The following is a 57671-nucleotide window of genomic DNA, read 5'->3' on the forward strand; positions in this document are numbered from 1 at the left end:
CCCGCCGGGCAGCGTCAGGCCGGTCAGGTTGCTCAGGGCATCCCATTCGTAGCCCACCGCGCCGTTAATGCCGGACTCGCTCAGCACGCGCCCGGCGGCATCGTGGCGGTAAGCGATCTCATCACTTTCGATACCCAGGGCAACGTCTTCGGCGGTTGGCGTACGGCGGATGCGGGGGCGGATGCGGGTAATCTGGCCGCTCGGGTCGCGGAAATGGCGATTTGCATGAAACAATAATGCTACCGCCATACCCTGATCAATTAAGCTATCTGCACGATAACTATTTTACTTTTTAAACAGCAGGTTAAACACAGAAACTTACTTACACATAGTACTGTTTTATGGTCGACTATATAGGTATCATCTATTCCAGCCGTAAAATCGAAGCCTGAGCCAGATATGCACAGAGTCTTTTTTCACACTTCAAGATCTAGTAGCCAGAAACGACGAGATTGGGATTATCATCAATATTTCATTCACATTATGAATATCATCACTGGTAACAAATAAGTAGAATTTATAATTATAAAAAGTCAAATGGTTTATTTTATAACGTGCTTATCTAATGTTCTAAACCTAACAATGCTGTCGACTTTAATATGAAGATTTGAATACAAGCATACGTGATACTCTTATTTTACTATTTATCCATTTAATAACCTCTAAATTTAAAAACAAGCCATAATCATATTGTTAATATGACTTAATTTTGAAACATCATAAATCAACAGTTACATTCATTCCTGCATCAAGGGAAGTCTTACAAATTATCTTGTGAAATTCAGTAAAGCTATTAGTAATTTTATAGATATTGCCACACTCATTTTGCTCAGCGAACTCAAAATATTGGATATCATCATCTGCATGTAGATGTGTTCTGTCCCAATAATACACACCCTGGCTTTCACTGCCATTTAATATAAGGTAAAAGTTACCTCCAGGATCACCGCCGATGATTAATTTATCATCAATAAAATTGAGTTCATAAAAAAAACACTCATTTTGACGAAAAATGTCGTGATTAGGATTTTTCATATTAATTCCAAAAAGGGCATAAAAAGCTATAACCCCTTCATCGACACCTTCATACTCCAGTTCACAAAAATCTGGAGAATTTACAACAAAACCATTTTTCAACCTGAGGAAATCTTTATAATCTTCAGGCAAACTGATTTTGAATTTTGCCTCCAAAACTTTAATTTCATCTTGAGTTGTAAGTTTACCGCATGAAATAGGCATAAGCTCTCCTTGCTAAGGTCATGACTTAGTGATCTTAGACACTCCACCTATAATATGGAAAAATCGATGGTAGTAATTAAAGCCGGAACTTAATGGTTTCCGGCGTATTACATTCATTTATCTAAATAAAAAAACATGTGCCCTAGCCATAAAAATAATCATAGAATGCATTAAAACCTTCATTACCGATAAGAGGTGCAATTCTTTTCCGCAACTCATCAATAAAGTCACCTTTCACTTCGTCATTATCATCTGCTATATCAAAGATATCGTATTGACCATATACCAAATCAATAAGCTCAGCTAATGAAAATATAAATCCAGAGAGACTGCCAGCTATTTTAAATGGTTCAATTACATCATAACTAGCATAGACAGAGGTATTCCCTTCATCGATAACCGCAATTATAGGTTTACCTCCACCTAAATCATCACCAAAAACAAGATAATTGTCTGGTAAGTATTCATAACCACTTTGAGCCTTCGAGAGCTCGCTGACAGAATGAATTTTAATTGGCGTGAAGCCTGTTTCAATCTTTAACTTTTCAGGATTATAATTTTTATATAAGTAATCAACATCTGTTGAACGAGGTAAGTTGGACGGGAATGTATTATCCAAGTCATTGATTGTATTGAAACTCCCGGACAGCGAGTATTTTTTGCAAACAGCAACAAGTTTTTTTAAAGACTCTTCAAATTCACTCATAACAATACCTCACATTCAGCATATTCATTGATATTATTGACAGCTCTTCAAATTCTTACGGGTAAGATTACGGTCTATCAATCGTCCTTTACCTGGAGTCTCATAGCTGCCACGGTGACCTTGTAGACCATGTAAATGCTCATCATAGCCGCTTGGATGATTAGCATTCTGGAGAAATACAATATTCCTTGGATCACCTTGCCATTTCCCTCCCAGAACACCATTACCTTTCACACTATTGATATGATGGCCTGTATAACCCATTTCGGACATAACCGACGATAATTGGCGATTATTTTTTGTGCTTAATATTACTTCGCGTTCAGCGGCCGTCCAGTCTCGGCTTCCTCCACCAGCCGCAACTAGTTCCCTTTCTTCTCCCCATGCTCGGCTTATTGCTGTCGCCCTAGCTCCCGGCTGCGCGCTAAGGGTGGGATCTGGTTTATAACGAACTAAACCTTGCGCAGAGAGTCCCCACGGATCAATCCACCCCAACGGGTTCGGCGCATACTGATAAAGGTTCCACCCGCCATTCAACCCAATCGGATCCTGCACAATAAACCGCCCGACCTGCGGGTCGTAGTAGCGGAACAGGTTATAGTGCAGTCCCGTTTCACCGTCAGCGTACTGCCCGGCATAGCGAAGCGGCTGGTGTGCCATTGCCGTGCGGTTCACAAGCCGTGAGAACCCTTCACTCTGATGGCGCACCTCGCCAAAGCTGCCGTACTGGCCGCTCCAGCGCACAGCGCCGCGCTCGTCGGTCACTTCCAGTGGCGCGCCGTTCAGGTCGGTATTGAACCAGTAAATCTCACCGCTGCTCTGGTCACGAAGGTGATCCACCCGCGCCAGCGGGCTCCAGGCTTCATTCGGGTCGTATACATAGGTGCTGCGCAGCCCGCTCTCCTGCTGCTCCTGCAGCAGACGGTAGCCCTGCCACAGGAAGCGGGTGTCGGTGGTGCCGTGCGTCGTGGTGACGATTTTGCGCGTACGGCGGCCCAGCGCGTCGTAGTGATAGCGCGCCTCAAACCGCCCTTCCGGCCCGGTTCCCCGGGCGGACACCAGCCGGTTCTCGGCGTCATACGCGTAATGCTGCTCATACAGCCCGTTGCGGCGGCTGACCAGGTTGCCCCAGTGGTCGTATTTCATAAACAGCGCCTGCCAGTGCTGGAGGCGGTTATCCGTAACCGGTACCGCATCGTCACTGGCGGCGAGGTTATCCGCGGCGTCATAGCTGAACTGCGCACGGCTGTGTCCCTGCCGGGCCTCGTAGTGCTTCAGCAGACGCCCTTCGGCGTCGTAGCCGTAGTCCACCTCACCGCGCAGGGTGTCGCTGACGCCGGAGAGCTCACCGCGCGCGGTGTAGCGATACAGGCGTTCCAGTAGCGCCTGCTCCGGCAGGGTCACGTCCGTGCTCAGTTCGCTGCGCTGCAGGGTGCGTCTGCCGAGGCTGTCATACTGACGGAGCTGCTCGCGCGCGCCCTGGATGCGGCGCACCTCGCGGTGCAGGCGGTCGCGGGTGAACTCGGTCACCAGCTGCTGCCCGAAGCGGATGGCGCTGACGTGGCCGGAGCCGTAATGCAGCCAGGCCAGCTTTTGCCCGCCGGGCAGCGTCAGGCCGGTCAGGTTGCTCAGGGCATCCCATTCGTAGCCCACCGCGCCGTTAATGCCGGACTCGCTCAGCACGCGCCCGGCGGCGTCGTGGCGGTAAGCGATCTCATCGCTTTCGATACCCAGGGCAACGCCTTCGGCCGTCGGCGTGCGGCGAATGCGGGTAATCTGGCCGCTCAGGTCGCGGAAGTAGCGGTACTCCGCGTGGCGCTGAGTGCGCCCGATCAGCAGCCCGCTGTCGTCATAGCTGAACTGCTGGACGCGACGGGCGATGCCGCCGTCGGCGGCAGGCCGGCCGTTTTCTTCGAGCGCGCAGAGGAACCCTCGCGCGTCCCATTCCATATGGCGCACGGTCTCGTCCGGGCGCGTTTCGCTGAGCGGGCGGCCCACGGCGTCATAGGTGAAGCGGTATTCCGCCCCGTTGCCGTTATCGAGTCGCAGCAGGTTACCGCGCGGGTCGTAGCGCCACTGGCGCACGCGGCCAATACGGTCGGTGAGGCTGACCGGGAGGCCGAGCGCGTTGTAGGCCCAGCTCACCTCGCTTTCCAGCGGGTCGCGCCAGCCCATGAGCTGGCCGCGTTCGTTCCACACCAGCGACTCGCGGCTGCCGTCCGGATGGATCACGGCGCTGAGCAGCCCGGCACGGCTCCACTCCCGCCGCGTGATATTCCCTTCTGCATCTTCGCTGGCAATCAGCTGCCCGAAGCGGTCGTAGGTGAAGCGGGTGACGCTGCCGGAGCAGTCGGTGCGCTGCGTCAGCAGCCCCTGGTGGTTCCAGACCAGGCGCACCACGCCGCCGATAGCGTCGGTGATGCTCTCCGGGAGGAATTCTTCATCATCGGGATAGCGATACGCGGTGGTGCTACCGGCCGGATCCGTCTCCGACAGCAGGCGACCGCGAAGGTCGTACATGGCCTGCGATGAGGTACCGTCCGGGTAAACCGTGCGGGTGATGCGGTCGGTCAGGCGATGCCAGTGATACTCCGTGCGGCGGCCCGCCGGGTCCGTCTCGCTGGTCATGCGGCCGTATTTGTCCCACGTGCTGCGGCGCATCGCCCCGCCCGGCAGAATGACGTGGCAGAGCTCGCCGTCGCGGTAGACAAACGTCGTCTGGCGACCGTCGTAATCCGTGAAGCGCGCGACGTTGTCGTCGTCATCTACCAGCCAGTGCGCCTGCGCGCCGTCTTCGCGGGTCGCGCGGCGGGTGCCGTTCTCAAAATCGTATTCGAACGTCAGCCGTTCGCCGCCGCTATGGCGGAAGCCGACCACGCGTGGCAGGCCGTCAATCTCCCGCCAGCGGTATTCGCTCAGCAGGCCGTTGGCGTCCTCATGAGCGCTCATCAGCCCGTCCTGCCAGCTGAAGCGTCGGCGCACGCTACCGCCCCGGCCGGTCACGGAGACCAGCTGGCGCTGTTCATCATAAGCGTAACTGACCAGGCAGATCTCGTCATCCAGCCAGGCGCCAACGAGCCTGTCGCGGTCGTAGCGGCAGACCACGCGCTGGCCCGCACAGTCGGTCAGGGCATGCAGGGTATTATCCGCATTCCACTCAAAGAGGATATCGTTGCCGCAGGGTTCGGAGAGGCGCAGGAGCAGCGACGGGGCATCATCCCGCAGCGGCGCATAGTGCCAGCGCTCGCCGCTGACGTCATACACCGACCAGCTGTCGTCCTGGTGATGTTCAAGCCAGTTTTTTTCGCTTTCGCAGTAGGAGCGCATCCCTTTCGGGACCTTCGGGAAGGCGACGTAATCGCCGGACGGTGCGCGCCACACCAGGCCGTCCTGATAAGGCTCCAGGCGGCTTTCCCAGAACAGGCTCCATCCGCGGCCCAACACGCTGTCGCCGGGATTGCCGCTGCGCCAGTAGCGCTGCCAGCGCACCGGAAGACGGGAAGGCAGGACGAAGTCCAGCTCATCATCCCCGCTAAGAAACTTCTGTCCGCTGACGATATCCACCGGGCGGGCGATGATCCCCGCGGCCGCCACGCCGGTCATCAGCGTGCCGGCGCGACAGGCGATACGGGCCAGCTTATTGATGCCGGGGATTTTGCCCAGCAGCTTAGAGAGCGCCCCGACTTTGCCAGCGGCGCCGCCCCAGCCGCCGAGAAGCCCGGCGAACAGCAGGGTAAGATCGGAGACCTTGTAGAGCCACTCGGGCACTTCAGACTGAATGGGGAGGGTTTGCTGCGGGTCGCCGCCGATAATGACGTTGTCCGAACCGGTCATCACCTTCGCGTCGCAGGTGGTGCGATCCCCGATGCGGGACGCTGGCTGGCCGTTAATGGAGACACGCTTAGAGCCTTCGGCCATCTGCTGCGAGCCGTCGTCAGAACAGTCGACGGTGCTATCGGTGGCAAGCGCGGCGGGTTTACCGTTGATAAACACGTTGGGCGAGCCGGAGGTGATGACGCCTTTCTTCGTCATGCTGGATGCCCCGGCGTCGGCGATGCTGTCCCTGGCGGCAGTCGCCAGCTCCCCGGTGTAATATCCCACGGCCAGGCTGGCGCCGACGAGCAGGACGCCCACGCCAAGACAGGATGCGCCGAGACCGGCAATAAACATGGCCCCCGCCAGAATGCCCCCGGCTGCGGCAATCAGGCCACCGACAATCGTTCCGGCAATCATCCCGGCCAGCGCACCGGAGTGGCCGATATCATCACCAACGCGTGCTGCTTCAAACATAACAACGGTCCCTGAAGTTAATGGTGGAAGCGGAAGCTCCTGAGAAGATCGCCAAACAGCGCGCCGTCGGCATCGCCCGGCGCGCGGGTGCAGGTCATAGTGAACACCAGGATTTTATCGCCGTCGACGTTAAACACGGCCTGCTGCTGCCAGATGCGTTTCCCGTCGCGCAGGTAGCTGGCATGGACGGTTTCACCCTGTAAAAGGCTGTCGCCCAGCGTAGCGGCGCTGCGCTCACCCTGCTTCCAGCCCTTGATGTGCTTTGCCATCAGGGCGAGCTGGCGATCGATATACGCGGCAAGCGCTTCGCCGGGGTTGAGGGCATCGCGGGAAATGTTGAACGCGGGCGCATCCGCTGCAGGCGGCGCGAAGACATTGACGGTACGGTCCTGATAGCCCTCAGGAAAAGCAATCATTCCTTCATTAAACAGGCACTGCGAAGATGGTTCTGACATTGAGCGGGTCCCACCACATTTTTTCAGAAGCGGTAAGTTTCGCATATGTGTTTAAGGCTGACTATCCCCAGATTATTGCTCCACCGTCACGCTCGCCGAACGGAAAAACAGCGGCCGTTAGCCCGGCCCCTCGCTCCCCGCCGCCAGCAGCGGTACCACCACGTCGCTGATGGGCACCGCAATACCGTGCTTGCGGCCGTAGCGCTGGATCACCCCGTTGCGGATATCCCACTCCATCGGGCGTTCGGCCTGACGGTCGGCAAGGATCGAGGTGCCTAAATCCTCGGGCGCACGCTGGAAGTTCGCCAGAATCTCCTGGGCCACCGCATCGTCCAGCTTCGCCCCTTCGGCGCGGGCGACGGCAAGTCCCTCGTGCAGATAGGCCAGCGCCAGCTCGCTGATATCCTCGCGTCTGAACATCCCGGCGCGGCGATTGGCCAGCACCATCAGCCCGGCGACCGCGTTTTGCAGCAGCTTGCGCCAGGCGACGGTGGCGAAATCTGTCGAGAGCTCAACATCACAGCGCGTACCGCGAAGCGTCTCGACCACCCGCTGCGCCTGCGGCACGTCCGGTAGCGTCAGACGCGGTTTTGCCCGCAGCCAGACGGAGGCGTCCGGCTCGCGCTGCGCCGGGAACCAGACCACCGACGGCAGCACCATTGCGCTGTTGACCAAAGGCGCAAGCTGGGCTTTTTGCTCCACGCCGTTTTGCAGCGCGCAGACCACGGTATTTTCATCGCACAGGGCGCGCAGCCACCCGGCGCTGTCGGCATTTTGCGTCGTTTTTACCGCCACAAAAACGAGGTCTACGGGGCGCGTAATGACGGTGGGATCGGTGAGTACCGGACCGGGCACCACTGTTTCATCCTCATCGTGACGCAGGCGTAATACCGGATGCGCGGTGCGACCGCACAGCAGCGGCGTACGGCCCGCGTCATGCAGCACCGCGGCAATGGTGGTGCCAATCGCACCGGGACCAATCAGCGCAATGGTTGGATAGTCAGACATGGGTCACTCCCCTTTTGCTAAGCCTGCTATCAGTTATACCACCCTGAAAAGAGCGCGCCACGCCCATTGTCTATACTCAACACATAACAGACAACGGAGTGCGCCATGCCCTTACCCGATTTCAAGTCCTCTGAACCTTATACCCTCGGCATTGAGCTCGAACTCCAGGTGGTTAACCCGCCGGGTTACGATCTGAGCCAGGACTCCTCTGCCCTCATCGCCGCCGTCAAAGACGACATCAAAGGGGGCGAAGTCAAACACGACATCACCGAAAGCATGCTCGAAATCGCCACCGGTGTCTGCCAGACCATCGACCAGGCGGCGGCGCAGCTCTCCGTGATGCAGCAGAGCATCCTGCGGGCGGCGTCGGAGCAGCACATCCAGATCTGCGGCGGCGGAACGCACCCGTTTCAGAAGTGGCAGCGGCAGGAGGTGTGTGACGACGAGCGCTATAACGTCACGCTGGAGCGCTTTGGCTATCTGATTTTGCAGGCGACGGTGTTCGGCCAGCACGTGCACGTGGGATGCCGAAACGGGGACGACGCGATTTACCTGCTGCACGGCCTGTCGCGCTTCGTGCCGCACTTTATCGCCCTCGCCGCGTCGTCGCCTTATATGCAGGGCACGGACACCAAGTTTTCCTCGTCGCGGCTCAACATATTTTCCGGGTTCCCGGATAACGGCCAGATGCCGTGGGTCAACAGCTGGCAGGAGTTCGAGGGGCTGTTCCGCCGCCTGAGTTCCACCAGCATGATCGACAGCATTAAGGATCTGCACTGGGACATCCGCCCCAGCCCGCACTTTGGCACCGTGGAGGTGCGGGTGATGGATACGCCGCTGACGCTCGGTCACGCCATTAACATCGCCGGGCTTATTCAGGCGACGTCGCACTGGCTGCTGACTGCGCGGCCCTATAAGCATCAGGAACGGGATTTTCTGCTATACCGCTTTAACCGTTTTCAGGCCTGTCGCTACGGGCTGGAAGGCATTCTGACGGACGTGCATACCGGCGAGCACAAAACCGTGGCGGAGGATATCGCCTGGCTGCTGGAGCAGGTTGCACCGTCGGCCGAGAAACTCGGCGCGACGAGCGCCATCAAGGAAATTGCCCTGCTGTTAAAGCAGGGCAAGAGCGAGGCGCAGCGCATGCGGGACTTTATCGCCGATGGCGGCTCGCTGATTTCTCTGGTGCAGAAGCACTGTGAGCTGTGGGCGACGAGTCCGTAAGGCCGTGCCCCCATTCGCGAAGGCGCTGGAACAGCACGAACAGCGCCGGGATGAACACTATCCCCACCACGGTGGCTACCAGCATGCCGCTGAACACCGTGGTGCCAATGATACGGCGGCTCTGGGCACCCGCCCCGGTCGCCAGCATCATCGGCAATACGCCTATGATGAACGACACGGCGGTCATCATTACCGCGCGGAAGCGGCGCGATGCCCCTTCCCGCGCAGCATCGACAATCGCCATTCCGTCCATACGCCGGGCGCGGGCAAACTCCACGATAAGAATTGCGTTCTTGGCGGCGAGGGCTATCAATAGCACCAGACCAATCTGCACGTACACGTCGTTGGCATAGCCTGCCAGCCACAGCCAGACCAGCGCTCCGCCGATGGCGAACAGCACAGAGAGCATCACGCTCGCCGGCAGCGTCCAGCTCTCATACTGGGCGACGAGGAACAGCCACGCCATCACCACCGCCGCCAGCACAATCCATATCGCCTGATTCCCGGTCTGCTGCTCCTGATACGACATGCCGCTCCAGGCGTAGTCGTACCCGGCTGGCAGGTTTTCCGCCAGAATCTCGCCCATCGCCGCCATTGCGGTGCTGCTGCTCACCCCTTCCGCTGCCGAGCCGCTCACCGATACCGACGGGAACTGGTTGTACTGCTGAATAAATGGCGCGCCGACGGTCGGCGTGATGGTGACGAGGTTGCTCAGACGCACCCGCTCGCCGCTGTTGCTGCGCACGAACAGCTCGCTGATTTGCTCTGCGCGCTCGCGCCACTGCATCTCGTTCTGCATCACCACGTGATAGACGCGGTTGTTGACGCTGAAATCCCCGGCGCGCGTGCCGCCAAAGGCGGTTTGCAGGCTGCTGAAGATGCGCGACACCGGCACGTCGAGGCGGGCCGCGCGCTCACGGTCAACGGTGAGCGTCATCTGCGGCACGTTGCTGCTCCAGGTGGTGAACACGCGGCTCAGCTGCGGGTGCTGGTTGGCTTTCGCCAGCACCTCGCGAGTTACGCGCTCCAGCTCCGCCGGGCTCTGCCCCGCCTGTGCCTGAATGCGCAGATCGAAGCCGGAGGCGTTGCCCAGCCCCGGCAGCGTCGGCGGTGCAAAGGTCATGATGGTGGCTTCCGGCAGGGCCAGCAGCTGGCGCTGAAGGGTGCCCATCACCTCATCCAGCGGCGGACGCTCGCTCCAGTCTTTGAGCATGATGGAGATAAACCCGCCGTTCGATGCGCTGGTGCCGTTGAGTATGTTAAACCCGGAGACCTGAATCACATCTTCCACCGCCGGGTTTTTAGCGATCAGCTCGCGCGCGGTGGTCATCACCGCTTCGGTGCGCTCCAGCGAGGCTGCCTCCGGCAGCTGGACGCTGGCGAAGAAGTAGCCCTGATCCTCCTGAGGCAGGAAGCCCTTTGGCATCGACATAAAGCTGAATACCACCACCGCCGCCGCGCCTGCGGTGGCCAGCAGCGCCAGCCACGGACGGAGGTTGAACACGCTCACGATCCGGGTGTAAAGCGTGCGCGTGGCGTCCAGCCCGCGGTTGAACCCACGGAAAACGGCGGCGGGCTGTGCCGGACGCGGGCGCAGCAGCATCGCGCAGAGCGCGGGCGTCAGGGTCAGCGCCACGAGGCTTGAGAGCGTGACGGCGGTCGAAAGCGTCACCGCGAACTGGCGGTACAGCTCGCCCACGATCCCCGGCAGGAGCGCCACCGGTACAAACACCGCCAGCAGCACCAGCGTGGTGGCAATCACCGGCCCGGCAATCTGACGCAGCGCCAGCGCGGTCGCCGCCGTGCGGCTCTGCCCTTCCGCCATCAGCGTTTCGACACTCTCCACTACCACGATGGCGTCATCCACCACCATGGTCAGCGCCAGAATGATGGCGAACAGACTGAGCGTGTTCGCGGAGTAACCGAGCGCGTAGAGCACCGCAAAGGTGCCCACCAGCGACACCGGAATGGCAAGGGCGACAATCAGCGTCGCGCGCCAGCTTTGCAGGAACAGGGACACCACGACCACCACCGCCAGCATCGTCAGCGCCAGCGAGACGCCAATCTCTATGATGGTAGCGGCCACAAACGAGGTGGTGTCGAATTTGACTTCATAGACCAGATCGTCCGGGAAGCGCGTGGATAACCGTTCCAGCTCCGCGCGCACCGCATCGGCCACGCGCAGGGCGTTAGCGGACGGCGTCGGGTAGATGCCAAGGTAGGCGGAGTCATGCCCGTTCAGCTGCGCGCCCGAGCTGTAGCTGCGCGAGCCAAGCTCAATGGTGGCGACGTCCTTCAGGCGCACCAGCTGCCCCATCTCCCCGGTGCGGATAATGATGTTGGCAAAGTCGTCGGCCTGGTTTAAGCGCCCCAGCCCGTTGATGGTTAGCGTCTGCTGCTGGCCGTTAAACACCGGCGGCGTGCCGACCTGGCCTGCCGCCCCCTGCACGTTCTGCTCGCGCAGCGCCTGCGCCACGTCATCGCTGGTCACGTTCAGGGCATTCATGCGGTCCGGACGCAGCCAGATGCGCATGCTGTAGTCGCGCGCGCCAAACATCTGTACCTGCCCGACGCCCGGCAGTCGCGACAGCGCCTCGCGCACCTGGGTGCTGGCGTAGTTGCTGACGAACAGCGGCGTGTGGGTGTTATTTGGTGAGTAAAGGCTTACCCCCATCATCAGGTTGGTGGCGCGCTTGCGCACCTGCACGCCGTTTTGCTGCGCCTCGGTCGGCAGCTGCGCCACGGCCTGCGCCACGCGGTTCTGCACGTCGATGGCGGCGAGATCCGGATCGGTGCCCGCCGCAAAGGTGATGTTCAGGCTGTACGTGCCTTCGTCCGAACTGGTGGACTCCATATAGAGCATATGATCCACCCCGTTCAGCTGCGTCTCCAGCGGCGTGGCGATGGCCTCCGCCACGTCAGCCGAGCTGGCGCCCGGCCATGACGCTGACACATTCACGACCGGCGGTGTGATCTGCGGGTACTGCTCCACCGGAATAATCCTCAGCGCGATGGCCCCCAGCAGGGTGATGACCAGCGCAATCACCATCGCAAAGCGCGGGCGTTTGATGAAAAACGTCAGCATGATGGCTCCTTAATTCAGTATCTGAACGGCAGCGCCTGGCTGCACGCGCTGCGCACCGTCAGTAATTGCTTGCTCACCGGGCTTAACGCCGGAGGCAATCTGGAACTGCTGGCCCATCTGCCCGGCGACCTTAAGCGGACGCATTTCGGCTTTATCCTCGGCGTTAACCACCCAGGCGAAGAACCCGTCGCCATTCTGTTGTACCGCAGCGGCGGGCAGGGTCAGGACAGGCTGCTCGCTTGCCGGACGCAGGTAGACGTTCACATTGCCGCCGGGCAGCAGCTGATGGCGCGGGTTGGCGAACTCGGCGCGCAGCATCACGCTGGCGGTACGCGGGTCGATGCGGTTGTCCACGGAGGTGAGTTCCCCGCTGACGCGCTGGCCGTTGCTGTCAATCAGCGCCTGCCAGGCCTGCTTCATGGCGCTGATATCCGCATGCTGTCCGGCTTTGGTGGCAAACGCGCCCTCTTCCAGCGCAAAGGCGATGCGGATCGGATCGAGCTGGACCACCTCCACCAGCACACCGCTGGCAGGATCCACCAGGCTGCCGACGTGAAAGTTGCTGTGCCCCACGCGTCCGTCAATCGGTGAGGTAATGCGCGTGTAGTTGAGGGTGACGCTGCGGGTGTCGAGACGGGCTTTCGCCTGCTCCAGCGCGGCGCTCGCTACGTCGCGCTGCATGCGGGCGTTGTCCACGTCGTGGCGGCTGATGGCGTTGCTGCTTCCCAGGCTTTCAAAGCGGGAAAGCTGCTGCTGCGCCTGACGCAGCGTGGCTTCGGCGCTTTTCACCTCGGCCTGCGCCAAGCGCAGGGCGGCGCGCGGCTCGGCGTCGTCCAGCTCGAACAGCACGTCACCTTTTTTCACGTACTGGCCGTCGCGGAAGTGGATTTTGGTAATCACGCCTTCCGTACGCGCGCGCAGTTCAACGGTGTGAATCGCTTCGATGCGACCCGGGATCTGACGTTCGGCGGCGTGGGCGGTTTGCTCCACGGTGGCGACACGCACGGGAATGACTGCGGCGAATGCGGGCGGCAGGGTAGCGGCGAGGAGTATGAGCAGGAGCGGGAATTTCATGGGAGTACCTCAGTATTTTCCCCTCACCCTAACCCTCTCCCCAAAGGGGAGAGGGAACTTGAACACCCTCTCCCCTTTGGGGAGAGGGCAGGATGAGGGGTAAGGTTTTGGTTATGCAGCCTTACGGAACCTGCGGGTCAGTCGCTTCTCGATTTCGACGACGAAGAACATCACCCCCGCCACCGCCAGCGTCACGAACCAGTAGCGCAGCGGCAGTGCTTCGGTGCCGAACAGCATCTGCATAAACGGCAGGTAGATGATCGCCGCCTGGAGCAGGAACAGTACGCCCGTTACCAGCCAGATCCCTTTGTTCGCCAGCAGGCCGCGGTTCAGGGAGAACCCTTCGGTGTTGCGGCAGTTAATCATGTACACCCACTGGGCGCAGACCAGCATCTGGAGCAGCACGGTGCGGATGAACTCCGCGCTGTGCCCGCGCGGGGCCAGCCAGGCTTCCAGCGCAAAGGCGGCGATGGCAATCATGGTGCCGACGAAAGCCACGCGCCATACGGCGTAGGCGTCCATCACGTGCTGCCCGGTCTGACGCGGTGGGCGGCGCATTATGTTGCGCTCGGCGGCCTCGAAGGCCAGGCCGAAGGAGAGCGTGGCGGAGGTCGCCATGTTCATCCACAGGATCAGTACCGGCGTCAGCGGAATGATGTTCCCCGCCAGCAGCGCAATCACAATCAGTAGTCCCTGCGCCAGGTTGGTCGGCATGATGAACAGAATGGTCTTCTTCAGGTTGTCGTAAACGCGACGCCCCTCTTTCACCGCGCTGGCGATGGTGGCGAAGTTATCGTCCGTCAGGACCATGTCCGCCGCCTCTTTGGTGACTTCCGTGCCTTTGATGCCCATCGCAATACCCACATCCGCCTGACGCAGCGCTGGCGCATCGTTCACGCCGTCACCGGTCATGCCGACGATTTCGCCTTTGTCCTGTAACGCTTTCACCAGGCGCAGCTTATGCTCCGGGCTGGTACGGGCGAAGATGTCATACTTCACCGCCGCTTCGGCCAGCTCGGCGTCGTCCATCTTCTCCAGCTCATAGCCGGTGACCGCCTGCTCGCTGTTAGTGATCCCCAGCATCTGGCCTATGCTCATCGCCGTCTGCGGGTGATCCCCGGTGATCATCTTCACGCGGATCCCCGCCTGCTGGCAGGCGTTAATCGCCTCAATCGCTTCCGGACGCGGCGGATCCATCATCCCGGCAATGCCGAGGAAGATCAGGCCGTGGCTCAGGTCGTCGTGAGTCAGTGCCTGCTCACCGTTCGCTGGCCTGAACGCCGCGGCGACCATGCGCAGCCCCTGACGCGCATAGCGCTCCATCTCCGTTTCCCAGTACGCGCGGTCAAAGGCTTGCGCACCGTTGCGGGTCTGCTGCTGCTCACACAGGGCGAAAATCACGTCCGGCGCGCCGGTGATCAAAATCTGCTCCTCACCGCCAATCTGGTAGTGGGTGCTCATGTACTTGTACTGCGAGTCGAACGGGATCTTGTTGACCAGGGTGGTCTCGACCGGTGCGAGGTGGGCTTTTGCCGCCAGCACCTTCAGCGCGCCCTCGGTCGGGCCGCCAGTGATGCCCCACAGGCCGCGCTCGTCCTGAATCAGCTGGCTGTCGTTACACAGGTCGATGGTGCGCAGGTACTGCTCCAGCACGGTGCCCGGCTGGATCTGCACCGGCTCGTCGCTGCCTTCGAGGTAGAGGTTGCCCACCGGCTCGTAGCTGTTGCCGTCCACGCGATAGCACGCATCGGCGGTAATGATGGCTTTCACCGTCATCTCGTTCATGGTCAGGGTGCCGGTTTTATCCGAGCAGACCACGGTCATCGCGCCCAGGGTTTCAACCGTCGGCAGCTTGCGGATAATCGCCCGCTTACGCGCCATCGCCTGTACGCCCAGAGAGAGGATGATGGAGATAATCGCCGGCAGACCTTCCGGTACGGAGGCTACCGCCAGGCTAATCAGGGAGAGCAGCAGCTCGCCCATCGGGATCTCGCGGAACACCAGGCTGAAGACAAACAGCGCGGCCATCATCGCCAGAATGATGGCGAAAATCGCTTTGCCCAGCTTGTCCATCTGCACCAGCAGCGGGGTGCGGTGCTTTTCAATGCCCGCCATCATCTGGTTGATGTGGCCGAGCTCCGTATCCTTACCGGTCGCGGTGACCAGGCCAACGCCACCGCCCGCGCTTACGGTCGTCCCGGAGAAGACCATATTGGTGCGGTCGCCCAGCGGCAGTTCACCGCTCAGCGGATTAATGTGTTTATCCACCACGGTGGATTCGCCGGTCAGAATTGCCTCTTCCACGCGTAAATTATGCGCTTCAATTAAGCGCATATCCGCCGGAATACGATCTCCTGCGCGCAACACAATAATATCGCCCGGGACGATTTCCGTCGTCGGGATGGTTTCATGGTTACCATTACGAATTACGCGCGCCTCGCTGGAGAGCATATTGCGAATACTCTTCAGGGATTTTTCTGCGTTACTTTCCTGAATGTGGCCAATTAAGGCATTGATTACCGCCACACCCAGGATAACCAGCGTATCAACCCAGTGTCCCATTACAGCCGTTAATACGGCGGCCGCCAGCAGGACGTAAATCAGGACATCGTTAAAATGCGCGAGAAAACGCAGCCAGCCCGGCTTGCCTTTTTTCTCCGGCAGCGCGTTCGGGCCATGCTTCTGCAAACGTGCCTGCGCCTCGGTGCGGTCCAGGCCATTCGCCTGGCTCTGCGCCTGAGCAAGCACCTGCTCTACGGTCTGCTGGTATGCCTGCCCGCCTGCGGGTGGCATATTCTGCGAGAAATTTTTTTTGGTCATGGTATTTTTCCTTCAATATCCGGTGGACGGAAGCCGGAATTCCTTTCTGGCTTTAAATAATTCATTTTTAAGTCTTGCGGGTTAAATTGATCTACCGCAATATATTGACTACCCGGTTATTCAAAACTGATTAAAATTATTTCGACGCGTTGATTTTTACAAAATATTTCTAAACCAACACTAAACGAGGAGGAAGCATGTTTGGTATTTATCGCGGGCGGCGCCTGGCGTTATACATTGTCGCAGCCATTGTTATTGCGACGTTAATTGGATATAGCACCTATAGCTTTGTAAAATTATTTTCGTGAAAAAGACGTTTATTTACATTACGCGATATTAATTTAATCGCCCCGGAAATATTATCTATTTTCCGTTATTAACTCGCAGAATAACGGTGGCCTTTCACTCAATTTTGCCAGTGGGGATGATATTGCTTTACGTTTCAGGATGCCGGACAATGACATTTTTAACTCACGATTAACATTACGATGAAACACCCGTTAGAATCGCTGCTCACCGCAGGGGGCATTTTGCTGATGGCCCTGCTCTCCTGTCTGCTGTTACCTGCGCCGTCGCTGGGTCTGGTGCTGGCGCAGAAACTGGTTCAGACCTTTCATATGGTCGATCTGAATCAGCTGTACACCATTCTGTTCTGTCTGTGGTTTTTGGTGCTCGGCGCCATCGAATTCTTTATCCTGCGTTTCATCTGGCGCCGCTGGTTTTCACTGGCGTCGTAAGCCAGTAAGATCGCGCATCCCGTGGATCAGCGCTTCACACCAGGCCGCGTAGTCGTGGCCGCTGGATGAGGGGTGGAAGCTGACGCGATAGCCTTTTTCCTTCAGCACCTGTTCAAAATCCTGCGTGGTGCGATAAATGCCGCCGCCCGGCCCCGTGGTTTCAAACTTTCCGGCCTGTAACCAGAAGCGCACCGGATACGGCGGCGACTGCTGGTACTGACGCGTCAGCCAGCCGGGGGCGTCACCTTTCGGCGCCCACCAGTAGGAGCCTGAAAGGCTCAGCACGTTGCCAAACAGGCGCGGATAGCGCAGCGCTACCCATGAAGAGGCAATTCCCCCGTAGCTCGACCCCGCCAGCACCGTTTTCTGCCGCTGCATGCCGATGCCCTGCCCGCGCAGCCACGGCAGCAGCTCGTGCGCCATAAAGTCAGCAAATTCCGGGTTCGGCGGCAGCTCGTTGCCGCGACGGGCGTGATCGAGGCTGTCGATAAACACCACGTTAATCGGTGGCAGGTGATGCCGGGCAATCAGACCGTCCAGCACGTTGGCAAAATGGTATTCGTCCTGATAAATCTGCCCGTCAAACAGAATTAACGTCCAGCGTGCGGGCTGTGCGCCGCGCGGTTTGTAGATCATCACGTCGCGGGCGTTGCCGAGGATGTGGCTGGAAAAACTCTGACGGCTCAACGTCCCGTGCACCAGCGGCTTTGCCGTGGCCTGAACGGAGCAGTAGCGCGCCGGGCTGAGATCGAGCAGCGAGTAACGGTTCCATCGATCCGCCTTCTGCTCCCCAAAGGTGTTCGGGTTAAGCGGATCGGCCTGTGCGCTCACCAGGATGGCACGGCGTTGATCGCGGGCAGAGCCTTCAACGATCGGCACATCGGGGGCGAGCTTATATTGCATCACCGTATCAGCGGGGACCACGTAGCTGCGGAACCAGACGTCGCTGTTGCCCAGGCGGAACAGCGGATCGTGATCCCCCGCCGGAGAGCCGAGAATGAAGACGTTATCCCGCGCGCCGCGCCACAGAAAGGTCACGCGCTTATGGTTCGCATCTACCGGTTCCACCATTGGCGTTCCCTGTCGACGCTGCGCCTGCCAGAACGCCTCGGTACTTCCACCGGCAGAAATGACGTTTGCCAGCGCCTTTAGCGTCGGGCTTACTGGCGCCAGCATCTGCACGCGTGGTAATGGAGAGGTCTCTTTCATCCGCCACTGAAAACGCCACGGCTTACCGGCTTCGCCGTGTAGCACCAGCGAGGTGTTCTGTTTCACCGGCAGGGCAAACAGCAGCGTGTGTTCCCCGTCCGCAGGACCATTTTCGATCAGCGTGCGGATGCGGCGGTTTTGCCCATCCAGCAGGCGCGCATCCGTCACGCCATTCAGCGTGGCGGAAACGTAATTTTCACCCAGTTCAGGCAGGGAGAAGCAGACTTCGCCGCTGGCATCAAACTTTCCCTGAACATCGCCCTGCCGGGACGACTGCTCGCACGTTGCCGCCACGGCGGGCAGCGCGCCGATCCCCAACAGCAACCCACTCCATACCCTCTTCATTACCGCTTGTTCCCCAACGAAATTTGTTAACAACGCTAATGCAAATGGTAATAATTTGCAATATCATCAACGGCGATTTACCGGTGTTTTTATGGCGATAGCAACCAAGGACGTTCAATAAAAATGTTTAAAAATAATAAGATAATGTATCTCTGGCTGATGAGTCTGGCGACGACCAGCGTCGCGGCTCAGGCAGAAATGAAGGAAGAAACGATTACGGTGACGCAGGGCGTGAGTGAAGAGCCCACTGCGCCCGTAAAAGGCATTGTGGCGACGAAAACGCTCTCCGCCACCAAGACCAGCGCGGAGATTGTGAAGACGCCGCAGTCGGTATCGGTGGTCACCCGCGATCAGATGAACATGCAGGACGTCACATCCGTTTCGCAGGCGCTGCGCTACTCGGCGGGCGTGTTTACCGAATACCGGGGCTCGTCTAACCGTAACGACGAGGTGTTTGTGCGCGGCTTTAGCTACGTGCCAAAATTCCTCGACGGCTTAAGCTTTGGCGCAACGGCCTCATCACAGACGGGCACAGTTGACCCGTGGCTGCTGGAGCGCGTGGAGCTGGTGCGCGGCCCGGCGTCGGTCCTGTTTGGTCAGGTGAATCCTGGCGGGTTAATCAGCATGACCAGCAAGCGCCCGACGGCGGAGGCCATTCACAACGTGCAGTTCCGCACCGGCAATAACGATCTCGCCGAAGGTGCGTTTGATTTCGGCGGCAGGCTGAGCGACGACGGCCGCGTACTGTATCGCGTGAACGGTATCGCCCGTACGCAGCATAATCAGGTGGACGATTATAAAGAGACGCGGATGGCGATCGCCCCGGCGATCACCTGGTATCCGAACGATCAGACCCGCTTTACGCTGCTGACCAGCTACCAGAAAGATCCGGATGCCGGATACCGCAACTTCCTGCCCGCGTATGGCACGGTGAAAAGCGTCGACGGGAAGTACATCCCACGCGACTTTAACGTCAGCGATCCGAATTACAATCAGTCCTTGCGCGAGCAGACGATGATTGGCTACGAGCTGGAACACCAGTTCGCCGACAACCTCACCTTCCGCCAGAACGCCCGTTACGCCACCATCAAGCAGAAATACCGTTATCTGGTTTACGCCAACAGCGCGGCCAACAGCACGGTGTTGACCCGTCGCGCCCAGCGTGAAGAGCGCACGACCAATGAATTTGGCCTCGATAACCAGCTGGAATATCTGCTGGAGACCGGGAGCGTCAGCCATACCCTGCTCGGCGGGTTTGATTACAAGACAAGCAAGGATAAACAGCTGCTGGCGCGCGGGAGCGGCTCACAGTATGACCTCGACTGGACAACCCCGGTTTACGGCGTGAACGTGGATGAAAGCACCTTCAAAACGGCCTCCGACGAGCAGCAAAATCTCGACCAGATGGGGCTGTATCTTCAGGATCAGATGAGCTGGAACAACTGGGAGTGGCTGGTTTCCGGGCGCTACGACTGGAGCGAAGTGCGTACCAACGACTTCACCGATAATAGCTTTACGCAGCAGAACGACAGCAAATTTACCTGGCGCACTGGCCTGCTGTACGCGTTCGATTTTGGTCTCTCGCCGTACATCAGCTACAGCACGTCGTTTGAGCCGAACCTGCAAACCAACCGTGCGCCGGGCGTCGCGCCATTCAGGCCTACTACCGGGGAGCAGACCGAGATTGGCCTGAAATATCAGCCGGTCGACACCACGCTGATGACTCTCGCGCTGTACGATTTAACTCAGGACAACGTAGCGACCTATAACAGCGCTGAAGGCTGGTTCGAAAATGCGGGCAAGGTGCGTTCGAAAGGCGCTGAAGCGGAAATCCACGCCACGCTGATGGATAACATCAACCTGATTGGCTCCTACACTTACACCGATGCAAAAACCGAAAGCACCACGGTGGCGGGCACCGAGGGCAAGACCCCGGCGCGTATCCCGACGCATATGGCGTCTGCGTTTGCCAGCTATACCGTTCCGGGCGGGGCGCTCAAGAGCCTGACCGCTGGCGTGGGGATGCGCTACATCGGCACCAGCTACGGCGATGCGAAGAACACCTTTAAGGTGCCATCGGTGGATCTGTATGACGCGATGCTGCGCTATGATCTGGGCGAGATGAACCGCAGCCTGAAAGGGGCAAGCGTGCAGTTCAACGTCAATAACGTGGCGGACACGAAGTATGTGGCGTCATGCGCAAGCGATACGGCGTGCTTCTACGGGATTGGCCGGACGGTGACGGCGACGGTGAATTATCGGTGGTAAGTGATTTGTAGGCCCGGTAAGCGCAGCGCCACCGGGCAGTTACGGGCACCGAGCCCACAAAAAAGCCGGGTGGCGGCTACGCCTTACCCGGCCTACACGCGACATGTTAATGTGTCTGGCTATGGTTCTCTTTGCGGTACGCCCCGGGCGGCTGGTTGAAGGTGCGGGTAAAGATGCGGGTAAACGTCTGCTGCGAGTCAAACCCGTAGCGCAGGCAGATATCGTACACGCGCTCGTCTGACTCACGCAGATCGCGCGCCGCCATCAGCAGCTTGCGTTCGCGGATGTAGCGCCCCAGACTTTCGCCTTTGTACTGCATAAACAGCCGCTGTAAATGCCATTTTGAGTAACCCGCATGGCGGGCAATCTCTTCGATGCGTAACGGCTGGTGTAGGTTGTCATCGATCCATTCGACAATCGTATCAATGACCTGAGCGGAAATCGTCATACTGCTCTCCCCCTCTGCTTCTCGCTTAAACATTATTCCCACCACTCGCGAAATTGTTGCGTGGTATCACTCACCCGCACGGGCTCGCCCAGCTCCGGTGTCAGCAGCCGGTAGTTTTTATCCTTGCTGGCTTTCGCCAGCTGGATCAGTGGATCGTTCCAGGTATGTTTCGCCAGCACAAAACGCCCGTTATGTCCCGGTACGACCGCTCTGGCATTGAGATCTGCCGAGGCCTGCGCCGTTTCCGCCGGATGCATATGGATGTACTTCCAGTCCTGGTCGTACTGGCCGTTTTCCATAATGGCTAAGTCAACTCCGCCAAACTGCTCGCCAATCGCTTTGAAGTGCGGGCCATAACCGGAGTCTCCGCTGTAGTAGACCTTCTGCTCCGGAGAGACAAACATAAAGCTGCCCCACAGGGTCTGGTTACGCTTAATGCCGCGCCCGGAAAAATGGCGCGAAGGCAACACGTGAACCGTCAGCGCATCGCTGATACGTACCGACTGGTTCCAGTCCCGCTCGTCGATAATCTCAGGGTTCATCCCCCAGTAGCGCAGATGCGAACCCACGCCCAGCGGGGTGACCACGCGCTTAACCTTCGGCAGCAGCGCCTTGATGGTGGCGTAATCCAGATGGTCATAGTGATCGTGGGAGATAATCAGCAGGTCGATCTCCGGCATGCTCTCCGCACGCCACGGGTACTCCCCCGCAAAGGCTTTATTGAGGAAGGAGAACGGTGCGGCGTAGTTACTCAGAACCGGATCGATCAGGATTCGTTGCCCCGCCAGCTGCATATACCAGGAGGAGTGGCCGAGCCACACCAGCGTGTCCTGCTCAGGCGACAGGCTCGCCAGATCGGTTTTCACCAGCGGCAGCGGCTGCGCAGGACGGGCGTTTTCGGTTTTACGGGTAAGAAACTGCCACCACGCCACCAGCATATTTTGTTGCCCGGTAAAGCCCGGCGTAGGGAGCGTGTTATGGAATTGCCCGTCGCGATAGTGCGGAGAGGCCTCCACTTCAGAGAGCTGCGCACCCTGCGGTGGCTGGCCAAATCCGGCATTCAGTACAAACGGTAAACTGGCAGCTGAAGCAATAATCATGACTAACACCACGCAGATGAATAGAGGCTTTTTCATTATCCTGACCCGCCAACGCGCCCTGTCCGATAGTTTGCGCGGGTTGAACTTGATTATGAGTGAGTAAGCACTCATTATAGATAGGATGATTACGCCGTCAAGAAGGTTTTCGATCTTTGACATTCCGCGTTGCAGCGTGGCAAAGCACGTGTTTCAATCAGGGTTTTTACAATTGACGGGAGGAAAAATTTAGTGGCACGTCCGAAGAGTGAAGATAAAAAACAGGCCTTACTGGAAGCAGCAACGGCTGCGTTTGCGCAGTCAGGTATTGCCGCCTCAACGGCGTTAATTGCCCGTAATGCGGGCGTCGCTGAAGGGACACTGTTTCGCTACTTTGCTACCAAAGACGATCTGCTGAATGCCCTCTATCTGCATCTGAAGCAGGATCTTTGCCAGACCATGCTGGCGAACCTCGATCGCACCATCACCCAGCCAAAAGAGCATACCCGTAATATCTGGAATAGCTATGTGGACTGGGGCATTCGTAACCCCCTGGCGCATGCGGCTATCCGCCAGATTGGCGTCAGTGAAAAGCTGAACATTGAAACCGAGCAGGCGGTGAAAGACATGTTCCCGGAAATACACGAACTGTGTCACCGCTCGGTGCGCCCGGTGTTTATGTCTGACGAGTTTAAGACCTTCGGTGATGCAATATTCTTATCGCTGGCTGAAACCACCATGGAGTTTGCCGCGCGCGATCCGTCCCGTGCCGTCGATTTTAAAGCGCTGGGCTTTGAAGCCATGTGGCGCGGGCTTGCTGAGGAAGAGAGCCATGGACAGTAAAGCCTTGCAGGAACATGCCAGACGCGTCGCGCTGGAAATGCCTTTTACCGAACATTGCTGGCCGTTTGGCCCGGAGTATGACGTGTTTAAGGTGGGCGGGAAAATTTTTATGCTGATGGCGACCGCTCACGGTCGGGCCCACGTCAGCCTGAAATCCGATCCGGAAAAATCACTGCTCAATCAGCAGATCTACCGTGGCGTGGAGCCTGGCTACCATCTGAATAAAAAACACTGGATCTCCCTTTATGGCACGGACGACATCACGCCTGAACTGGTCACCGACCTGATTACGGATTCGTGGAATCTGGTCGTTGATAAACTGCCGAAAAAAGATCAGAAGTGGATTCGGCCAGCCTGATTGTTCGTCTGAGACGAACAGAATAAGCGCTCGAATCGCACTTATCTTTTCCCGCTTCGCGCGGTAATCTGCTTTCCTTTCACGCCCGCCCGCGGGCGAATTTCATCACCAGGAGTTGTTATGGATATTATTTCTGTCGCCCTGAAACGCCACTCTACCAAGGCGTTCGACCCAGCCAAAAAACTGACCGTAGAAGAAGCGGAAAAAATCAAAACGCTGCTGCAATACAGCCCGTCCAGCACCAACTCCCAGCCGTGGCACTTTATTGTTGCCAGCACTGAAGAGGGTAAAGCGCGCGTGGCAAAATCCGCGGCGGGCACCTATGTGTTTAACGAACGCAAAATGCTGGATGCCTCTCACGTGGTGGTGTTCTGTGCGAAAACCGCGATGGACGATGCCTGGCTTGAGCGCGTCGTCGATCAGGAAGAGGCTGACGGCCGTTTCGCCACGCCAGAAGCAAAAGCCGCGAACCACAAAGGCCGCTGCTATTTTGCCGACATGCACCGCGTGGATCTGAAAGATGACGACCAGTGGATGGCGAAGCAGGTTTACCTGAACGTCGGCAACTTCCTGCTGGGCGTGGCCGCGATGGGCCTGGACGCAGTGCCGATTGAAGGCTTCGATGCCGCAATCCTCGACGAAGAGTTCGGCCTGAAAGAGAAAGGCTTCACCAGCCTGGTGGTGGTGCCTGTTGGGCATCACAGCGTTGAGGATTTCAATGCCACGCTGCCGAAGTCTCGCCTGCCGCTGAGCACGATTGTGACTGAATGCTAATGAAAATGGGCCGCTGCATGCGGCCCGTTACGCTTTACTGATGACAAGCCTGCGATGCGGATGGACCTCACGATCGTTTCCCCAGGCAAAAGCAATCCAGCGCTCTTCCAGCTCAGCGTAGGAATTTACGGGCGTTAACGTCCACTCTTCTCCCACCGTACCGTCCGCCACGCTAATGCGATAGTTCATGGTAAACGCCCAGTCGATCATGCGCAGCCAGAACCGTTGCCCGTCTCCCGTTTGTTCGCTGTCAGAGACAACGATGTCGTATTCGCTTAGCACCCACTGAAAAAAGAGTTGTGGCAACCCGCTTATCACGCGTTGATGAACGGCACGTGGCGTACGCCACACCATCACCTGCGTGGCGGCACCGTGGGGAAAGGTAATTTCTTTATGAAATTTAAGCTTTACGGCATACGCCGTATAAGGTTTGCCGTCATCGGTGGTCACGAGACGATATTCATCACCATAACGCGATTTCAGGAGCCGGTATCCCACAGGCAGCAGAAACCCCGGCAGATGAAATTCCGCCGTACCTCGTGCCAGGAACGCTTCGGTGTGTTCGACGTTTCGGGAGATAAGGCCGAGTTTTTGGCTGAAGTCTGCGGAATCAATCATCAGTGGCGACATTTGTTGTTTCTCATGGCGTGAGTATAGTCGACTTAATCCCTCATCGAAATGATGTCGATTCAGTCGGTTGGTTTAAGTTAAACGCCACCTTATACCTGTCTCATCCGCTTAGCAGAGCCAGCTCTTATTCCCTGAAAGCCCCTCGCAAAAAACTTATTTCCCCTGCGCCTCCAGCCACGCCATCGCCCTCTCCCCCGCCTCGTCCACCGGTAAATAGACCAGCAGCCGCGATCCGTTTCGCGGGGCGGAGTACCAGTACATCTGCTGGAGATGAAAATCCCCCAGCTCGGGATGGGTGAACAGCTTGAGCTGGTTCTCCACGCCGCGCACGTCGTTACGCTGGTGCCACAGGGTTTTGAACTCCTCAGAAACCGCAAAAAAACGCGCCAGCTTCGCTTCCCAGAGCGGGTCGCCACGGTGCTCAGCCATTGCCGCGCGGAAGTAGGAGACGAAAATCGGCAGCACGTCGTCACGTTTGCCGAGCCGCGCGCGCCACGCCGGATGGGTGAGGAACAGGTAAATACAGTTGCGATCTTCCGGCGGGATAGCGTTGAAATCGACGCCCATCAGGTGTCCGAAGCTGTCGTTCCACGCCACGATATCGAAATTCGGTTTCTGAATACTGGCAGGCTTCGGCATCAGGGTATCCAGCAGGCGACGCGTGCCTTCGCTGATCCCCTCACAGCACACCGCCTGCGGGGCTTCGCCCGGCGGCAAACCGGCAAGCACAAAAAGATGCCGGGCTTCGGTCGGGGTGCATTGCAGCGCTTTTGCAATGGCGGCCATCACCGCGCTGGACGGATTGACGTCCCGGCCCTGTTCCAGCCAGGTGTACCAGGTCACACCGACATCCGCGAGCATCGCTACCTCCTCCCGGCGCAGGCCCGGCGTGCGGCGACGGCCGCTGCGCGGTAAGCCGAGCCGCTGCGGATCGAGGCTTTCGCGCCGGGCACGCAAAAACGCGCCCAGCTGCTTGCGGGTGTCATCCTGGAGAGAGGTGACAGGTTCAGACATCAGCGCCATAACATCTCCTGCATGGTAGTGCCAGTACCAGTATAAGTAAGAACTGGTACCCGTTTATCAGATGGTTGATGCTACGACTCTACGCTGTTTGACGCAATGGAGTCACCATGAATACGTCAGTTGTTTCACCGGGTCGTGCGGGCCTGATATTGCTGTTAACCGGCCAGATGCTGCCGCTGATTGATACCTCGATCACCAACGTGGCGCTGGATTCCATCACCCATTCGTTACACGCCACCGCCACCGAACTGGAGCTGATCGTCGCCCTCTACGGCGTGGCCTTTGCCGTCTGTCTGGCCCCCGGCAGCAAGCTGGGCGATAACCTTGGCCGCCGTCGCTTGTTTATGTGGGGCGTGGCGAGTTTTGGCCTGGCCTCGCTGCTGTGCGGCATGGCGGGCAATATCGAACAGTTGCTTGCCGCGCGCATTATTCAGGGCGCGGGCGCCGCGCTGATCATGCCGCAAATTCTCGCGACGTTGCACGTGACGTTAAAAGGAACGGCACACGCCAAAGCGATCAGTCTGTTCGGCGGTATCGGCGGTATTGCGTTTATCGTCGGCCAGATGGGTGGCGGCTGGCTGGTGTCGGCGGACATCGCCGGGCTTGGCTGGCGTAACGCCTTCTTTATCAACGTGCCGATTTGTCTGGTGGTGCTGGCGTTGAGCCGTCGCTACGTGCCGGAAACTCGCCGCGACACGCCGTCGCGCATTGACTGGACCGGTACTGTCCTGCTGACGGCGATACTGTGCTGTCTGCTGTTCCCGATGGCGCTCGGCCCGCAGTGGCACTGGTCGTGGCCGCTGAAGGCCGCGCTGCTGGCGATTGTGCCGCTGGGCTTTTTGATGGTGTTAAACGCGCGTAAGAAAGAGCGTGAGAATGCCCACCCGCTTATCGCGCCGCGCCTGTTGCAGCTGCGCAGCATCCGCTTTGGCGTGCTGATTGGGATACTCTTTTTCAGCGTCTGGTCCGGGTTCATGTTCTGTATGGCGCTGACCATGCAAAGCGGTCTGGGGATGGCGCCGTGGCAGTCCGGGAACAGCTTTATCGCGCTCGGCGTCACCTATTTTATTTCCGCCTGGTTCGCCCCACGCCTGATTGCCCGCTACAGCACCAGCGCCATCCTGCTGACCGGGCTTGCGATTCAGCTTGTTGGCCTGGTGGCGCTGATCGCCACGTTCCGTCACTGGGGGATGCAGAATACCGCGCTGACGCTGGCCCCGGCCACCGGGCTGGTGGGATACGGGCAGGCGCTGATTGTAAACAGCTTCTACCGTATCGGGATGCGCGATATCCAGCCTGACGACGCAGGGGCCGCGAGCGCGATTTTAAGCACACTGCAACAGGCTGCGCTGGGGCTTGGCCCGGCCATTTTCGGCGCGATTTTGCTGCACGGGCTGCAAAATCATCACGGAGATTACACCCAGGCAGTCAACGTCTTCCTGATGGTGGAAACGGCCATGATGGGGGTGCTGGCAGTGGCCACGCTGCGTATGCGCCATCGTCTGTGTTTGCCGGTCGTCAAGGCCTGTCCGGCGACAAAATAAAACTGCCTGAATTTGCATAATAGATCCGCAGCCGCCATTATGGGGCTGCATCAATACAGGAGACGTTATGCAGGAATTAATTGCTCAGGTTGAAGAGTTAGGGATTGAAATTAATCACACCACCTCTTTAGTGATTATCTTTGGTATTATTTTTCTTACAGCCATTATCGTTCATTTTATTCTGCACAAAGTGGTGCTGCGCGCCTTCGAAAAACGCGCGCAGGCCAGCAGCCATTTATGGTTGCAGATCATTACGCAGAACAAGTTATTTCACCGTCTGGCGTTTACCCTCCAGGGGATAATCGTCAACGTTCAGGCGGTTCTGTGGCTGCAAAAAGGCAGCGAAGCGGCGGAAATGCTCACCACCTGCGCAAAATTGTGGGTGATGGTCTATGCCCTGCTCTCCTTCTTCTCGCTGCTGGATGTGATTTTTAATCTGTCGCAGAAAATGGCCACCGCATCACAGCTGCCGCTGAAGGGGATATTCCAGGGCATCAAGCTGGTGAGCGCCATTCTGGTGGGAATATTAATTATCTCCCTTCTGATCGGTCAGTCACCCGCCATTCTGATAAGCGGCCTGGGTGCGATGGCTGCCGTTCTGATGCTGGTCTTTAAAGACCCGATACTGGGCTTAGTGGCCGGTATTCAGCTCTCCGCCAACGACATGCTGAAGCTCGGGGACTGGCTGGAGATGCCGAAATACGGGGCCAACGGCACGGTGACCGACATCGGCCTGACCACCGTTAAAGTGCGCAACTTCGATAACACCATCACCACCATCCCGACCTGGGCGCTGGTGTCCGACGCGTTCATCAACTGGAGCGGCATGTCAGCCTCCGGTGGTCGCCGCATCAAGCGTAGCCTGAATATCGATACCACCAGCATTCATTTCCTCGATGAGCAGGAGCAGCAGAAACTGATTCAGGCGAAACTGCTGAAGCCGTATCTGGCCGCGCGTCATGAGGAAATTAACCTGTGGAATCAGCAGAACGGCGAAGGGGAATCGGTATTAAACCTGCGCAAGATGACCAATATCGGCACCTTCCGTGCCTATCTGAATGAATATCTGCGTAACCACCCGCGTATTCGTAAAGATATGACGCTGATGGTGCGCCAGCTCGCGCCCGATGCCAACGGGCTGCCGATTGAAATATATGCCTTTACCAACACGGTGATTTGGGCAGAATACGAAGATATTCAGGCCGACATCTTCGATCATATTTTCGCGGTGGTGGATGAATTTGGCCTGCGTATTCACCAGTCGCCAACCGGAAACGATATTCGCTCGCTGGCTGGCGTCATCGCCAGATAATCAGGTGCTGGCGCGGGAAATAAAGCGCCAGTCCATCATGACCCTTTCCGTGGGCGCATCCGGGTTGTCGATCTTATTTAACAGCAGATTGACCGCCTTGCGCCCGATATCCCGCGACGGTTGTTCAATGGTGGTGAGAGAAATCATCTCCGCCAGCTCGGTGCCGTCAAAACCCACCACCGCGATATCTTCTGGCACCCGCAGCCCTGCCTGCTGAATGGCGCGCAGCGCCCCCGCCGCCAGCGTATCGGAAACGGCAAACACCGCATCCGGCGGGTTTGCCGTTAACAGATTTTGCATCGCCGCCATGCCCGCACTGGAGCTGAGCTCACTGGCGTACTCCACCGCCTGATAGTCCAGATCCCGCAGGTGTATGACGCTCTTGTAGCCGCGTTCGCGCAAACGGGCATATTTGTAGCTGAGGTCGTGGTTGATGAGCGCAATGCGTTTGCGGCCCCCGTCGGCAAGCTGGCTGACAACATGCTGAGAGGCATCAACATCGTTAATCCCCACGCAGGAGACCGCGCCCGCATCGGCGTATTCAGCGCACTGTACCCACGGCGCGTTGCCAATCAGCGCGGCCAGCTCCGGCAGCTTCGAGAACGCATCCATGGTGATAATGCCATCGACGATTTTGCCCGACAGCAGGCTTAAGCCCGAGCGGGAGCGCTCAATATCCGAGCCGGAGTTGCACAGCAGAATGCGATAGCCGTTCTTTTCCGCCTCGGCTTCGATGCCCTTCACCACTTCGGCACAGAACGGGTTGGCGATGTTCGAGACCATCACCAGGATCATATAGCTGCGGGCGGTGCGCAGCTGACGCGCCAGCAGATTGGGCTGGTAGTTACTCTCCTGGATCGCCTGCAAAACGCGCTCGCGGTTTTTCGCCTTCACGGTATCGCTGTTATTCAGTACGCGAGAGACCGTTGCCACGGATACCCCGGCCAGTTGAGCGATTTTCTGAATTGACATAGCGACGATACATCCTGCGGTTAGCGTTTTGTGCAGGCTACCATAAATTGGTTGCCCGGCGAACCGGGCAATGCGTCAGTATTCCACACGCACCCAGCGCTGCTGCTGATGGCTTTTCACAATCGCATCAAGGATATACATCACACTGGCGCCATCGTGGAAGGTGGCAAACTGCGGCTTATCCGGCATCGCTCCCGCCTGCACGGCACGGTAAAACTGCGCCAACATATTTTTAAAAGCATCCGGCCAGCCTTCAATGTGTCCGCCGGGGAAATGGGCGCTGTCGGCCACATCACGGTTCATCAGACCCGGATCGTCGCTGAGCGTCTGGTTTGCCCGGGTGCGATGGCCGATCCACAGCTGCTGCGGGGTTTCCTGATCCCACGCCACCGACTGCTCGCTGCCGTTAATTTCAAAGGTCAGGCGGTTTTTTCGCCCCGCGCTCACCTGCGAGACGCTAAAGCTGCCCTTGCTGCCGTCGTCAAAACGCAACAGCACCGAGCCGAAGTCTTCGGTAGTGACCAGTTTATCTTCATAGTGAGCATGTTCGTCGTGCGTAAACGCCTGACTGCCCGCCACGTTAGCCTTGCGCGTCGGCCAGACGATGGATAAATCAGCCATCACCTCAGTAATGCGCCTGCCGGTGACATACTGCACCGTATCGCACCAGTGGGAGCCGATATCCGCCACCGCCCGCGATGCGCCGCCGAGCGCGGCATCCACCCTCCAGTTATAGTCTGTTTCCAGCAGCATCCAGTCCTGCAAATAGCTGCCGTGCGAGGCAAACAGCCGCCCGAGGGTGCCCGCGCGCATCATGCTCGCCGCCTGGCGCACCATCGCAAACTGACGATAGACAAAGCTCACGCCATGCACCACGCCCGCCTGCTCTGCCAGCGCCACCAGCTCGCGCGCCTCGTCCGGTGTCATGCACAGCGGCTTTTCGGAAAACACGTGCTTGCCCGCGCGCAGGATCTGGCGGTTAATCTCCGCGTGCAGGTGGTTCGGCGTGCAGTTGTGCACCGCATGCAGATTGGAGTGCGCGAGCAGTTCTTCCACGCTGGCGTAAGCATGCGGCACATTTAGCTGGCGCGCCTTTTCCTGCGCCTTAACGAGCGAACCGTCGCAGAGCGCGACCACCTGCACAAACCCGAGACGCCTGAGCGCCTCGATGTGTGCCGGGCCAATAAACCCGCTGCCGATAATCCCGACGTTAATCATGGCTGCCCCCTGCGGCGAAATCATCAAACGCCCGTCCGGAAACGGGAATAATGTGGCGGCGGATAAATTCGCTGCCTTCACTCGCGCCAGTATCGCCATCCTTCAGGCAGCACTCCCACTCCAGCACCGCCCAGCCGTTGTAGTCGTACTGGGTCAGCTTGCTGAAGATGCCCTTAAAGTCGATCTGCCCGTCACCCAGCGAGCGAAAACGTCCGGCGCGGTTGATCCACGGCTGGTAGCCGCCGTAGACGCCGCTGCGCCCGCTGGGGCGGAACTCCGCGTCCTTGACATGGAACGCTTTAATGCGCGCATGGTAGAGATCAATAAAGGTCAGGTAATCCATTTGCTGAAGCAGCATGTGGCTCGGGTCGTAGAGAATGTTGCAGCGCGGATGGTTATCCACCAGCGCCAGAAAACGCTCGAAGGTTACGCCGTCGTGCAGATCTTCCCCCGGATGCAGCTCAAAGCAGACGTCCACGCCCTGCTCGTCGAAGTTATCCAGTATCGGCCGCCAGCGGGTTGCCAGCGCCTCGAACGCCTCCTGAAAACGCTGCTCGTTGTGCGGCGGCCACGGATAGAAAAACGGCCAGGCCAGCGAGCCGGAGAAGGTGGCGTGCGCTTTCAGCCCTAATCGGGCCGAGGCGACCGCCGCCTGCTTCAGTTTTTCCGTCGCCCACGCCTGACGCGCCGCATCGTTACCGCGCACGGATGCGGGTGCGAAGTGGTCAAACGCCTCGCTGTAAACCGGGTTCACCGCCACAAGCTGCCCTTCCAGATGGGTCGACAGCTCGCTGATGACCAGCCCGTGCGCGGCCAGCTTTGCGGTGATGTCGTCGCAGTAGGCCTGACTCTCTGCGGCTTTCTCCACATCAAAGATATGCGGATGGTTGCAGGGGATCTGCACCGCTTTGTAACCCTTCGACGCCGCCCATCCTGCCAGCCCGTCGAGCGTGTTGAAGGGCGCTTCCCCGCCAATAAACTGCGACAGAAAAATGCCCGGTCCTTTCATTGTCCTCATACCACCTCCAGAACATTACGCCTTGTCATCGTCATACTTAAACGTGAGAAGGAAAATCAGCGCGATCGCCGCGGCAGCCACCGCCGGGATCCACCAGAATGTAACCCACGCCTGCGGCACGGTCTGCCCTGCCACCAGGCGGTTGTAAAGCGCCCCTGAAATCTGCGAGCCGAGCAGCATGCCGATGCCGTAGGTAAACATCACGATCATGCTCTGCGCCTGGCCTTTGACCTTTTCTCCCGCCACGCGGTCGGTGTAGATAAAGCCGACGACAAAGAAGAAATCGTAGCAGACGCCGTGCAGCAGAATGCCCAGATACAGCAGAATGCGCCCCTCCTCGCTGACGCCCAGCGCGAACATGGCATAACGCACGAACCACGCCAGCATGCCGATCAGCAGCATATATTTCACGCCCAGGCGGCGGAACAGCAGCGGAATAACCAGCATGAAGACGATCTCAGACATCTGCCCGAAGGACATGGCGGTGCTGACGTCGGCAATGCCGGCATCCGCCAGATACGAGGCGGTGTAGGCGTAATAGGTGCCGAGCGGGACGGAGATCAGCATTGCGCAGACGGAGAAGATGAAGAAGTGGCGGGTTTTGAGCAGCGCGAAGGCGTCCGCGCAGAAGAGATCGCGCACCTTCACAGGCAGGCCTTTCGCCGGTGCAGGCGTGTGCGGCAGCGTCAGGCTATAGAGCGCCAGCAGCACGGAGCTGACCGCCGCCACCTGGAAGATGGTCACGCTGGACGCCACGCCGGTGACGCCAATAAAAATGCCCGCCACGATCCAGCCGATGGTGCCAAACACACGCACCACTGGGAAAGTTTTATCCACGTTTGCCAGGCTGTGGAACGCGATGTTGTTGGTGAGCGCCAGCGTTGGCATGTAGCAGAGCGTGTAGCCAAACAGCAGGCCAATCAGCAGCGCGCCGTTCTCAGCAATCAGCGCCCCCGGCACGAACCAGAGGATCGCCGCGCCCGCGAGGTGCATCACCGCCATCACCTTCTGTGAAGCGAAGAAGCGGTCCACCAGCATCCCGAGCACGAACGGCGAAAGAATGGAGGCGATGGGCCCGGCTGAGAACGCATCGCCAATCAGCAGAGACATGTTGTGCCGGGTCATCACCAGGCCAAGCGTGACCGACCAGCTACCCCAGATAAAAAATTGCAGAAACATCATCAGCGACAGACGCGGCACCAGCAGCCGGTGCTGCGTTATCGCCTTTTCACTACTCTCAGTTGACACCATGATAAGCCTCACCCGGAAAAAGTAATCGATTACAAATTAGTTCAAATGAAAAGTAATCGATTACAAAACAAAGATCCTGTGGATCGAAACAGAATTGGGAGAGGGGTCACGATAATGGTGTAGCGGAGGTGCCGGGTGGCGGCTTCGCCTTACCCGGCCTACTAAATAACGTCCCCGAACATGTAGGCCCGGTAAGCGCAGCGCCACCGGGCGTGAAGGCGGGTAGTGTGGTGCGGTCTGGTGCCCTCACCCCGGCCCTCTCCCACAGGGAGAGGGGGCAAACACTAAAAACGGCAACCTGGTTGCCGTTTTGCTTTTACCTTCGAGAGAGTTTAAAGGCAACAAACAGGAACACCACCCACACCGGCAGCAGCATCGCTGACAGGCGCATCTCATCCATGGTGCACATCAGCACCAGAATCAGGCCGAGGAAGGCGATACAGATGTAGTTCCCCGCCGGATAGAGCAGCGCCTTGAACTGCGTCTCGCGCCCCTTGCGGCGCATCGCGGCGCGAAAGCGCAGGTGCGCCAGGCAGATCATGATCCAGTTCAGCAGCAGCGTGGCGACAACCAGCGCCATCAGCAGGCCAAACGCCTCTTTCGGCAGCAGATAGTTGATCAGCACCACCAGCGAGGTGATAGCGCCCGAAAGGAACAACGAATTGATCGGCACGCCGCGACGGCTGACGCGGGTAAGGAACTTCGGCGCGTTGCCCTGTACGGAGAGGCCAAACAGCATGCGGCTGTTGGAGTAAACCCCGCTGTTGTACACCGACAAAGACGCCACCAGAATGACGAAGTTCAGCGCGGAAGCCACCACGTTGCTGTTCAGGTCATGGAAGATCATCACGAACGGGCTGCTGTCAGATTTTACTTCCACCCACGGATAGAGCGCCAGCAGCACCACCAGCGAGCCGATATAGAACAGCAGGATACGGTACACAACCTGGTTGACCGCTTTCGGAATGCTTTTGTGCGGATCGCGCGCTTCAGCAGCGGTGATGCCAATCAGCTCCAGACCGCCAAAGGAGAACATAATGACCGCCAGCGAGAGGATCAGCCCTTTCCAGCCAGTCGCCAGGAAGCCGCCGTGCTGCCACAGGTTGTCGATCGATGCACGCTCGCCGCCGTGGCCGGAGAACAGCAGCCACAGGCCAAAGCCGATCATGCCGATAATCGCCAGCACCTTGATCAACGCAAACCAGAACTCGGTCTCGCCATACAGGCGCACGTTCACAAGGTTAACGGCGTTAATAATGATGAAGAAGGCCGCCGCCCAGATCCACGTCGGGACATCCGGCAGCCAGTACTGCATATAGATGCCTGCGGCGGTCAGCTCCGCCATCCCGACCAGCACGAACATCACCCAGTAGTTCCAGCCGGAGAGGAAGCCTGCGAACGGACCCCAGTATTTATAGGCAAAATGCGCGAAGGAGCCGGACACCGGCTCTTCAACAACCATCTCGCCGAGCTGGCGCATGATCAGGAAGGCGATAATCCCCGCGAGAGCGTAACCCAGCAGAACCGCCGGGCCAGCCATTTGAATGGCGGGGCCGATGCCGAGAAACAGCCCGGTACCGATCGCGCCGCCAAGGGCAATTAACTGAATATGTCGATTTTGCAAACCACGTTGCAGCGTCGGACTCTGATCCGACGAAGCTTCAGCGCTACCATGGCCTGAAGCGGATGACGCGTCTTTCACGCCCTACCCCTGTCTCTTTTTTAGAAGGGGCACGTTTTAACACTTCATGCTGGTGGTAGCAAGCTTAACGCCGGGCCAGCGCATGCGCCCGGCGGATAAACGTCACGACCCGATGATCCCGCCGTCTGCTTTGACGATCACCACCGTTGACGATCGCGGACGCCCGTTCGGGCTCGCGTCTGGCCAGCTGGAAACAGCGCGAGGGTTGGCCGGGTCGGTAATATCATCCCCGCCCTCCCCCGGATGCTGAATGTTGATAAACAGCGTCCGGTTGTCTGGCGTAAACGCAATGCCGGTGATTTCGCACCCGCGCGGCCCGGTCAGGAATCGGCGATACTCGTTGGTGCCTGGAATGGTAGCCACCATCTGGTTATTGCCCATCCCCTCGTACGCTTTCTTATTGATGGTGCTGGAGGAGACATCGGTCTGGATCCACAGGACGCCCTGATGGTCAAACGACAGGCCGTCCGGGCTGCCAAATTCCGCGCCCTGCATCGAGCCTTTGGCCTTCGGATCGTCGCCGTCGGTGCGCCCGGCCATGACCAGAATATCCCACTTAAAGCGTGAGGCGGCAGGATCGGCCCCCTCTTCGAGCCAGTGCATAATATGCCCGTACACGTTGTTGGCGCGCGGGTTAGCGGCGTCGACCGGTGCCTTGCCCTCTTTACCGCGATCGCTGTTGTTGGTGAGCGTACAGTAGACGCTGCCGCTGGCGTGCGGATCGACGGCTATCCACTCGGGGCGATCCATCTTCGTTGCCCCCACCACGTCGGCCGCCAGACGGGTTTTAATCAGCAGATCGCCCTGGCTTGCAAAACCGTTGCTTTTATCCAGGCCATTTTGCCCGAAGACAAGCGGCAGCCAGTCGCCGCTGCCGTTTTCGTTGAACCTGGCGACGTACAGCGTGCCGGACGTCAGCAGCTGCATATTGGCTTCGCGGTTCGCGGGATCGTATTTTTTATCCGAAACAAATTTATAGATGTACTCAAACTTTTGGTCGTCACCCATATAAACCACCACGCGATTATCGGCGGCGAGCGTGACGGCTGCCCCCTCATGCTTGAAGCGGCCCAGCGCGGTGTGCTTGCGCGGGGTGGAGGTCGGGTTGTAGGGATCGATTTCCACGACCCAGCCGAAACGGTTGGGTTCGTTAGGGGTTTTATCGACGCTGAACCGCTCATCCACCTCGTTCCAGCGGTACGATTCATCGCTGTCGCTAATGCCGTAGCGTTTTTCCAGCGGGTTGAGATCGGCTTTTTTCACAAATATGTCCGACCAGTTCTCCTCGCAGGTGAGATAGGTCCCCCACGGCGTGTGGCCGTTGGCGCAGTTCTGCATGGTGCCCAGAACGCGTTCCCCCTGCGGATCGGCGGCGGTTTTCATTAAGTCCTGATGCCGCGCCGGGCCGGTAAGCTGCATCGGCGTATTGACGGTAATACGGCGGGCGAACGAAGACGGACGCACCACCTCCCAGCCGTTGCCCGTTTTTTTCACTTCCACCACCGACACGCCCATCGCGTTCTGCCCCTTGCGGGCTTTGTCGAGGCTCCAGTTCGCCGTACCGTCCGTAAACAGCATTCCGTTGTCGATGTATTCATGGTTCAGCGCCAGCAGGCCATGCTCCGGGCTTTGCCCCCCCTGCGGCAGGCTAAACCACGCCATGCCGTCGTGGTGCATGCCCGCCTGCACGGCCTGTTCGTCTGTGGTATTGCTGGCGTCCGGTTTAAACGCCGGCATGTTGTTTTTGATGCCTGTCGGATCGCCCCAGCGATAGAACGGGCGGGCAATATAACCTTCCGGCACCCTGACCGTATCTTCCGTGGAGACGTCGATGCTGGTAAAGCCCAGGGAAACCGCTTTTGCCAGCGCGGACGGTTTTGAGACCGCGGCAATCGCATTCTCGGGTGTGATCAGATACGGGAATGATACGGCGGCCCCCGCTACGGCCCCCATCTGGAGAAAACGGCGGCGGGAGAGGAACACCTCTGCCACCTCGGAGAATACCGGGTTAGCGCTGCGGTTACTGATATCGTCGCGATGTTCTTTTTTAAATACGGATTTGAGGGGTCTGCCCATAGCGGCTTCCTGTCATTGGCCAAGAGGTAAGGATGTGGCGACCAGTGTAAGAAGCTTTTATTACAATTTTATAACACAACAACGAAGGGATTGGGGCGTCCCTGCCCCGGATAACGAGGTGGAACGCTTAGAACTCGTAGCCAACCGAGACCTTAAAGGTACGCGGCTCGCCCTGAGTGATGTAAGTACCGGAATCATCCACGCTTGACCAGTAGTTCTCGTTGGTCACGTTGTCGATGCCTGCTCGCACGGTCATCTGGTTTTCATTGTGGTTCACCGCGAAGCGATAGCGCATACCCAGATCCAGCGTGGTGTAGCTGTCCAGCTTTTTGGTGTTCGCAAGATCGGCATACTGCGTGCCGGAGTGGTTAACGCGCGCGGTCGCCGTCAGGCCCTCAATCGGCTTGATATCGTATTCTGCGCCCAGCACGGCGTAGAAGTTCGGAATACCGATCGCGTCGTTCCCCTGGTTCACGCCGTTTTTAGTTTTGGTCAGCTCGGCCTGAAGCCAGGTGGCGCTGGCGTTCAGACGCATCCCAAGCATTGGCTCGCCGAAAACGTTCAGCTCCACGCCACGGTTACGCTGTTCAGCGTCCAGGCCGTAGTGGCCGCTGTCGTCGAGGATGGCCGACGGCATTTTGATCTCAAACAGTGCCAGGGAGCCGCCCACGCGGCCAAAGTCCGCCTTTACACCCACTTCGTTCTGCTTAGAGTGCACGATACCGGTGCTCTGGCCGTAGTTGTTTGCTGAGCGAGGCGCAGTTTCACCGGGCTGTAACGCCTCGGTGTGGTTGGCGTAGAGGGAAATTTCCTCCCACGGCTTATAGACCACGCCGTAGGTTGGCATCCAGCGGCTACCGTCAAAACCGTCCGCGTCGTTTTCCGCACCGGTAATTTTGTTGTACCCGCGAATCACCACTTTCTGATGGCGTGCGCCTGCGGTAAACAGCAGTTTGTCGTCCAGCACGCCCAGGGTATCGCTCAACAGCCAGCCCTGCGTGCGGGTGCGCCCACTGGTCAGCGGATCGCTGTATTTGCCGCCTGAGCCGCTGAAGTTGCTGCTGTCCGGCATAGCAACGCCAGTGTTGTGGTAGATGTTGGTGGTCGGGTTATCCGCCGCGGCAGACATTTTCCACGCGATTTTTTCGTTTTTGGTCATCGCCGAATACCCGACATTCACCTTGTGCGAGACGAAGCCGGTCATGAAGTTACCGCGAATGCCCGCCATGCCGCTGACGGAATCGCTGATGCGGTTGGTATCAAGGCGGCTGACCGTCGCATTACCGCTTTTATCCATCAGCTTCGGGGCGCTGTAGATCCCCTCTTCGTGCGCGTGCTGTGCGCCGAGGCCGGTATAGGCCGTCCAGCTATCGGTGATGTCGTACTCGCTGCGCCACATGCCGAATTCGTTTTCGATATCGCTGTAGGCCCACTTCTGCGAGAAGTTGCGATCGTTCTTCGGTGGTTCAGGCACGAAGTCCACCGCCGAGATGTTGACGCTGGTCGGGCTGCCGTGGAAGGTTTTTTTCTGATAGCCCAGGTCCAGCGAGGTGCGGAAACGGTCACCTTTGTAATCCAGACCGGTGGAGAGCAGCGTGGTGCGGCGGCGGTCGTTCGGCACGCCGGTTTCGCCTTCACGATGCACAAGGTTCACCCGCGCGCCGAACTGGTCGTTATCGCCAAAGCGACGCCCCGCATCCAGCGTGGTGCCAATCTGGGAATCCGAGGTGTAGTCGACGCCCACTTTCGCCTGCGGGATGTCGCCCGCGTGTTTTGGCTCAAGGTTGATCATCCCGCCCACGCCCGAGCTGGCCGCGCCGTTCATCAGGGAGTTGGCCCCTTTGAAGATCTCGATGCGGTCAACCATCTGGGCATCCACCACCTGACGCGGCAGTACGCCGGACAATCCGCCAAAGGTCATATCGTCGCCGTCAAACTTCAGGCCGCGGATACGGAAGGTTTCCGCGCTGTTGCCGTACCCCTGAACGAACTGCACGCCCGCGTCGTTAGCGACCACGTCAGCAATGGTTTTCGCCTGCTGATCTTCCACCAGCTTCGAGGTGTAGCTAATGATGTTGAACGGCACGTCCATGGCGTTCTGCTGCCCGAGCATCCCCATACGTCCGCCGTTAGCCACCTGGCCGTCGAGGAAGGCCGGAAGCAGCTGGTCACCGCCGGGTTTGAAATCACTCCCCGCCGTGGACTGGACCACGATGGTGTCCTCTTTTTTCTCTTCCGCCGCAAAGGCGGAGTGTGTAACCGCGCCGATGGCAATCGCCAGCAGCGTTTTGTGCATTGTGGTGTTGTTCATAATGAGCTCTTAACGTGCGCGCAAAAATGGCCCGTTGTCGGGCCTTAGTATTTATCAAATGAAATGCAAATGAGAACTATACGCATTATATATACGTAATCAAGCGTCAACGAGGAGCACTGCGCGAGAAGAGGCTAAAAACGATGTGGGGGAGAAGTATGGCGCACAACCACCCCAGAAAGGGGTGGTTGCTAAAGCGTTATTTTTTCTTGTAAATATCGGCGGTGCCGTGAATTTTGTTGTTTGTATTACCGGAAGTCAGCACCAGCACATCAGCACCTTCTTTATCGGCCTTTTCGACCAGCTCTTTTTTCGCATCGTCGACAGAGACTTCGTTAGCCGTGCTCACGGTACCGATTTTTTCGTACTGAGACTCAACTTTTTCGAATTCGTTTTTTGTCATCATTTCAGCCGCAAAGGCGTTGGTGGTAAACAGAAACGCGGTGCCCAACAAAATAGCAGTCGTTTTTTTCATAAACTTTTTCCTTAAGATTAATGAGCAACTACGAAAAGCCCCCACGCGAAACGGTGAGGTGTAATGAGCATGGTAGAGGATTGGCGAAAATGCCATATACCAGGGAAAATTCTTTTATAACAGGCTGTTGTCCTGCATGAATAAAGGGTTTAAGCGGTATTTGAACGCGCCAGATACTTCCTCTGGACGATTTTATGGTGTCGTCTGATTTTTTTTGCGATCAGGCGTTTTTCCCAACGCCGGTGGGATTCAATGGGAATACCAATGCGCAGGCTGGCCGTCACGTTGTCTTCAACAATCCTTTTCGCGTTACAACGCTTCCCGGACAGATCGATGATCCTTATTCCTTTTTCACTCAGGATGAAGTTCCCGCCGTGCGCATCCCCGGAAATGATTTTCAGATTGTGCATTTTCTGCATACTGTGTCGGATTTCACGCTTTATGTCCGGCGTGATCGTGGGAAGAACGCGTAACTCCGGACCGGGGACATACTCAAACAACATGAGCGAGATTTTTGCGAATCTGAAAATCCGGCGTTCAGCCAGGAGATAAAAATCATTCGGGAAGGTATGACCTTGCCTGCCAGCATAGTCGATCCGCTCAATCAAATTTTCGTTGGGGTTGGGCGTAAAAAACGATTTGAAAAATTTTTCTATCCTTTTTTTCCTGGGGGAGTAAATCTTTAATACAAACTGTCCGTAGGGGGTATTCAGTAAAGAGACGTGGGTATGCGGAAGGCTTTTAAATACCATCTGAACGCTGAGTCGTTTTACATTACAGGACAATATATCGCCCAGTATTTCCAGGTATCGTGTATCGTTATTTTTATAACAGACGTGAAAACCACGGTATTTCATTTTTGTAATCATAATAATGTGCTTAGTATGATTTTTCCACGGTGGTATTAGAACCCGTTGTGATGATACGAACTTTGTCGCCAGGGTTAAATGTCAAACCATTATTGTGCTGCACCACCTGAATAGTCTGCCCGGATTGAGTCTTGATAAGTAACTGCACTTCCTGTGCTGCCAATTCGTAAGACTGCCGGTTATGAGAAGCCGCCGCCCCGGCTGTTGCACCGGCCACCGTCATGGCGGTTTTCCCTTTGCCGTTACCGAACTGGTGACCCACTACGCCACCAATCGTGCCCGCGGTTAGGGTACGCAGCGGATGATACCCTTCTCGGGTATGCGTAATAATTTGGCTCTGCAGAACCGTGCCATCCTCCACCAGCGATCGGATGCCAGCGTAACTCGCCGGACTGGTGATAGCCAGAAAGCTCAACGCGATGAGTAAATATTTTTTCATTTTAAGCCTTTATTATTCATTGAAGGTGACACTATTCTGCCCGGCGAAAAATCATCTCCTTTAGCTAAATATGCTTTACCAGGCAAATAATTTATTTTTACACAAAACGACCATAAATTTAAAAATAAACAATTTAAAACTGGAAAGGTATATTGACTTCAATTATCAATAACGTGTTTTCCAGATACATTGTCAGAGTATTTGATTCAGACGAAGCAATATCCATTGCACAATTCTCAATAAGTACCAATCATCGTTATTAAAATAATGGTCCCTGTCCATACAGGGAAAACATCAGGAGTTATATTATGAAAAAAGTCATTCTCGCTCTGGCTTTCACTGCGGCATCATTTTCTGCATTTGCAAATCATCCGGTAGCCCGTGCGACTGCCGTCGCCTCCGCCGATCATCCTGTTGCCGTTGCGGCGGCCACCGGTGAAGGTAACCATCCTGTCGCCCGCACCACGGCGGTGGTATCTGCCGATCACCCTGTCGCCGTCGCAGCCGCAACAGACGGTAGTTATCATCCCGTCGCCCGCGCGACCGTGGTCGCTAACGCTGACCATCCGGTCGCCGCCGCGGCCGTTACAGGGCACTAATGGCGCTCTCCCCCGGCAAGTAAGTTGGGGGAAAAGTCAATGTGTCGTATGACCCTGGAAGGCCAGTTATAAAAGGTAATGAAAACACGATTCAGGCTGGTCAGGAACGGCTGAGTGCCGGAGGGTTAATGGCACGCCCTGTAGGATTCGAACCTACGACCTACGGCTTAGAAGGCCGTTGCTCTATCCAACTGAGCTAAGGGCGCACGGAGAAGAGTGTACTTCGCGGTGGTGAAACGCCTGGAATTATACGGTCAATGCGTAGTGAGTCAATGCCTTTTCCACCTTCTCTGCCGTTAATGACTAGCTGATTGTAAATACGGCTGTTTTTTCAACATTTATCCCTCTTTTACGGGCTGCGAAAAGGCTTAGCCGCTTTTAAGTAACGCCTGCTTTTTTCCTGTTTACTTCCCCTTCACACTGTCCTGCGGTATCCCGGCCGCCTGGAGGCTGGAAATGAACAGGACGACGGAGTGACAGCGCCAGACCAGACAGGTTTCCCCTCGTGCGTGCAGCACATCTCACACGACATTACAGGCATCAAGCTTGAACCCATTGTCGCCCTCTCCTCTTCGCGCACGGTAGGGGCTGAAGTGCTCAGCGTGCTGTCACCGCATCAGCAAAGCGAAGGCTTTTTTCACGACTGGTCCGCTGCTCGGGCGCTTATGCTGCTGGAAGCACAGATCGCTGCGTTAAAAAAACCCTTTCCCTGCGACAACCTTTTCATAAATTTGCCGATAACCGTTCTGACCATACCGGAAATGTTCCAGCGTTTACTGCAACTTAACAGCCCACCGCTGAACATTGAACTCGTGGAGCCTGCTTCCTTCTTTTCTCTCTCAGACCCGGCACGTCTGAGGGTGAGTTGTGCGCTTCAGCAGTTGACGGCGCAAGGACATCGGATCTGGTTGGATGACATTGATGAAGCGTCAGGGCGCGCGTTTTTATCCTGCCGCATGCCGTTAAGCGGAATAAAAATCGATAAGATCGCTTTCTGGCGTTTACGTGCAACGCCAGCGCTGGCAAACCTGGTCACGCTTTGTTCAAAAATTGCTGAAAATGTACTCATAGAAGGCATTGAAACAGAAACGGACCGTAAGTTTGCGCTTCAGGCTGGCGCGCGCTTCGGTCAGGGATATTATTGGCCATCCTGGAGATGGCAGGAGGACTGAACGGTCATCGCCAAGAGGGAAGCTATGCGAATGACAGTACGCCGTTACCGGCGTCGTCGGACAGGAAGTGATTCACCGGGTTCAACGCACTCGCCTTTTGCTCTCCCATTTTTTGATCGTCTCGAATATTTGAGCCAGTCAATCAACCAGACCCGCAAAACCGATGCTCCCTTTATCGTTCTGGTCACACAGGATAACTTTTTCCGTTCCGGTTTTCTGAGCGGGCACTCTCCCCTGAGCAATTGCTGTGACTATTCCACCCTGGAAGCCGCCCTCAGCGATCTGAATCAGTGGCCTTCATCACGTCTGGTGGTAGATGTAGAAAGCCGCGCCTCGCCGCTTATTGACCTGCTGGACCGATTACGACGCCACAGCCTGTTCGCCCCCTACCTGACACCCTACCTGCTCATTCGCGCCGATGATTACGATACACGCCTGTTTTGCAAAGCGGCTGGCCCTTTTCATGTGCTTGAACGGCAACTTACGCCGCGGGCTTTGCAACAAACCTTGCTGGAAGCGCCGTCACCCGCCGGCCACCGGAAAGAGTGGTTTTCACGTGATGAATGGCCGATCCTGCAGGCGCTGTCGCAGGGTAGCACCCTGCGACAGATTGCTCAGTTACAGAACCGCCCCTATAGCCGCATTATTTACCGTCTCAGCTGCATCCTGGCGAAACTTGGGCTGAATCATCGTCATGAGTTGCTACATCTTCTCAACAACCTTTCAGATTTCACGTATTAACGTATTCAGTAACCCCTTAATTCCTAAAGACCTTTAAGAATATACTTAGGACATATGTTAATTTTTTGTGTTTTTTAACAAAACTTTCGATTTTATAACTATTCCTAATTCTTCAACTTAAACCATGCGAAATGCTGCCTGTACGCTAAACGAGAGTCGTTTTATCCATGCGTTAAGTTTCTGACGTTTCCGTTAACAGGATGATAATGGTGTAAAAACAAGCGATTTATCTGTAAATAAAAGCGATGAGAGGTGAAGAAAACAGCAGATAGTGCTGTTTTGACGAAGGGATCATCCTCCTGGCCTGAGGTGTTAGAAATGAGGCGATGACGCGCTAAAGAGCGGACATCAGAGGTAGCGGACAGGCGGAAAACACTTTGTCACGACCTGCGTATTGTTAACATTTGATCAACATACAGTAAGATCGTTTATTTTTTGTTATTACATAAAGATGAAACTGTGTGGTAAATGCAATATCAGGACATTTTTGCTAATTTTAAAAAGTTAGCGATTCAGATACAGAAGATAATAATCATCAATATATGGACATTAATTTACAGGCTTTTCGGACAATACTTAAACGGTATAATAAGACGTGTTTGACACGCGAATAAGAAAAATCATTTTGCCATAACAGCCTTATGAGATAACTGCGCTCAGGCATTGATATCACCACTACGTAAACAAGGATGCTTTCGCTCTTCCCAGGGATCTACCGTACAAGGATCTGCGTAATTATCCTTCCGGCTTTTCGAGAGTTTTAACAAAACTCAGCATAACGCTTTTAACAATCTGAGGCATAAAAAATGAAACCGGCATCCGTTATCATTATGGACGAACACCCTATCGTCAGAATGTCGATAGAAGTCCTGCTACAGAAAAATAAAAACATCCAGGTCAAACTGAAGTCAGGCGACAGCCATGAAGTGCTTGACTGTATACGCAACCACCCCATCGACCTGGTCATTCTCGATATCGAAATGACAGGCACGGACGGCTTCGTATTATTGAAAAGAATCAGAAACTTAAATAAAGATATTAAGATTCTCTTCCTCTCTTCGAAATCTGAAGCCTTCTACGCAGGGCGCGCCATCCGCGCCGGGGCAAATGGTTTTGTCAGTAAGCGGAAAGATCTGGGGGAAATTTATAACGCGGTGGAAATGATACTGACGGGCTATTCTTTTTTCCCGTCAGAAACATTGAGTTTTATAAACCATATAGGCTCCCGGACAGGCGCCGCTGTGGATATGCCATTATCGAATCGTGAAGTGACGGTTCTGCGATATCTGGCGAACGGATTATCTAATAAGGAGATTGCGGATCAATTATTACTTAGCAACAAAACAATTAGCGCTCATAAGTCTAATATCTTTTCCAAGCTGGGCGTACAAAGTATCGTTGAATTAATTGATTACGCGAAAGCGCACGAATTACTGTAATCCTTCCCTCTCCCTGCAACATATAACCGTTACAGGGAGAGGGGATACGATTAATTATAATTAATCATGAAAGTTGCATCGGCATCAGCCCGGCCCGGCTGCGGGTTATCCGCCGTGGCGATATAATTGGCATAAAACGACAGTTCGGCATTTCCCTGCGCATCCACCGACACCGTCTGGCTGGCCTGCTGCAACGCGAGGCGCGTTTTATCCCGGTCGAGGATCTCCACGGCCACGTTACTGGCCGCGCTGGCATCATTCAGCGCCAGCAGGCTGTTATCATGCCCGTCCATCTTCCCCGTAAATGTGATCGAAGCCGCCCCCGGCGGGCATCCGGTCAGCTTCAGGGTGAACGGTACAGGCTGCGTCCGGCTTCCCGTTGTGCGGAGCTGTTTCGTGGGCCAGGTGCCGAGCGTGACGGTTTTATTGCTGTCGTCCCCCTCCGCCACGCAGGTAAAATCCACGATATTGCCATAGAGCTGAATGTTAATTTCCCCAAGCGCCGTCTCTGCGTGCGCAGGGGAGCAAAGCGCAAAGAGCGCGACGGCTAAATACTGCATTCCGTTTCGCATACCTGCTCCTTAGTCATAGTCGACGCGTAAATAGCCGCGAGAGGTAAAACGCCCCTCGGCAGGTTTTTTACCGGTCACGCTGACGGGCCACGCGCGGATCCCCACCTGTGCCTGTGCGCTATCGTCCAGACGGAACGGGATTTTGCTGGTCAGGTTGTTCGGCGTCAGCGGCACACCATTACTGTTGGCAATCACAAAACCCACATCCGCGTTATCAGAGACCAGCGTACTGCCTGAAACCTTCTCCGCTTCAACACGCATTGTGAGCATGGCGTTCGCCTCGACGTTGGTGCATTTTATGCCGATGGTTTTGCTTTGCGCTGAGATCCCTTCCGGCTTATTTCCGATGCCCGCTTTACTGAACAGAGAGGCGCCGATGTCTCCGAAATCGAACTCCACCACATTTCCGGCATTAATCTCACAGCTCTGAGGCACCTGAATGGTCCCGCTGTAACTGATGGTATAAACCGGCGTGGTGAGCGGATCCGTGGAGGTCGTGGTGACGTAAACCCGGAACATGATTGCCCGGGGGATCACCACCATATTGATAAAGCGTCGGGTCACCTTAAGCCGAAAGACGAGGCTGGAATCCTGTACTCCAAACGGTTTGTTTTTAGACACGTTCGGATGGCTCCCCATCTGAATGTACTTTCTGGGTGGATAGAACGTGCCAGCGTAGCTGTCGGTGATTTTCATCGCCCCGTCCAGATAGTCGTTTAGCTTCAGATACTGGTAGCCATCGCTGGTGCCTGTGACCGGGAATTCGGTCACATAGCTACGCTTGGTGGTGTTCCCGGACGTTCCCTTAGGGCAGACGGCGTTGACGCCCACCCACTGGGACTTCTCGCTGAGTGTAACAATCTGCCCCACCTGGTTATTGGAGCTGTTGAATTTATCCGTCAGGTCGTAATACACCTCCGTCGGCACGCCATTTTCATTGACGCAGACGGTGGCGAACGCCTCAGATAGCGGCAAAAATGCCAGAAGGGATAGCCCCAGATAATGGATTTTATTCACAGCGGATCCCCTTAAGTGTGATCGCCTGTTGCAGGCTCTGTTCTGGCAGGCTGTAGGGCGCACGACACTGGGACTGCTTCCCGTCTCCCCACTGAATCAGCAGTTCCCCGCTCAGCGGCAGCCCGCTCAGGTAAATCTGACCGTCATCTCCCACCATGCTGGTTACGCCGCTCTGCGTCTCACGCACCACCGCCCCAAACGGCACAGGCTGGTTATCACGCTTCACGGTGAGCAACGCACGCACGCCGATGCGGGTGTCAAAACTGGCGCGCACCAGCGCACCGTTCGTCGGCACGACGCTGGAAACGTTATTTTCAATGTCGGTGTTGTTGCTCATGGTGTTAGTGTCGAGCGCCACGCGGTTGTAACGGTACACCGTGGCGTACGGCATCACCGCATAGCCACGCCAGTCTGTTTTGACGCCGGTCTGGTTTTCGACGCTCACGCCTGACGCGCCCGGCGCTTTGATCAAGACGTTGGTATCGCCCAGCGGCTGACTGAATGTGATGCCGTCTGAATGCCCTACCACGCCGCCGGAGAGCTGCCAGTTGAGGTCGTGCTGATCCCGCGTGTAGTTGTAGCCCACACCCAGCGTACCGTACGTTGCCTGCCAGTTGGCGCTGGCGCTGCCGCTGGCACCGTTATTGCTGGTGTGACCCTGCGTGACGCTGTAGTTCAGGTTACGATCCTGGAGCAGCGTTCCGCTGATCCCGGTCTGCCAGCTGGTATCACCGTCGCTGTTGCGGCTGGCTGAGGCCGTGGCATAGGCCCGGTCGATCGCGTTATCGCGACGGTAGCCGTGACGGGTGAACAGGCTGAACGGGACGGAGACGTTAAACGAGGCGATCCGGTCAGTTCCTTCAATGCCGACGGCCTTGTTCCATGACCAGGATAAGGCGTAGCTGACCCCTTTCACCCCGCCGGCGTAGCCGAGTTGATACCAGACGTTGGACTCGCTGGTACCCCAGTAACTCTGCTGGCTGCCAGAGACGTACACCGAGCCGTAATCGCCAAGAGACTGGGAGATATTGAGCTGGAAACGTCCTTTTTTATTCAGCGTCAGGTTGTGATAGCTCTGCACGTCCGGCACGCCGTCATCGTCCTGATCGTCGCCATACTGGTAGCCTTCCATTGTGCGCCAGGCCACATCGTCGAGGGTGTAGAAGCCTTTGGTCGAGTAGCGATAGCCCAGCAGCTGGAAGTTGGTGCCGAATCCGTTAAGGGATTTTGCGTACAGGAACCGCAGAGACTGCCCTTCATGGCGGCTGTCATCGGCAAGCTGGCTGCGGGCATGGGTGAGGTCAAGTGACACCGCCCCCCAGTCACCGAGGTTTTTTCCCGCGCCAATGGCGATGGCGGTATAGCGCGAGGCCAGTTGCGTTCCGCCGTACAGCGTGTAGCCGTCGGCAAGACCCGCAATCATCGTACCCTGAGTAAAGAACGGCGTGTCCTGCTCGCTGTTGCCGCTGCGATAGTCCCCTGCCACCAGATCGTATTTCCAGCGTCCTTCACGCTGAAGCAACGGAACGGTGGAATACGGGACGGTGTAGCGCTGCTGGCTGCCGTCCTTCTCTTCCACCGTCACCTCCAGGTCACCGCTTGAGGAGGTCGGGTTAAGGTCAGTTATCGCAAAAGCCCCCGGCTGCACATAGCTCTGGTAAATCACGTATCCGTTCTGGCGGATAACCACTTTGGCAGGGGTGCGGGCGATTCCGCGTACGGTAGGCGCGTAGCCTTGCAGGCTGTCCGGATACATGCTGTCGGACGAATAGAGCCGACCACCGCGAAAACCGACGCTGTCGAAGACATCGTTACCGGTGTTGCTGTCGCCGAGCACCAGCTCGCTTTTTAGCGGAATGACCGTACGCTGCGCCCAGGTGCCAATATTTTGCCAGCTGCTGTGCCGCTGGCCGTTGCTTTCGGTATAACGCCACGCGCCGTTATTGCGTAATCGCCAGGCGCCATAGTTCAACCCGCTTTGCAGGTTCAGATAGTAGCTGTCGTCGTCGCTGCCCCGGTTGCCGGTGAAGCTGTAGTTCAGCAGCGCGGCGGGGATGCCTTCATCCCACTGTTCAGGCGGAATATACCCGCGGGCGCTGTTTTGCATCGCCACCTGAGGCAGACTGACGTTAAGGCGCAACGAGGCGAAGTTGAATGCCGTTTCGCTGCCCGGAATAGCCGTGGTGAGCGGAACGCAGGTCTCGCCCTGCACGTTGCTCAGTTCCGGGAAGGCGGCGATATTGACGCCAAAGCGATCGAGCATCGCGCGCGTAATGCACGGCGACAAACCGCCCGCGACCGGCGGCGTGTTGTCGGCTTGCTCAAACCGCACGTCCTGGGTGCCGATAAACTCATCGTTACGCCAGATATCGACGCGATAGACGCCCGGTGCCTGCTGGTGGCCTTTCTCAAAACGCGACAAATCCGCTACGTTCGCCGCGTCATCGGAGAGAAACGCCGGGTTAAAGTAGCTTTCACCCCAGCCAGCGTGTGGCCAGAGCGTTGCCATCAGTGCCAGCGCAACCGGGCAGTAACGCCATTGAGTGTTCATCGCCCTGTCTCTGCTCACAGGCTGACGCTACGCGCCGGCGTAATGGCACCGTAGTCATTCACACTCTGCCAGGAGAGCGTGCCGCTCGCTGCGGCAGGCAGCACCTGCTGCGCCGAGCTTTTCGGAGCAACCATCAGGTTCTCCAGCGTCTGACCGCCGAGCTTCAGATTGACCAGCGTGACGTAATACGGCGAGGCATTGCTCACCTGAAGATGGTTGCCGACGCGCTCAAAACGCAGCTGTGAGAGCGCCTCTTCCGGCGGCATCGCCAGGTTAGCCGGGCGAACAAACAGCTTGATGCGTGACAGAATGGCCAGTTGCAGGACGTTGTTGCCGTCCTGATGTTTTTTGCTGACGGAGGGAATCGCTTTGACGTTCATGTAAAAGAGTGATTCGCGATCGGCAGGCAGCGCCGGGCCTGCGTAGATAATGCGCAGGGTGTTTTCGCTGGCCGGCTCGCTGACAAACAGCGGCGGCGTGACGGCAAAGGTTTTTTCCTTTTGCCCGTTGGCATTTTCTATCCACGCGTTAATTAAATAGCGCTCTTGTTTATTGCTGTTGGTGATCGCCAGCGACGTTTGTTTTGCATCGGCCGGATAAATAACGCGCGTCGCGCCCAGCGCAATTCCGCCGGACGCATTCGCGCTGGCAGAAACCATCATCAAAATAAAAGCTAAAAACAGTCCAGGTTTAATCAGGGTGTTCATCACAACCGTACCTTTAATAATTAGTTCGCAGGCGTCAGGGATAAATCAACGTAAACCAGACATTCGACTGAATAGTGCCTGGTACAAGGTGTTCGGAAATTGCCCGGTAGCGGGCGCTGAAATGAAATACCAGCTCGCGGGTGTTAATGGGTAACCAGCTCACCGCCGTCGCGTTCGGGATGATCTGACGTTGCTGTTCGTCAAAAAGCGCCAGCCCGACACCACTGCTGACCGCATTTTCCCCCGGCCGCGATGTCGCCAGGAAAACCTGCGGGTCTTCTGCCGGTGTCACTCCCTGGAACTGGATCCCCACGGTGCGGGAGACGTCCACGCTGCAATCCAGCAGACGTACGGTGAAAGGCACATTAACCGTGGAAAAGCTGCCGACGCCGGAAAAGGCGTTTGTGCGGTATTGCCCCATATCCACGCGCATATTCTGGCTGTCCGGGGCCACGGCGCAGCCGCCGTTAACCAACTCTCCCCTGAGGTGTACTTTGCCGCCGTCAATGACCACGGTATGTGCGTTTACCGCTGGGGCAATCGCAAGGGCGCACAGCAGTATCCCAGTCCTTGTCATCCTTCGCTCCCGGTATAGGCGATCAAAAGACCTCTTCCCTGAGGCCAGCCACATCCCTGTACTCAGGCATTACTCGTATTTCATTACGAATGTAGCGTCCGCGTTTGCCTGGCCCGGCTCGGTGGTCGCCGCCGTGGCTTTATAGCGCGCAGTGAAGTTCAGGGTGTTAGTCCCTTCAATCAGGTTCTGGGCCGCAGAGAAGGTTGCACCGTCCGGGGTCAGCGTGGAGGATTTGCTGTCGAGGATCTCAATGCCTACGCCCTTCGCGGAGTTGTCGTTGTTACCGGAGCTTACCGCCAGCAGCGTTTTGTCGGTGGCGTCGATTTGGCCGGTAAACGCGACAGCAGCGGTTTTCGCTACCGCAGGATCGCAGTCGTTCAGTTCGATGGTGAAGGGAATATTGGAGGTGGTGTCACCCACTTTAGTGAATTTCGCGGTACGGTACTGGCCGAGATTAACCGTCTGCTCTGAAGAGTCAGTATTCACTGAACACGCGGCATTCACTAATTCACCTTTAAAATGCACCGTACCACCGTTTACAGATACAGGTGCTACCGGATCTTCTGCGTGAGCGGCACCCGCGACCAGGGCCAGAGTTGCAATAACAGTAGAAGCAATGTTGCTGAGTTTCATGTCTATTCCTTTAAAATGTAAATAACCCTTCCCGCGCATATTCGGGAATAAGAAATACGTTCAATTAAAAAATTGAAGGCTTATTTCGGAGAGGACAAAGTAGCTCAGGAATCTATTTTGTAATATGTCAAAACGCTGCCATTTTGCCAGGTCACATCCTAATCGCCTCTAAGAAATTGACCATGCCCTGAGAAGGGGTTTTGCGGGCCATCGATGAAATCTCGTAAAGGGTGACTGACAGCGGCGCTCGCTTCTGACAAAATACAGGTAATCCCCCCTTTCTAACGTTACAGACGGAATCTTCTCTCTGATGGCAGCAAAGATTATTGACGGTAAAACGATTGCGCAGCAGGTGCGCTCTGAGGTTGCGGAAAAAGTGAAGGCGCGTAAAGCTGCCGGAAAACGCGCTCCAGGGCTGGCCGTAGTGCTGGTTGGCAGCAACCCGGCCTCGCAAATTTATGTCGGCAGCAAACGCAAAGCGTGTGAAGAGGTGGGGTTCGTCTCCCGCTCTTACGATCTGCCGGAAACCACCAGCGAAGCAGAACTGCTGGAACTGATTGACACCCTGAATGCCGATAAAGAGATCGACGGCATTCTGGTTCAGCTGCCGCTGCCTGCGGGCATCGACAACGTGAAGGTGCTGGAGCGTATCGCGCCGGACAAAGACGTTGACGGTTTCCATCCGTATAACGTGGGCCGTCTGTGCCAGCGCGCGCCGCGCCTGCGTCCGTGCACCCCGCGCGGCATCGTGACGCTGCTGGAACGTTATAACATCGACACCTATGGCCTGAACGCCGTGGTGATTGGCGCCTCCAACATCGTGGGCCGCCCGATGAGCATGGAGCTGCTGCTGGCGGGCTGCACCACCACCGTCACCCACCGCTTCACCAAAAACCTGCGTCATCACGTCGAAAACGCCGATCTGCTGATCGTTGCGGTCGGCAAGCCGGGCTTTATTCCGGGCGAGTGGATCAAAGAGGGCGCAATCGTCGTGGACGTGGGTATTAACCGTCTGGAAAACGGCAAAGTGGTTGGCGACGTGGTGTATGAAGATGCCGCAGCGCGCGCATCCTATATTACTCCGGTCCCGGGCGGCGTAGGCCCGATGACGGTAGCAACACTGATTCAGAATACCTTGCAGGCGTGCGAGGAGTATCACGACGTAGAGGACGCGTAATCATGGCAACTTTTTCTTTAGGTAAACATCCGCACGTTGAGCTGTGCGATCTGCTGAAGCTGGAAGGCTGGAGCGAAAGCGGCGCGCAGGCGAAAATCGTCATCGCCGACGGGCAGGTAAAAGTAGACGGCACGGTGGAAACCCGCAAGCGCTGCAAAATTGTCGCGGGCCAGACCGTGAGCTTTGCAGGTCAGAGCGTGACCGTGACGGCCTGAGCTGTCTGATGCCCGGTGGCGCTGCGCTTACCGGGCCTACGTACTGTCTCCGTTTGTAGGCCGGGTAAGGCGAAGCCGCCACCCGGCAATTTCTCTCACAATCCCCTCACACCCATCACGGTTAATTATCGATCAACTTCAAATAATCACTATTCCCTCTGGCGAAACGTGAAAATTATGTTGCGCGATTTTCAGACTTTCCCCACGATAAGTAGAACGTTCTACTAAAACGTTCTACTTACAATAACAGCGCGAAAAAGCGCTACTCGGGGGAAATCAGCATGAGTCTGATATCAGGGTTTGTTAAATCGCTGTCTAAGTTATCGATGATTGGTCGCGCCTTAATGCTGCCAATTTCACTGCTTCCCGCTGCGGGCCTGCTGCTGGCCTTCGGCGATAAGTTCCACCTGCCGCTGATGATGAACGCCGGCGGGGTTATCTTTGATAACCTGCCGATGCTGTTCGCCATCGGCTCTGCCGTCGGTCTGGCTTCGGAATCCGGCATTGCGGCACTCTCTGCGGCGGTATCGGTGTTTGTCACCAACATAACCATCAGCACCGTGCTGAGCATTACGCCGGAAATGGCCTCCCAGGGCGGGAAATACGCCATGGTCGTCGGCATTCCGACGTTGCAGATGGGCGTCTTTGGCGGCCTGATCTGCGGTATTCTCGCGGCCTGGTGCTACAACCGCTTCCACACCATGCAGCTGCCGGAATTCCTCGGCTTCTTCTCCGGGAAGCGTTTTGTGGCGATTGCGACGGCATTTCTGTCGTTCCTGCTCGGCCTGCTGCTGCCGTACGTGTGGCAGCATATTCAGTCCGGGATCGACGCCCTGTCCGTGGTGGTGAACGGCGATAACCAGGCGGCCTCGACCTTTATCTTCGGGCTGGTGGAGCGCGCGTTGATCCCGCTCGGCCTGCACCACATCTGGTATCCCTCCTTCTGGTATTCGTTCGGGGATTACACTACCCAGGCGGGTCAGGTGATCCACGGCGACCAGACCATCTGGTTCAAGATGCTCGAAGAGGGGGTGAAATCCTTCAGCAGCGATACCTACCAGAACGCCGGGAAATTCATGCAGGGCGAGTTCCCGCTGATGCTGTTCGCGCTGCCTGCGGCGTGCCTTGCGATGTACCATGAAGCGCACACGAAGAATAAGAAAATTGCGGCCGGTATTCTCTTCTCCGCCGCCCTCACCTGCTTCCTGACGGGCATCACCGAGCCGGTAGAGTTCACCTTTATCTTCGTGGCGCCAATCCTTTACGTCTTCAACGCCATCATGGCGGGCCTGGCGTACATGACCATGTACCTGCTGCATGCGCACATCGCCAAGTCGTTCTCGGCGGGCTTTATCGACTACCTGTCGTTCGGGATCCTGCCGTCGTTTAACGGCTATCAGACCAACTTCCTGAGCGCCATTATCATCGGTATCCCTATGGCCCTGATTTACTACTTCACGTTCCGCTTCGTGATCCGCCGTTTCGACGTGAAAACGCCGGGCCGCACCGAAGTGACCGCCAGCGCGAATGACAAGTCCGATTCCGAACTTGCCACCGAAATCATCGGCCTGCTGGGCGGTGCGCAGAACATTGATTCCGTCGGCTCCTGCATCACGCGTCTGCGTCTGGAAGTGGCGAAGAGCGAAGCGGTGGACCGGGACGGGCTGAACGGGCTGGGCGCGCGCGGCGTGGTGTTTGTTGGCGACAACGGGATACAGGTGATTTTCGGGGCCAGAGCACAGTTTATCGCCCAGACCATGTCCACGATGATTGGCAAATAATAAGATGCCTGAAGGAGGCGTCTCCTGTACGCTGGGGTACGCCTCTTATCTGGCTGATAATCGGTAAATTTCAGGGAGCGGTTTTGAAGAAAGTCAGCATTATTGATGTTGCAAAGCATGCGGGCGTGTCGGTTTCTACCGTGTCGCTGGTGCTGCGCCAGAAAGGGAAAATCTCAGAGGCGACGATCGGGAAGGTCAATGCCGCCATCACAACGCTGGGCTATGTTCATAACGTCGCCGCTGCCAACCTTCGCGCCAACACCTCCAACTTAATCGGCCTGATCCTGCGGGACTTCAGCGACAGCTTTTCCATCAAAGTGATGGCGAGCATCGTTCAGGAGCTGGAGAAACAGGGTTATATGGTTTTTCTCGGTCAGCCGCTGAACGACGACGAACATCTTGAGCGTACCCTGCTCTCATTTAAGCAGCAGGGCGTGGCGGGCGTCATCTATCTGGCGTCGGACACCCGCGCCGCCTCTCTCCCGGAACACATTCGCCAATGCCCGCTGCCGCTTGTGGCGGTTTCGCAGTCGTTGCTGGAAGAGAAATGCAATCTGGTGATGCGCGATAACCGCCAGGCGGCGAACCTGGCCGCGCGTTATCTTATCGAGCGCGGGCACCGCACCATCGCCTACATTGGCGGGCGCGACGGGTGCCGTATTCGCGAGCAGCGCCTGCTCGGTTTTCGCAGCGCGATGACGCAGAACGGCCTGGTCTGGCGTGAGGAATATTCTCCCGCCTGCACCGATGATACGCAGGCGGCGGCCATGGCGACTCGCCAGCTGCTGGAGAAGAACAACACGATTACCGCCCTGCTCTGCCATTCGCCGGACGCGATGATCGGTTCGATCTCCGGCATTCACCAGGTGGGGCGCACGGTGGGCAAAGACGTGTTTTTAACCCAGCAGGTGGCGCTGATTGGTTTTGAAGATATGCTTCACGTAAACCTCACGTCGCCGTCACTGACTTACGTTTCGTCTGCCAGCGAAGAGACCGGCCGCCAGGCGGCAGGGCTGATGATCCGCAGGCTGAAGGAGCCGGATCTGCAAACGCAGCGTATTACCCTCTCCGGCCAGCTTATCGCGCGGGAATCGGCGTAAATTCAGAATTTAGCATGGGTCTTATAGCGCGTGATGACTGCTATATTTCCATGATTTGCCATGGATAAATGTAATGCCTACCGTTATCACCCACGCTGCCGTACCTCTGTGTCTGGGCTTAGGGCTCGGAACCAAAGTCATCCCACCCCGCCTGCTGTTTGCCGGGATCGTCCTCGCCATGCTGCCTGACGCTGACGTACTGGCGTTTAAATTCGGTGTCGCCTACGGGAATATTTTCGGCCACCGCGGTTTCACTCATTCGCTGCTGTTTGCCTTGGTAGTGCCCATACTTTGCGTGCTGGCTGGGCGTCGATGGTTCCGGGCCAGCCTGTCGCGCTGCTGGCTGTTTTTAACCGTGTCGCTGCTGTCGCACAGCCTGCTGGATTCGATTACCACCGGCGGGAAAGGCGTCGGCTGGCTATGGCCCTGGTCAGATGAGCGCTTCTTTGCACCGTGGCAGGTGATTAAGGTCGTGCCGTTTGCACTGTCGCGCTATACCACGCCGTACGGGCATCAGGTGATTATCTCGGAACTGCTGTGGGTGTGGCTGCCGGGAATCGTGCTGATGGGAGTATTATGGTGGAAGAAGAGAAGGTAAAAAAAACCGGGTGGCGGCTACGCCTTACCCGGCCTACTTTCACCTGTAGGCCCGGTAAGCGTAAGCGCCACCGGGCATTACGGACTTACTTACGACGCCAGGTGGTGCCCTGCGGGCCGTCTTCCAGAATAATACCCATCTCGGTCAGACGGTTACGCGCCGCATCCGCCGCCGCCCAGTCTTTCGCCTGACGCGCTTCCAGACGCGCTTTAATCAGTGCTTCAATTTCCGCTACTTCACCGTCGTCCGCCTGCGCGCCGCTTTGCAGGAACACGTCCGGCTCCTGCTCCAGCAGGCCGAGCACGGAAGAGAGCTTACGCAGATGCGACGCCAGCGCATTCGCCGCCGCCATATCTTCTGACTTCAGGCGATTCACCTCACGCGCCATGTCGAACAGCACGGAGTAGGCTTCCGGCGTGTTGAAGTCGTCGTTCATGACCTCAACGAAGCGGGCTTCGAACGCCTCGCCGCCAGCGGCCGGAACAGACCTGTCGGTGCCGCGCAGTGCGGTATACAGACGCTCCAGCGCAGCGCGCGCCTGCTTCAGGTTCTCTTCGCTATAGTTCAGCTGGCTGCGATAGTGGCCGGACATCAGGAAGTAGCGCACGGTTTCCGCGTCGTAATACTTCAGCACGTCGCGCACGGTGAAGAAGTTACCCAGCGATTTCGACATCTTCTCGCGGTCAACCATCACCATCCCGGAGTGCATCCAGTAGTTCACGTACTCGCCGCCGTGAGCACAGGTGGACTGCGCGATTTCATTTTCGTGGTGCGGGAACATCAGATCCGAACCGCCGCCGTGGATGTCGAAATGGTTGCCCAGCTGTTTGCAGTTCATCGCGGAACATTCAATGTGCCAGCCCGGGCGCCCTTCGCCCCACGGGGATGGCCAGCTCGGTTCGCCCGCTTTGGACATCTTCCACAGCACGAAGTCCATCGGATTACGCTTCACGTCAACCACGTCCACGCGTGCACCGGCCTGGAGCTGGTCCAGATCCTGGCGGGAAAGCGCACCGTAGGTTGGGTCCGTCGGCACCGAGAACATCACGTCGCCGTTGTCTGCCACATAGGCGTGACCGCGCTCGATCAGCTTTTGGGTGATCTCAATGATTTCATGAATATGGTGGGTCGCACGCGGCTCGCTATCCGGGCGCAGAATATTCAAGGCATCAAAATCCTTGTGCATTTCGGCGATCATGCGATCCACCAGCGCGACAAAGCTTTCGCCATTTTCATTAGCACGTTTAATGATTTTGTCGTCGATGTCGGTGATGTTGCGCACATACTTCAGGTTATAGCCCAGGAAGCGCAGGTAGCGGGACACCACGTCGAACGCGACAAAGGTACGGCCATGGCCGATATGACAGAGATCGTAAACCGTAATACCACACACGTACATGCCGACTTCCCCGGCATGGATAGGTTTAAATTCCTCTTTTTGGCGCGTCATTGTATTAAAGATTTTTAACATCGAAGATTCCATGTAAACACGTGTGTGGATTGTTTGTTCCTTATAATACCCATAATTCGGAGCACGGTCAGCACACAATGCAAGGTGATCGTGTCCTGTGGTTATGCTATAACAAGCCCCTATATGTGACCCGAGCACGGGTCGACGCACCACAATAACGGAACAGGATGCAAAAATGGTTACTTTCCACACTAATCATGGCGATATCGTAATCAAAACCTTTGATGACAAAGCGCCTGAAACAGTTAAAAACTTCCTGGACTACTGCCGCGAAGGTTTCTACAACAACACTATTTTCCACCGTGTGATCAACGGCTTTATGATCCAGGGCGGCGGTTTCGAGCCTGGCATGCGCCAGAAAGAGACGAAAGAAGCGATCAAAAACGAAGCGAACAACGGCCTGAAAAACACCCGCGGTACGCTGGCAATGGCCCGTACTCAGGCCCCGCACTCTGCTACCGCACAGTTCTTCATTAACGTGGCGGACAACGACTTCCTGAACTTCTCTGGCGAAAGCCT

The 57671-nt window shown here is 56.9% G+C and carries 48 protein-coding genes, 1 tRNA gene and 1 pseudogene (1 of these 50 cut by a window edge); 18 read left to right on the plus strand and 32 right to left on the minus strand.

The window, feature by feature from the left end; translation table 11 throughout:
* The 6 genes and pseudogenes from ACNQ0T_RS09900 to ACNQ0T_RS09925 form a co-directional block, all read right to left on the minus strand.
* Positions 1-219 (minus strand): annotated as a pseudogene (locus ACNQ0T_RS09900) (RHS repeat domain-containing protein); the annotation flags it as partial.
* Between the two features lie 498 nt (positions 220-717).
* Positions 718-1239, minus strand: coding sequence for an SMI1/KNR4 family protein (locus ACNQ0T_RS09905; protein WP_417929982.1), 522 nt, complete (start codon positions 1237-1239; stop codon positions 718-720).
* Between the two features lie 142 nt (positions 1240-1381).
* Positions 1382-1945: a hypothetical protein gene (locus ACNQ0T_RS09910; RefSeq protein ID WP_417929984.1), complete on the minus strand. Its 564-nt coding sequence runs from the start codon at positions 1943-1945 to the stop codon at positions 1382-1384.
* Positions 1946-1978: 33 nt separating this feature from the next.
* Complete coding sequence (locus tag ACNQ0T_RS09915) at positions 1979-6235, minus strand: RHS repeat-associated core domain-containing protein (protein WP_417929985.1); 4257 nt, start codon at positions 6233-6235, stop codon at positions 1979-1981.
* A 17-nt stretch (positions 6236-6252) separates the two neighbouring features.
* Positions 6253-6690 (minus strand): DcrB-related protein, encoded by a 438-nt coding sequence (locus tag ACNQ0T_RS09920; RefSeq protein ID WP_038415594.1) that lies wholly within the window; start codon positions 6688-6690, stop codon positions 6253-6255.
* A gap of 117 nt (positions 6691-6807) precedes the next feature.
* Entirely contained in the window at positions 6808-7698 is an 891-nt protein-coding gene (locus ACNQ0T_RS09925; RefSeq protein WP_417929986.1) for an oxidoreductase, read from the minus strand.
* A 105-nt stretch (positions 7699-7803) separates the two neighbouring features.
* On the opposite strand from ACNQ0T_RS09925, the gene ACNQ0T_RS09930 reads away from it, so the two are divergent.
* Positions 7804-8925 carry a YbdK family carboxylate-amine ligase gene (locus tag ACNQ0T_RS09930; protein ID WP_048965636.1) on the plus strand — a complete coding sequence of 374 codons (1122 nt, stop codon included), beginning with the start codon at positions 7804-7806 and terminating at the stop codon, positions 8923-8925.
* On the opposite strand, the gene ACNQ0T_RS09935 is transcribed toward ACNQ0T_RS09930, so the two are convergent.
* From ACNQ0T_RS09935 to ACNQ0T_RS09945, 3 genes are all read right to left on the minus strand, one after another.
* The gene (locus ACNQ0T_RS09935) at positions 8855-12010 is read right to left on the minus strand and encodes an efflux RND transporter permease subunit (RefSeq protein ID WP_417929988.1); all 3156 of its coding nucleotides are present in this window, start codon (positions 12008-12010) and stop codon (positions 8855-8857) included. The two genes, ACNQ0T_RS09930 and ACNQ0T_RS09935, sit on opposite strands and share 71 nt — an antisense overlap.
* 9 nt (positions 12011-12019) lie before the next feature.
* Positions 12020-13084: an efflux RND transporter periplasmic adaptor subunit gene (locus tag ACNQ0T_RS09940; protein WP_193129982.1), complete on the minus strand. Its 1065-nt coding sequence runs from the start codon at positions 13082-13084 to the stop codon at positions 12020-12022.
* Positions 13085-13195: 111 nt separating this feature from the next.
* Positions 13196-15904: a cation-transporting P-type ATPase gene (locus ACNQ0T_RS09945; RefSeq protein WP_023299512.1), complete on the minus strand. Its 2709-nt coding sequence runs from the start codon at positions 15902-15904 to the stop codon at positions 13196-13198.
* A gap of 488 nt (positions 15905-16392) precedes the next feature.
* Here ACNQ0T_RS09945 and ACNQ0T_RS09950 point away from each other — a divergent pair, with 488 nt between their 5' ends.
* The gene (locus tag ACNQ0T_RS09950; protein WP_003858875.1) at positions 16393-16641 is read left to right on the plus strand and encodes a DUF1158 domain-containing protein; all 249 of its coding nucleotides are present in this window, start codon (positions 16393-16395) and stop codon (positions 16639-16641) included.
* On the opposite strand, the gene ACNQ0T_RS09955 is transcribed toward ACNQ0T_RS09950, so the two are convergent.
* Complete coding sequence (locus tag ACNQ0T_RS09955; RefSeq protein ID WP_063152378.1) at positions 16627-18195, minus strand: alpha/beta hydrolase-fold protein; 1569 nt, start codon at positions 18193-18195, stop codon at positions 16627-16629. The two genes, ACNQ0T_RS09950 and ACNQ0T_RS09955, sit on opposite strands and share 15 nt — an antisense overlap.
* A gap of 123 nt (positions 18196-18318) precedes the next feature.
* Here ACNQ0T_RS09955 and ACNQ0T_RS09960 point away from each other — a divergent pair, with 123 nt between their 5' ends.
* Positions 18319-20463 carry a TonB-dependent siderophore receptor gene (locus ACNQ0T_RS09960; protein ID WP_038415585.1) on the plus strand — a complete coding sequence of 715 codons (2145 nt, stop codon included), beginning with the start codon at positions 18319-18321 and terminating at the stop codon, positions 20461-20463.
* A 106-nt stretch (positions 20464-20569) separates the two neighbouring features.
* Here ACNQ0T_RS09960 and ACNQ0T_RS09965 read toward each other — a convergent pair whose 3' ends face one another.
* Positions 20570-20911 carry a RamA family antibiotic efflux transcriptional regulator gene (locus tag ACNQ0T_RS09965; RefSeq protein ID WP_017694370.1) on the minus strand — a complete coding sequence of 114 codons (342 nt, stop codon included), beginning with the start codon at positions 20909-20911 and terminating at the stop codon, positions 20570-20572.
* Between the two features lie 32 nt (positions 20912-20943).
* Entirely contained in the window at positions 20944-22047 is a 1104-nt protein-coding gene (locus ACNQ0T_RS09970) for a RomA family MBL fold metallo-hydrolase (RefSeq protein ID WP_045621296.1), read from the minus strand.
* 192 nt (positions 22048-22239) lie between these two features.
* On the opposite strand from ACNQ0T_RS09970, the gene ACNQ0T_RS09975 reads away from it, so the two are divergent.
* The 3 genes from ACNQ0T_RS09975 to nfsB all read left to right on the plus strand — a co-directional run bounded on the left by ACNQ0T_RS09975 (position 22240) and on the right by nfsB (position 23962).
* Positions 22240-22830 carry a TetR/AcrR family transcriptional regulator gene (locus ACNQ0T_RS09975; RefSeq protein WP_023299509.1) on the plus strand — a complete coding sequence of 197 codons (591 nt, stop codon included), beginning with the start codon at positions 22240-22242 and terminating at the stop codon, positions 22828-22830.
* Positions 22820-23188: an MmcQ/YjbR family DNA-binding protein gene (locus tag ACNQ0T_RS09980; protein ID WP_022647330.1), complete on the plus strand. Its 369-nt coding sequence runs from the start codon at positions 22820-22822 to the stop codon at positions 23186-23188. Before ACNQ0T_RS09975 ends, ACNQ0T_RS09980 begins: the two co-directional genes overlap by 11 nt.
* 120 nt (positions 23189-23308) lie before the next feature.
* Positions 23309-23962 (plus strand): oxygen-insensitive NAD(P)H nitroreductase, encoded by a 654-nt coding sequence (gene nfsB, locus ACNQ0T_RS09985; RefSeq protein WP_045621293.1) that lies wholly within the window; start codon positions 23309-23311, stop codon positions 23960-23962.
* A 27-nt stretch (positions 23963-23989) separates the two neighbouring features.
* Here the strand turns inward: nfsB and ACNQ0T_RS09990 are convergent, their stop codons facing one another.
* Entirely contained in the window at positions 23990-24592 is a 603-nt protein-coding gene (locus ACNQ0T_RS09990) for a hypothetical protein (RefSeq protein ID WP_022647329.1), read from the minus strand.
* Between the two features lie 153 nt (positions 24593-24745).
* A complete protein-coding gene (locus ACNQ0T_RS09995; RefSeq protein WP_022647328.1) occupies positions 24746-25615 on the minus strand; it encodes a helix-turn-helix transcriptional regulator in 870 nt (289 codons plus the stop codon).
* A gap of 107 nt (positions 25616-25722) precedes the next feature.
* On the opposite strand from ACNQ0T_RS09995, the gene ACNQ0T_RS10000 reads away from it, so the two are divergent.
* Together ACNQ0T_RS10000 and ACNQ0T_RS10005 are read left to right on the plus strand one after the other, a co-directional pair.
* Positions 25723-27159: an MFS transporter gene (locus ACNQ0T_RS10000; protein ID WP_193132186.1), complete on the plus strand. Its 1437-nt coding sequence runs from the start codon at positions 25723-25725 to the stop codon at positions 27157-27159.
* Positions 27160-27226: 67 nt separating this feature from the next.
* Entirely contained in the window at positions 27227-28471 is a 1245-nt protein-coding gene (locus tag ACNQ0T_RS10005) for a mechanosensitive ion channel family protein (RefSeq protein ID WP_022647326.1), read from the plus strand.
* Here the strand turns inward: ACNQ0T_RS10005 and ACNQ0T_RS10010 are convergent, their stop codons facing one another.
* The 10 genes from ACNQ0T_RS10010 to ACNQ0T_RS10055 form a co-directional block, all read right to left on the minus strand.
* Positions 28472-29443 carry a LacI family DNA-binding transcriptional regulator gene (locus tag ACNQ0T_RS10010; RefSeq protein ID WP_063147965.1) on the minus strand — a complete coding sequence of 324 codons (972 nt, stop codon included), beginning with the start codon at positions 29441-29443 and terminating at the stop codon, positions 28472-28474. It abuts the gene before it with no gap.
* 75 nt (positions 29444-29518) lie between these two features.
* Positions 29519-30661: a Gfo/Idh/MocA family protein gene (locus ACNQ0T_RS10015; RefSeq protein ID WP_417929992.1), complete on the minus strand. Its 1143-nt coding sequence runs from the start codon at positions 30659-30661 to the stop codon at positions 29519-29521.
* Positions 30654-31679: a sugar phosphate isomerase/epimerase family protein gene (locus tag ACNQ0T_RS10020; RefSeq protein WP_417929993.1), complete on the minus strand. Its 1026-nt coding sequence runs from the start codon at positions 31677-31679 to the stop codon at positions 30654-30656. Before ACNQ0T_RS10020 ends, ACNQ0T_RS10015 begins: the two co-directional genes overlap by 8 nt.
* 15 nt (positions 31680-31694) lie before the next feature.
* Entirely contained in the window at positions 31695-32930 is a 1236-nt protein-coding gene (locus tag ACNQ0T_RS10025) for an MFS transporter (protein WP_192970243.1), read from the minus strand.
* Positions 32931-33246: 316 nt separating this feature from the next.
* A complete protein-coding gene (gene pheP, locus ACNQ0T_RS10030; protein ID WP_023305623.1) occupies positions 33247-34632 on the minus strand; it encodes a phenylalanine transporter in 1386 nt (461 codons plus the stop codon).
* A gap of 102 nt (positions 34633-34734) precedes the next feature.
* Positions 34735-36708, minus strand: coding sequence for a PhoX family protein (locus ACNQ0T_RS10035; protein ID WP_063147962.1), 1974 nt, complete (start codon positions 36706-36708; stop codon positions 34735-34737).
* A gap of 127 nt (positions 36709-36835) precedes the next feature.
* Entirely contained in the window at positions 36836-39019 is a 2184-nt protein-coding gene (locus tag ACNQ0T_RS10040; RefSeq protein WP_302215550.1) for a TonB-dependent receptor, read from the minus strand.
* 199 nt (positions 39020-39218) lie between these two features.
* Positions 39219-39494 carry a DUF1471 family periplasmic protein YahO gene (gene yahO, locus ACNQ0T_RS10045; RefSeq protein WP_022647318.1) on the minus strand — a complete coding sequence of 92 codons (276 nt, stop codon included), beginning with the start codon at positions 39492-39494 and terminating at the stop codon, positions 39219-39221.
* Positions 39495-39643: 149 nt separating this feature from the next.
* Positions 39644-40363: a lipopolysaccharide core heptose(II) kinase RfaY gene (locus tag ACNQ0T_RS10050; protein ID WP_063150395.1), complete on the minus strand. Its 720-nt coding sequence runs from the start codon at positions 40361-40363 to the stop codon at positions 39644-39646.
* Positions 40364-40373: 10 nt separating this feature from the next.
* Positions 40374-40802 carry a glycine zipper 2TM domain-containing protein gene (locus ACNQ0T_RS10055; RefSeq protein ID WP_023299496.1) on the minus strand — a complete coding sequence of 143 codons (429 nt, stop codon included), beginning with the start codon at positions 40800-40802 and terminating at the stop codon, positions 40374-40376.
* 308 nt (positions 40803-41110) lie between these two features.
* Between ACNQ0T_RS10055 and ACNQ0T_RS10060 the strand changes: the two genes are divergently transcribed.
* Entirely contained in the window at positions 41111-41401 is a 291-nt protein-coding gene (locus tag ACNQ0T_RS10060) for a hypothetical protein (protein WP_022647314.1), read from the plus strand.
* A gap of 129 nt (positions 41402-41530) precedes the next feature.
* Here ACNQ0T_RS10060 and ACNQ0T_RS10065 read toward each other — a convergent pair.
* Positions 41531-41607, minus strand: a tRNA-Arg gene (locus ACNQ0T_RS10065).
* Between the two features lie 303 nt (positions 41608-41910).
* On the opposite strand from ACNQ0T_RS10065, the gene ACNQ0T_RS10070 reads away from it, so the two are divergent.
* From ACNQ0T_RS10070 to fimZ, 3 genes are all read left to right on the plus strand, one after another.
* Entirely contained in the window at positions 41911-42573 is a 663-nt protein-coding gene (locus ACNQ0T_RS10070) for an EAL domain-containing protein (RefSeq protein ID WP_032670951.1), read from the plus strand.
* A gap of 24 nt (positions 42574-42597) precedes the next feature.
* Positions 42598-43314: a response regulator transcription factor gene (locus tag ACNQ0T_RS10075; protein WP_022647312.1), complete on the plus strand. Its 717-nt coding sequence runs from the start codon at positions 42598-42600 to the stop codon at positions 43312-43314.
* A gap of 806 nt (positions 43315-44120) precedes the next feature.
* The gene (gene fimZ, locus ACNQ0T_RS10080; RefSeq protein ID WP_022647311.1) at positions 44121-44753 is read left to right on the plus strand and encodes a fimbria biosynthesis transcriptional regulator FimZ; all 633 of its coding nucleotides are present in this window, start codon (positions 44121-44123) and stop codon (positions 44751-44753) included.
* Positions 44754-44803: 50 nt separating this feature from the next.
* Here fimZ and sfmF read toward each other — a convergent pair whose 3' ends face one another.
* From sfmF to fimA, 6 genes are all read right to left on the minus strand, one after another.
* Positions 44804-45325, minus strand: coding sequence for a fimbria assembly protein (sfmF, locus tag ACNQ0T_RS10085; protein WP_063152371.1), 522 nt, complete (start codon positions 45323-45325; stop codon positions 44804-44806).
* 9 nt (positions 45326-45334) lie between these two features.
* Entirely contained in the window at positions 45335-46342 is a 1008-nt protein-coding gene (gene fimH / locus ACNQ0T_RS10090) for a type 1 fimbria D-mannose specific adhesin FimH (RefSeq protein ID WP_022647309.1), read from the minus strand.
* The gene (locus ACNQ0T_RS10095; protein WP_038415566.1) at positions 46335-48893 is read right to left on the minus strand and encodes a fimbrial biogenesis usher protein; all 2559 of its coding nucleotides are present in this window, start codon (positions 48891-48893) and stop codon (positions 46335-46337) included. The genes fimH and ACNQ0T_RS10095 overlap by 8 nt, the downstream gene beginning before the upstream one ends.
* 14 nt (positions 48894-48907) lie before the next feature.
* Complete coding sequence (fimC, locus tag ACNQ0T_RS10100) at positions 48908-49600, minus strand: type 1 fimbria chaperone FimC (protein WP_417929997.1); 693 nt, start codon at positions 49598-49600, stop codon at positions 48908-48910.
* A 34-nt stretch (positions 49601-49634) separates the two neighbouring features.
* Positions 49635-50177 (minus strand): type 1 fimbrial protein subunit FimI, encoded by a 543-nt coding sequence (gene fimI / locus ACNQ0T_RS10105; protein WP_003858910.1) that lies wholly within the window; start codon positions 50175-50177, stop codon positions 49635-49637.
* Between the two features lie 69 nt (positions 50178-50246).
* The gene (gene fimA, locus ACNQ0T_RS10110) at positions 50247-50810 is read right to left on the minus strand and encodes a type 1 fimbrial major subunit FimA (protein ID WP_003858911.1); all 564 of its coding nucleotides are present in this window, start codon (positions 50808-50810) and stop codon (positions 50247-50249) included.
* 310 nt (positions 50811-51120) lie between these two features.
* On the opposite strand from fimA, the gene folD reads away from it, so the two are divergent.
* From folD to ACNQ0T_RS10135, 5 genes are all read left to right on the plus strand, one after another.
* The gene (folD, locus tag ACNQ0T_RS10115) at positions 51121-51987 is read left to right on the plus strand and encodes a bifunctional methylenetetrahydrofolate dehydrogenase/methenyltetrahydrofolate cyclohydrolase FolD (RefSeq protein WP_008499332.1); all 867 of its coding nucleotides are present in this window, start codon (positions 51121-51123) and stop codon (positions 51985-51987) included.
* Between the two features lie 2 nt (positions 51988-51989).
* A complete protein-coding gene (gene ybcJ / locus ACNQ0T_RS10120) occupies positions 51990-52202 on the plus strand; it encodes a ribosome-associated protein YbcJ (protein WP_022647303.1) in 213 nt (70 codons plus the stop codon).
* Between the two features lie 281 nt (positions 52203-52483).
* Positions 52484-53983: a PTS transporter subunit EIIC gene (locus ACNQ0T_RS10125; protein WP_003858916.1), complete on the plus strand. Its 1500-nt coding sequence runs from the start codon at positions 52484-52486 to the stop codon at positions 53981-53983.
* Positions 53984-54066: 83 nt separating this feature from the next.
* Entirely contained in the window at positions 54067-55083 is a 1017-nt protein-coding gene (gene malI, locus ACNQ0T_RS10130) for a Mal regulon transcriptional regulator MalI (protein ID WP_023299483.1), read from the plus strand.
* 73 nt (positions 55084-55156) lie between these two features.
* Positions 55157-55681, plus strand: coding sequence for a metal-dependent hydrolase (locus ACNQ0T_RS10135; RefSeq protein ID WP_417929999.1), 525 nt, complete (start codon positions 55157-55159; stop codon positions 55679-55681).
* 85 nt (positions 55682-55766) lie between these two features.
* Here the strand turns inward: ACNQ0T_RS10135 and cysS are convergent, their stop codons facing one another.
* Positions 55767-57152 (minus strand): cysteine--tRNA ligase, encoded by a 1386-nt coding sequence (cysS, locus tag ACNQ0T_RS10140; RefSeq protein ID WP_022647300.1) that lies wholly within the window; start codon positions 57150-57152, stop codon positions 55767-55769.
* Between the two features lie 175 nt (positions 57153-57327).
* On the opposite strand from cysS, the gene ppiB reads away from it, so the two are divergent.
* Positions 57328-57671: the 5' portion of a peptidylprolyl isomerase B gene (ppiB, locus tag ACNQ0T_RS10145; protein WP_000256009.1), read on the plus strand. 151 nt of this gene lie beyond the right edge of the window; only the first 344 of its 495 coding nucleotides appear in the window; its start codon is at positions 57328-57330; its stop codon lies beyond the right edge, outside the window.

Source organism: Enterobacter cloacae complex sp.6700776, assembly GCF_048284255.1.
In the GTDB taxonomy this organism is placed as follows: domain Bacteria; phylum Pseudomonadota; class Gammaproteobacteria; order Enterobacterales; family Enterobacteriaceae; genus Enterobacter; species Enterobacter intestinihominis.

Coding starts and splice junctions, on each gene's coding strand:
- ACNQ0T_RS10095 (WP_038415566.1), bottom strand. CDS start 48,893: ATGAACACTCAATGGCGTTACTGCCCGGTTGCGCTGGCACTGATGGCA.
- ACNQ0T_RS09935 (WP_417929988.1), bottom strand. CDS start 12,010: ATGCTGACGTTTTTCATCAAACGCCCGCGCTTTGCGATGGTGATTGCG.
- sfmF (WP_063152371.1), bottom strand. CDS start 45,325: ATGCGAAACGGAATGCAGTATTTAGCCGTCGCGCTCTTTGCGCTTTGC.
- cysS (WP_022647300.1), bottom strand. CDS start 57,152: ATGTTAAAAATCTTTAATACAATGACGCGCCAAAAAGAGGAATTTAAA.
- ACNQ0T_RS10005 (WP_022647326.1), top strand. CDS start 27,227: ATGCAGGAATTAATTGCTCAGGTTGAAGAGTTAGGGATTGAAATTAAT.
- ACNQ0T_RS09910 (WP_417929984.1), bottom strand. CDS start 1,945: ATGAGTGAATTTGAAGAGTCTTTAAAAAAACTTGTTGCTGTTTGCAAA.
- ACNQ0T_RS09965 (WP_017694370.1), bottom strand. CDS start 20,911: ATGACGATTTCCGCTCAGGTCATTGATACGATTGTCGAATGGATCGAT.
- nfsB (WP_045621293.1), top strand. CDS start 23,309: ATGGATATTATTTCTGTCGCCCTGAAACGCCACTCTACCAAGGCGTTC.
- ACNQ0T_RS09950 (WP_003858875.1), top strand. CDS start 16,393: ATGAAACACCCGTTAGAATCGCTGCTCACCGCAGGGGGCATTTTGCTG.
- ACNQ0T_RS10125 (WP_003858916.1), top strand. CDS start 52,484: ATGAGTCTGATATCAGGGTTTGTTAAATCGCTGTCTAAGTTATCGATG.
- ACNQ0T_RS10135 (WP_417929999.1), top strand. CDS start 55,157: ATGCCTACCGTTATCACCCACGCTGCCGTACCTCTGTGTCTGGGCTTA.
- ACNQ0T_RS10050 (WP_063150395.1), bottom strand. CDS start 40,363: ATGATTACAAAAATGAAATACCGTGGTTTTCACGTCTGTTATAAAAAT.
- ACNQ0T_RS09925 (WP_417929986.1), bottom strand. CDS start 7,698: ATGTCTGACTATCCAACCATTGCGCTGATTGGTCCCGGTGCGATTGGC.
- ACNQ0T_RS09930 (WP_048965636.1), top strand. CDS start 7,804: ATGCCCTTACCCGATTTCAAGTCCTCTGAACCTTATACCCTCGGCATT.
- ACNQ0T_RS10040 (WP_302215550.1), bottom strand. CDS start 39,019: ATGAACAACACCACAATGCACAAAACGCTGCTGGCGATTGCCATCGGC.
- ACNQ0T_RS10015 (WP_417929992.1), bottom strand. CDS start 30,661: ATGATTAACGTCGGGATTATCGGCAGCGGGTTTATTGGCCCGGCACAC.
- ACNQ0T_RS09990 (WP_022647329.1), bottom strand. CDS start 24,592: ATGTCGCCACTGATGATTGATTCCGCAGACTTCAGCCAAAAACTCGGC.
- ACNQ0T_RS10020 (WP_417929993.1), bottom strand. CDS start 31,679: ATGAGGACAATGAAAGGACCGGGCATTTTTCTGTCGCAGTTTATTGGC.
- folD (WP_008499332.1), top strand. CDS start 51,121: ATGGCAGCAAAGATTATTGACGGTAAAACGATTGCGCAGCAGGTGCGC.
- ACNQ0T_RS10010 (WP_063147965.1), bottom strand. CDS start 29,443: ATGTCAATTCAGAAAATCGCTCAACTGGCCGGGGTATCCGTGGCAACG.
- fimI (WP_003858910.1), bottom strand. CDS start 50,177: ATGACAAGGACTGGGATACTGCTGTGCGCCCTTGCGATTGCCCCAGCG.
- ACNQ0T_RS09970 (WP_045621296.1), bottom strand. CDS start 22,047: ATGAAAAAGCCTCTATTCATCTGCGTGGTGTTAGTCATGATTATTGCT.
- yahO (WP_022647318.1), bottom strand. CDS start 39,494: ATGAAAAAAACGACTGCTATTTTGTTGGGCACCGCGTTTCTGTTTACC.
- fimC (WP_417929997.1), bottom strand. CDS start 49,600: ATGAACACCCTGATTAAACCTGGACTGTTTTTAGCTTTTATTTTGATG.
- ACNQ0T_RS10000 (WP_193132186.1), top strand. CDS start 25,723: ATGAATACGTCAGTTGTTTCACCGGGTCGTGCGGGCCTGATATTGCTG.
- ACNQ0T_RS10025 (WP_192970243.1), bottom strand. CDS start 32,930: ATGGTGTCAACTGAGAGTAGTGAAAAGGCGATAACGCAGCACCGGCTG.
- fimZ (WP_022647311.1), top strand. CDS start 44,121: ATGAAACCGGCATCCGTTATCATTATGGACGAACACCCTATCGTCAGA.
- ACNQ0T_RS09980 (WP_022647330.1), top strand. CDS start 22,820: ATGGACAGTAAAGCCTTGCAGGAACATGCCAGACGCGTCGCGCTGGAA.
- ybcJ (WP_022647303.1), top strand. CDS start 51,990: ATGGCAACTTTTTCTTTAGGTAAACATCCGCACGTTGAGCTGTGCGAT.
- ACNQ0T_RS10060 (WP_022647314.1), top strand. CDS start 41,111: ATGAAAAAAGTCATTCTCGCTCTGGCTTTCACTGCGGCATCATTTTCT.
- ACNQ0T_RS10055 (WP_023299496.1), bottom strand. CDS start 40,802: ATGAAAAAATATTTACTCATCGCGTTGAGCTTTCTGGCTATCACCAGT.
- ACNQ0T_RS09960 (WP_038415585.1), top strand. CDS start 18,319: ATGTTTAAAAATAATAAGATAATGTATCTCTGGCTGATGAGTCTGGCG.
- ACNQ0T_RS09915 (WP_417929985.1), bottom strand. CDS start 6,235: ATGTTTGAAGCAGCACGCGTTGGTGATGATATCGGCCACTCCGGTGCG.
- ACNQ0T_RS09955 (WP_063152378.1), bottom strand. CDS start 18,195: ATGAAGAGGGTATGGAGTGGGTTGCTGTTGGGGATCGGCGCGCTGCCC.
- ACNQ0T_RS10035 (WP_063147962.1), bottom strand. CDS start 36,708: ATGGGCAGACCCCTCAAATCCGTATTTAAAAAAGAACATCGCGACGAT.
- ACNQ0T_RS09945 (WP_023299512.1), bottom strand. CDS start 15,904: ATGACCAAAAAAAATTTCTCGCAGAATATGCCACCCGCAGGCGGGCAG.
- ACNQ0T_RS09905 (WP_417929982.1), bottom strand. CDS start 1,239: ATGCCTATTTCATGCGGTAAACTTACAACTCAAGATGAAATTAAAGTT.
- ACNQ0T_RS09920 (WP_038415594.1), bottom strand. CDS start 6,690: ATGTCAGAACCATCTTCGCAGTGCCTGTTTAATGAAGGAATGATTGCT.
- fimA (WP_003858911.1), bottom strand. CDS start 50,810: ATGAAACTCAGCAACATTGCTTCTACTGTTATTGCAACTCTGGCCCTG.
- ACNQ0T_RS10075 (WP_022647312.1), top strand. CDS start 42,598: ATGCGAATGACAGTACGCCGTTACCGGCGTCGTCGGACAGGAAGTGAT.
- ACNQ0T_RS09995 (WP_022647328.1), bottom strand. CDS start 25,615: ATGGCGCTGATGTCTGAACCTGTCACCTCTCTCCAGGATGACACCCGC.
- ACNQ0T_RS09940 (WP_193129982.1), bottom strand. CDS start 13,084: ATGAAATTCCCGCTCCTGCTCATACTCCTCGCCGCTACCCTGCCGCCC.